The organism is Nonomuraea sp. CA-141351, assembly GCF_050944675.1.
In the GTDB taxonomy this organism is placed as follows: Bacteria; Actinomycetota; Actinomycetes; order Streptosporangiales; family Streptosporangiaceae; genus Nonomuraea.
Genome location: NZ_CP191982.1, coordinates 5134409 through 5191392, shown reverse-complemented (window position 1 = coordinate 5191392; position 56984 = coordinate 5134409). Strand labels below are relative to the sequence as shown.

The 56984-nt window shown below is 70.1% G+C and carries 51 protein-coding genes and 1 pseudogene (2 of these 52 running past the window's edge); 16 read left to right on the top strand and 36 right to left on the bottom strand.

The window, feature by feature from the left end:
• The 6 genes from ACQPWU_RS24515 to ACQPWU_RS24490 form a co-directional block, all read right to left on the bottom strand.
• Positions 1–1478: the 5' portion of a GH39 family glycosyl hydrolase gene (locus ACQPWU_RS24515; protein WP_433443952.1), read on the bottom strand. The gene continues 34 nt to the left of window position 1, outside the view; only the first 1478 of its 1512 coding nucleotides appear in the window; its start codon is at positions 1476–1478; its stop codon lies off the left edge, out of view.
• The gene (locus ACQPWU_RS24510) at positions 1478–3115 is read right to left on the bottom strand and encodes an ABC transporter substrate-binding protein (protein ID WP_433443950.1); all 1638 of its coding nucleotides are present in this window, start codon (positions 3113–3115) and stop codon (positions 1478–1480) included. The genes ACQPWU_RS24515 and ACQPWU_RS24510 overlap by 1 nt, the downstream gene beginning before the upstream one ends.
• Before the next feature lie 26 nt (positions 3116–3141).
• Positions 3142–4017 carry a carbohydrate ABC transporter permease gene (locus tag ACQPWU_RS24505; RefSeq protein WP_433443948.1) on the bottom strand — a complete coding sequence of 292 codons (876 nt, stop codon included), beginning with the start codon at positions 4015–4017 and terminating at the stop codon, positions 3142–3144.
• Positions 4014–4994 carry an ABC transporter permease gene (locus ACQPWU_RS24500; RefSeq protein WP_433443947.1) on the bottom strand — a complete coding sequence of 327 codons (981 nt, stop codon included), beginning with the start codon at positions 4992–4994 and terminating at the stop codon, positions 4014–4016. The genes ACQPWU_RS24505 and ACQPWU_RS24500 overlap by 4 nt, the downstream gene beginning before the upstream one ends.
• The gene (locus ACQPWU_RS24495; RefSeq protein WP_433443945.1) at positions 4991–7306 is read right to left on the bottom strand and encodes a glycoside hydrolase family 3 N-terminal domain-containing protein; all 2316 of its coding nucleotides are present in this window, start codon (positions 7304–7306) and stop codon (positions 4991–4993) included. The genes ACQPWU_RS24500 and ACQPWU_RS24495 overlap by 4 nt, the downstream gene beginning before the upstream one ends.
• A gap of 213 nt (positions 7307–7519) precedes the next feature.
• The gene (locus ACQPWU_RS24490) at positions 7520–8230 is read right to left on the bottom strand and encodes an IclR family transcriptional regulator (RefSeq protein ID WP_433443943.1); all 711 of its coding nucleotides are present in this window, start codon (positions 8228–8230) and stop codon (positions 7520–7522) included.
• A gap of 90 nt (positions 8231–8320) precedes the next feature.
• Between ACQPWU_RS24490 and ACQPWU_RS24485 the strand changes: the two genes are divergently transcribed.
• From ACQPWU_RS24485 to ACQPWU_RS24475, 3 genes are read left to right on the top strand one after another with little or no spacing between them, the layout of a single operon-like run.
• Positions 8321–9463, top strand: a complete 1143-nt coding sequence (locus ACQPWU_RS24485; RefSeq protein ID WP_433443941.1) for a pyridoxal-phosphate-dependent aminotransferase family protein — start codon at positions 8321–8323, stop codon at positions 9461–9463.
• Positions 9460–12243 carry an FAD-binding and (Fe-S)-binding domain-containing protein gene (locus ACQPWU_RS24480; RefSeq protein WP_433443939.1) on the top strand — a complete coding sequence of 928 codons (2784 nt, stop codon included), beginning with the start codon at positions 9460–9462 and terminating at the stop codon, positions 12241–12243. Before ACQPWU_RS24485 ends, ACQPWU_RS24480 begins: the two co-directional genes overlap by 4 nt.
• A gap of 25 nt (positions 12244–12268) precedes the next feature.
• On the top strand, positions 12269–13657 hold the full coding sequence (locus ACQPWU_RS24475; RefSeq protein WP_433443937.1) for an SLC13 family permease: 1389 nt from the start codon (positions 12269–12271) through the stop codon (positions 13655–13657).
• A gap of 76 nt (positions 13658–13733) precedes the next feature.
• Here the strand turns inward: ACQPWU_RS24475 and ACQPWU_RS24470 are convergent, their stop codons facing one another.
• Together ACQPWU_RS24470 and ACQPWU_RS24465 are read right to left on the bottom strand one after the other, a co-directional pair.
• Complete coding sequence (locus tag ACQPWU_RS24470) at positions 13734–14492, bottom strand: Stf0 family sulfotransferase (protein ID WP_433445281.1); 759 nt, start codon at positions 14490–14492, stop codon at positions 13734–13736.
• 183 nt (positions 14493–14675) lie between these two features.
• The gene (locus ACQPWU_RS24465) at positions 14676–16217 is read right to left on the bottom strand and encodes an isopeptide-forming domain-containing fimbrial protein (RefSeq protein WP_433443935.1); all 1542 of its coding nucleotides are present in this window, start codon (positions 16215–16217) and stop codon (positions 14676–14678) included.
• Positions 16218–16785: 568 nt separating this feature from the next.
• On the opposite strand from ACQPWU_RS24465, the gene ACQPWU_RS24460 reads away from it, so the two are divergent.
• A complete protein-coding gene (locus ACQPWU_RS24460) occupies positions 16786–18111 on the top strand; it encodes a phytase (protein ID WP_433443933.1) in 1326 nt (441 codons plus the stop codon).
• A 123-nt stretch (positions 18112–18234) separates the two neighbouring features.
• Positions 18235–18618 carry a hypothetical protein gene (locus ACQPWU_RS24455; protein ID WP_433443932.1) on the top strand — a complete coding sequence of 128 codons (384 nt, stop codon included), beginning with the start codon at positions 18235–18237 and terminating at the stop codon, positions 18616–18618.
• 52 nt (positions 18619–18670) lie between these two features.
• Here ACQPWU_RS24455 and ACQPWU_RS24450 read toward each other — a convergent pair whose 3' ends face one another.
• The 4 genes from ACQPWU_RS24450 to ACQPWU_RS24435 form a co-directional block, all read right to left on the bottom strand.
• A complete protein-coding gene (locus ACQPWU_RS24450; protein ID WP_433443930.1) occupies positions 18671–19828 on the bottom strand; it encodes an alkaline phosphatase PhoX in 1158 nt (385 codons plus the stop codon).
• Positions 19829–20047: 219 nt separating this feature from the next.
• Complete coding sequence (locus tag ACQPWU_RS24445; RefSeq protein WP_433443928.1) at positions 20048–20689, bottom strand: DUF2306 domain-containing protein; 642 nt, start codon at positions 20687–20689, stop codon at positions 20048–20050.
• A gap of 167 nt (positions 20690–20856) precedes the next feature.
• The gene (locus ACQPWU_RS24440; RefSeq protein ID WP_433443926.1) at positions 20857–21516 is read right to left on the bottom strand and encodes a rhomboid family intramembrane serine protease; all 660 of its coding nucleotides are present in this window, start codon (positions 21514–21516) and stop codon (positions 20857–20859) included.
• 79 nt (positions 21517–21595) lie between these two features.
• Positions 21596–21778 (bottom strand): hypothetical protein, encoded by a 183-nt coding sequence (locus ACQPWU_RS24435; protein ID WP_433445616.1) that lies wholly within the window; start codon positions 21776–21778, stop codon positions 21596–21598.
• Between the two features lie 158 nt (positions 21779–21936).
• On the opposite strand from ACQPWU_RS24435, the gene ACQPWU_RS24430 reads away from it, so the two are divergent.
• Both ACQPWU_RS24430 and ACQPWU_RS24425 read left to right on the top strand, forming a co-directional pair.
• Positions 21937–22533: a carboxymuconolactone decarboxylase family protein gene (locus ACQPWU_RS24430; protein WP_433443924.1), complete on the top strand. Its 597-nt coding sequence runs from the start codon at positions 21937–21939 to the stop codon at positions 22531–22533.
• A gap of 443 nt (positions 22534–22976) precedes the next feature.
• Entirely contained in the window at positions 22977–23771 is a 795-nt protein-coding gene (locus tag ACQPWU_RS24425) for a GntR family transcriptional regulator (protein WP_433443922.1), read from the top strand.
• Positions 23772–24132: 361 nt separating this feature from the next.
• Here the strand turns inward: ACQPWU_RS24425 and ACQPWU_RS24420 are convergent.
• A pseudogene (locus ACQPWU_RS24420) lies at positions 24133–24896 on the bottom strand (class I SAM-dependent methyltransferase).
• Between the two features lie 196 nt (positions 24897–25092).
• On the bottom strand, positions 25093–25443 hold the full coding sequence (locus ACQPWU_RS24415; RefSeq protein WP_433445280.1) for a phosphotransferase: 351 nt from the start codon (positions 25441–25443) through the stop codon (positions 25093–25095).
• A 146-nt stretch (positions 25444–25589) separates the two neighbouring features.
• Between ACQPWU_RS24415 and ACQPWU_RS24410 the strand changes: the two genes are divergently transcribed.
• Positions 25590–26183: a helix-turn-helix domain-containing protein gene (locus ACQPWU_RS24410; protein WP_433443920.1), complete on the top strand. Its 594-nt coding sequence runs from the start codon at positions 25590–25592 to the stop codon at positions 26181–26183.
• On the opposite strand, the gene ACQPWU_RS24405 is transcribed toward ACQPWU_RS24410, so the two are convergent.
• The 7 genes from ACQPWU_RS24405 to ACQPWU_RS24375 all read right to left on the bottom strand — a co-directional run bounded on the left by ACQPWU_RS24405 (position 26168) and on the right by ACQPWU_RS24375 (position 36904).
• Positions 26168–27955, bottom strand: a complete 1788-nt coding sequence (locus tag ACQPWU_RS24405) for an ABC transporter ATP-binding protein (RefSeq protein ID WP_433443918.1) — start codon at positions 27953–27955, stop codon at positions 26168–26170. The two genes, ACQPWU_RS24410 and ACQPWU_RS24405, sit on opposite strands and share 16 nt — an antisense overlap.
• Position 27956: 1 nt before the next feature.
• On the bottom strand, positions 27957–28772 hold the full coding sequence (locus tag ACQPWU_RS24400) for an ABC transporter permease (protein WP_433443916.1): 816 nt from the start codon (positions 28770–28772) through the stop codon (positions 27957–27959).
• Positions 28769–29722 (bottom strand): ABC transporter permease, encoded by a 954-nt coding sequence (locus ACQPWU_RS24395; protein ID WP_433443914.1) that lies wholly within the window; start codon positions 29720–29722, stop codon positions 28769–28771. The genes ACQPWU_RS24400 and ACQPWU_RS24395 overlap by 4 nt, the downstream gene beginning before the upstream one ends.
• Complete coding sequence (locus ACQPWU_RS24390; protein ID WP_433443912.1) at positions 29722–31569, bottom strand: alpha/beta hydrolase family protein; 1848 nt, start codon at positions 31567–31569, stop codon at positions 29722–29724. The genes ACQPWU_RS24395 and ACQPWU_RS24390 overlap by 1 nt, the downstream gene beginning before the upstream one ends.
• The gene (locus ACQPWU_RS24385; RefSeq protein ID WP_433443910.1) at positions 31569–33188 is read right to left on the bottom strand and encodes an ABC transporter substrate-binding protein; all 1620 of its coding nucleotides are present in this window, start codon (positions 33186–33188) and stop codon (positions 31569–31571) included. Before ACQPWU_RS24385 ends, ACQPWU_RS24390 begins: the two co-directional genes overlap by 1 nt.
• 292 nt (positions 33189–33480) lie before the next feature.
• Complete coding sequence (locus tag ACQPWU_RS24380) at positions 33481–34515, bottom strand: LacI family DNA-binding transcriptional regulator (RefSeq protein ID WP_433443908.1); 1035 nt, start codon at positions 34513–34515, stop codon at positions 33481–33483.
• Entirely contained in the window at positions 34499–36904 is a 2406-nt protein-coding gene (locus ACQPWU_RS24375) for a glycoside hydrolase family 3 N-terminal domain-containing protein (protein ID WP_433443906.1), read from the bottom strand. The genes ACQPWU_RS24380 and ACQPWU_RS24375 overlap by 17 nt, the downstream gene beginning before the upstream one ends.
• A gap of 345 nt (positions 36905–37249) precedes the next feature.
• Here ACQPWU_RS24375 and ACQPWU_RS24370 point away from each other — a divergent pair, with 345 nt between their 5' ends.
• Genes ACQPWU_RS24370 through ACQPWU_RS24360 form a run of 3 tightly spaced genes read left to right on the top strand, consistent with a single transcriptional unit; the run spans position 37250 to position 40423 of the window.
• A complete protein-coding gene (locus tag ACQPWU_RS24370) occupies positions 37250–38608 on the top strand; it encodes an extracellular solute-binding protein (RefSeq protein ID WP_433443904.1) in 1359 nt (452 codons plus the stop codon).
• A complete protein-coding gene (locus ACQPWU_RS24365) occupies positions 38605–39531 on the top strand; it encodes a carbohydrate ABC transporter permease (protein ID WP_433443902.1) in 927 nt (308 codons plus the stop codon). Before ACQPWU_RS24370 ends, ACQPWU_RS24365 begins: the two co-directional genes overlap by 4 nt.
• A 1-nt stretch (position 39532) precedes the next feature.
• A complete protein-coding gene (locus tag ACQPWU_RS24360; protein WP_433443900.1) occupies positions 39533–40423 on the top strand; it encodes a carbohydrate ABC transporter permease in 891 nt (296 codons plus the stop codon).
• A 209-nt stretch (positions 40424–40632) separates the two neighbouring features.
• Here ACQPWU_RS24360 and ACQPWU_RS24355 read toward each other — a convergent pair whose 3' ends face one another.
• Positions 40633–41577, bottom strand: a complete 945-nt coding sequence (locus ACQPWU_RS24355; protein WP_433443898.1) for a LysR substrate-binding domain-containing protein — start codon at positions 41575–41577, stop codon at positions 40633–40635.
• A 70-nt stretch (positions 41578–41647) separates the two neighbouring features.
• On the opposite strand from ACQPWU_RS24355, the gene ACQPWU_RS24350 reads away from it, so the two are divergent.
• Positions 41648–42532: an NAD(P)H-binding protein gene (locus tag ACQPWU_RS24350; protein ID WP_433443896.1), complete on the top strand. Its 885-nt coding sequence runs from the start codon at positions 41648–41650 to the stop codon at positions 42530–42532.
• Between the two features lie 12 nt (positions 42533–42544).
• Here ACQPWU_RS24350 and ACQPWU_RS24345 read toward each other — a convergent pair whose 3' ends face one another.
• Both ACQPWU_RS24345 and ACQPWU_RS24340 read right to left on the bottom strand, forming a co-directional pair.
• Positions 42545–42904 (bottom strand): hypothetical protein, encoded by a 360-nt coding sequence (locus tag ACQPWU_RS24345; RefSeq protein ID WP_433443895.1) that lies wholly within the window; start codon positions 42902–42904, stop codon positions 42545–42547.
• A gap of 137 nt (positions 42905–43041) precedes the next feature.
• A complete protein-coding gene (locus ACQPWU_RS24340; RefSeq protein WP_433443893.1) occupies positions 43042–43482 on the bottom strand; it encodes an Lrp/AsnC family transcriptional regulator in 441 nt (146 codons plus the stop codon).
• A gap of 100 nt (positions 43483–43582) precedes the next feature.
• Here ACQPWU_RS24340 and ACQPWU_RS24335 point away from each other — a divergent pair, with 100 nt between their 5' ends.
• Both ACQPWU_RS24335 and ACQPWU_RS24330 read left to right on the top strand, forming a co-directional pair.
• Positions 43583–44305, top strand: a complete 723-nt coding sequence (locus tag ACQPWU_RS24335; RefSeq protein ID WP_433443891.1) for an AzlC family ABC transporter permease — start codon at positions 43583–43585, stop codon at positions 44303–44305.
• Complete coding sequence (locus ACQPWU_RS24330; RefSeq protein WP_433443889.1) at positions 44298–44624, top strand: branched-chain amino acid transporter permease; 327 nt, start codon at positions 44298–44300, stop codon at positions 44622–44624. Before ACQPWU_RS24335 ends, ACQPWU_RS24330 begins: the two co-directional genes overlap by 8 nt.
• A gap of 19 nt (positions 44625–44643) precedes the next feature.
• Here ACQPWU_RS24330 and ACQPWU_RS24325 read toward each other — a convergent pair whose 3' ends face one another.
• Positions 44644–44823, bottom strand: coding sequence for a hypothetical protein (locus tag ACQPWU_RS24325; RefSeq protein WP_360689690.1), 180 nt, complete (start codon positions 44821–44823; stop codon positions 44644–44646).
• A 107-nt stretch (positions 44824–44930) separates the two neighbouring features.
• On the opposite strand from ACQPWU_RS24325, the gene ACQPWU_RS24320 reads away from it, so the two are divergent.
• On the top strand, positions 44931–45410 hold the full coding sequence (locus tag ACQPWU_RS24320; RefSeq protein ID WP_433443887.1) for a MarR family winged helix-turn-helix transcriptional regulator: 480 nt from the start codon (positions 44931–44933) through the stop codon (positions 45408–45410).
• On the opposite strand, the gene ACQPWU_RS24315 is transcribed toward ACQPWU_RS24320, so the two are convergent.
• Both ACQPWU_RS24315 and ACQPWU_RS24310 read right to left on the bottom strand, forming a co-directional pair.
• A complete protein-coding gene (locus tag ACQPWU_RS24315) occupies positions 45407–45922 on the bottom strand; it encodes an XdhC family protein (RefSeq protein WP_433443885.1) in 516 nt (171 codons plus the stop codon). The two genes, ACQPWU_RS24320 and ACQPWU_RS24315, sit on opposite strands and share 4 nt — an antisense overlap.
• A gap of 32 nt (positions 45923–45954) precedes the next feature.
• Positions 45955–46773, bottom strand: a complete 819-nt coding sequence (locus tag ACQPWU_RS24310) for a class I SAM-dependent methyltransferase (RefSeq protein ID WP_433443883.1) — start codon at positions 46771–46773, stop codon at positions 45955–45957.
• 50 nt (positions 46774–46823) lie between these two features.
• On the opposite strand from ACQPWU_RS24310, the gene ACQPWU_RS24305 reads away from it, so the two are divergent.
• Positions 46824–47417, top strand: a complete 594-nt coding sequence (locus ACQPWU_RS24305) for a TetR/AcrR family transcriptional regulator (RefSeq protein WP_433443881.1) — start codon at positions 46824–46826, stop codon at positions 47415–47417.
• Positions 47418–47497: 80 nt separating this feature from the next.
• Here the strand turns inward: ACQPWU_RS24305 and ACQPWU_RS24300 are convergent, their stop codons facing one another.
• The 9 genes from ACQPWU_RS24300 to ACQPWU_RS24260 form a co-directional block, all read right to left on the bottom strand.
• Complete coding sequence (locus tag ACQPWU_RS24300) at positions 47498–48394, bottom strand: transposase (protein ID WP_433429273.1); 897 nt, start codon at positions 48392–48394, stop codon at positions 47498–47500.
• A gap of 63 nt (positions 48395–48457) precedes the next feature.
• Positions 48458–49180: a dienelactone hydrolase family protein gene (locus ACQPWU_RS24295; protein ID WP_433443879.1), complete on the bottom strand. Its 723-nt coding sequence runs from the start codon at positions 49178–49180 to the stop codon at positions 48458–48460.
• Positions 49181–49314: 134 nt separating this feature from the next.
• Positions 49315–49515, bottom strand: a complete 201-nt coding sequence (locus tag ACQPWU_RS24290; protein WP_433443877.1) for a hypothetical protein — start codon at positions 49513–49515, stop codon at positions 49315–49317.
• Positions 49516–49573: 58 nt separating this feature from the next.
• A complete protein-coding gene (locus tag ACQPWU_RS24285) occupies positions 49574–51271 on the bottom strand; it encodes a CBM35 domain-containing protein (RefSeq protein ID WP_433443875.1) in 1698 nt (565 codons plus the stop codon).
• A gap of 4 nt (positions 51272–51275) precedes the next feature.
• Complete coding sequence (locus tag ACQPWU_RS24280) at positions 51276–53162, bottom strand: glycoside hydrolase family 127 protein (protein ID WP_433443873.1); 1887 nt, start codon at positions 53160–53162, stop codon at positions 51276–51278.
• 27 nt (positions 53163–53189) lie between these two features.
• Positions 53190–53996 carry a carbohydrate ABC transporter permease gene (locus ACQPWU_RS24275; RefSeq protein ID WP_360689710.1) on the bottom strand — a complete coding sequence of 269 codons (807 nt, stop codon included), beginning with the start codon at positions 53994–53996 and terminating at the stop codon, positions 53190–53192.
• Positions 53993–54934 carry a carbohydrate ABC transporter permease gene (locus ACQPWU_RS24270; RefSeq protein ID WP_433443870.1) on the bottom strand — a complete coding sequence of 314 codons (942 nt, stop codon included), beginning with the start codon at positions 54932–54934 and terminating at the stop codon, positions 53993–53995. Before ACQPWU_RS24270 ends, ACQPWU_RS24275 begins: the two co-directional genes overlap by 4 nt.
• 4 nt (positions 54935–54938) lie before the next feature.
• Entirely contained in the window at positions 54939–56219 is a 1281-nt protein-coding gene (locus tag ACQPWU_RS24265; RefSeq protein ID WP_433443868.1) for a sugar ABC transporter substrate-binding protein, read from the bottom strand.
• A gap of 69 nt (positions 56220–56288) precedes the next feature.
• Positions 56289–56984, bottom strand: the 3' portion of a protein-coding gene (locus ACQPWU_RS24260) for a LacI family DNA-binding transcriptional regulator (RefSeq protein ID WP_360689716.1). The gene runs 342 nt beyond the window's last position; 696 of the gene's 1038 nt are visible here — the last part of the coding sequence; its start codon lies off the right edge, out of view; it ends in the stop codon at positions 56289–56291.

The window sequence follows — 56984 nt, the reverse complement described above, 5'->3', positions numbered from 1 at the left end:
CTGTCGTCCCACCACGGCGGCGTCTCGTCCACCACCGGCGTGAGCTCGACCAGCGTAACCTCGTGGCGGTCGAGTGTGAGATCCAGCTCCGCGTACCCGCCGGCGACCGGGAGGCTGCGGTGGCTGCGGACCGGCTCGGCCGCCTCCCGCAACACGTCGAGCTCCCTGGGGCGAGGGGAGCGCGGGCGGCCCATCTCGCACCAGGCCGCCCAGGCGTTGCCCTTCTCCTCGCTCACCGACGAGCGCAGCATGAACGCCGAAGAGCCTCCCGCGAGAGGGACCGACAGCCGCACGGTGTGCCCGTTCATCGGGGGTGCGCCGGTCACGTCCACCGGCGCCCAGGCCAGCACGGTGACCCGGCCGGCTCCGTCCCTGGTGACCAGGTGGTCGTCCCCGCGTGCCAGGACCTGGTCGCCCATCCGCGTCATGAAGGCGTACAGGTGATAGGTGGGTTTCTTGATCTGGCGGTGGGTCAGCAGGCCGAAGCCGCCGTGGAAGATCGAGGTCGGCACTCCCTGCTCCTCGAACATGTCACTGAAGGTCCAGTAGGAGAAGGAGTCGACCAGGTCTCCCCCGGCGGCCAGCACCGGGGCGAGGTAGGCGGCGTGGAAGGCCGTGTCGTGGACGGGGTTGTCGGGCCGGTAGGAGGAGTTGAACTCCGTGATGTGCACGGGCAGGTCCTCCAGCGGCCCGCCCTGGAGCTGGCGCCGCGGCGTGGCGAACTGCTCGAGCAGCTTCGACGCGGGCGCCATCGTCTGGTGCACGCCGAACGGCACGTGCTGGGCCGGGCCGGAGGTGTACGCGTGCCGGCTGACGAAGTCGATCGGCAGCGAGCGCTCGATCACGAAGTCGGCGAAGCGCACGAGGAACTCGTCGGAGCCGGGCGAGATGGCCGGGCCGCCGACCTGGAGCGAGGCGTCCACCTCCTTGACGGCGTGCGCGGTCACCTCGTACAGGCGGTGGTAGGCCTCCTGGTCGGCGGCCAGCCAGAAGTCCTTGAGGTTGGGCTCGTTCCACACCTCGATCGGCCAGGTGCGCACCCGGTCGAGCCCGTACCGGTCGACCAGGTGCGCGACGGTGGCCCTGACCAGGTCGGCCCACTCCCGCCAGGAACTGGGCGGGGTGACGTTGCCCTGCCACCAGAACACGGTCTGGTCGCCGGAGGCCAGCCCCGAGGGCATGAAGCCGAGCTCGACGAAGGGCTGGATCCCGAGCTCGAGGTAGGCGTCGATCACCTGGTCGACGTACGTGAACGAGTGGCGCACGTGCCGCGTGCCCGCGTACTCGTACGGCTGGTGGACGCCCACCCCGTCGCTCAGCAGCCCGTGCCCCCGGATGTGCCGGAAGCCGATCTCCCGCTGGATCAGCGCCAGCGAATCCTGGTAGTCGCGGCGCAGCGCCAGCTCGAAGCGGCCGGTCCCGACGCAGAAGCGCCAGGCGTCGGACAGCCGCCCCGAGGCCTCCGAGGGCACCCGCATCAGCCGTGGTCCTTCTTGAACCGCTCGTAGGCGGTGTTGACGAGGTTGATGTAGGTGGTCGAGTTCTTGGCCTCCAGCTCCTTGACGTAGGCGTCCCACTCGCTCAGGTCACGCTCGCCGAGGATGAACTTGAGCGTCTGCTGGGTGACGTAGTCCTTCAGCGGCGTCTCCCACAGCGTGGCCTGCTCGCGCTCCTCGTCGGTGAACGGGTGCGGCGGCTCGACCGGCCAGGCCTTCCTGGCGTTCATCACGTCCTGGAACGCGACCTCCTCCTCGGAGAAGGTGGAGTTGAGCAGCTTGGTGGTGCCGCCGTAGGCGAACACGCCGTTGGAGAAGCCGAAGTCCTTCTGCAGGTGCTTGGGCGCCCCGGGGTTGAGGCCGACGAAGTCGACGTCCTTGGCGAGCTTGTAGTTGCCGGAGGCGTCCTTGGTGTACGTCGTGCCCTCGACGCCCCACTTGGCGAACTCCTCGCCCTGGTCGGAGTACCAGAGCCAGTCGATGAACTGCATCATGGCGACGAAGTTCTTGTTCTCCAGCGCCTTCTTGGAGATCATGATGCCGTTCTCGAGCCGAGTGTCGATCTTGTACTCGCCGACCGGGCCCAGGGGCACAGGGATCTTGGCGACCTTGGCGCCGGGGACGAGCTTGGTCAGGGTTGGGCGGTAGTCGTTGACGATCGACTGCGCGTTCGCGCTGATCACGAACGACTTGCCGGAGTTGAACTTCTGCTTGGCCTGCTCGTCCTGCTGGGTGAAGCCCTCAGGGTCGAGCAGCTTCTCCTTCACCAGCTTGTTCAGGTACTCCAGCGCCTGCTTGTACTGCGGCATCGCGCCGGTGTAGACGAACTTGCCGGCCGTGGGGTCGAAGGTCGCGTGCTGGTACTGCCAGCCGCCCTTGGCGCCGTAGGCCTGGGCGACGAGCTTGAGCAGGTTGCCGCCGGGCGTGGGGACGCCGAACCGGTCGGTCATCGGGTAGAGGTCCGGGTACTCCTTCTTCAGCGCCTTGAGCACGGTGTACAGATCGTCCCAGGTCTTCGGGATCTCCAGCTTGTGCTTCTCCAGGATGTCGGTCCGCACCGCCAGGGAGTAGTCGATCCAGATCTCCTCGTGGAGACCCGGCAGCAGGTAGATGCGGCCGTCGGCCTGGCGCAGCGTGTCCAGCTCCGGCTGCATGCTCCACTTGGCGACCTTGTCCTTGAAGTTGGGCATCAGGTCGAAGTAGTCGCTGACCGGCAGGACGGCGCCGGAGGAGACGAACGCCTCTTCGGACGGGTGGTACGTCTTCGGGATGATGAGCGGGGCCTGACCGGAGCCCACCAGCAGGCCGCGCTTCTTCTCGTAGTCGCTGAGCGGCACCTCCACCGGCTTGAGCGTCACGTTGGTCCGTTTGGTCAGCTCCTGCCAGAACAGCCAGTCGCTCTTGTCCGGGTAGAACGGGTGGTTGTTGTAGAGCGCGTCGAACGAGACCGGCTCGGTGGCCTTGAACTGCTGGTTGACGCCGTAGCTCGCCATCGCGCCCGCCTTGTTCGCGGACACGTCCGCGCCCTTCTTCGGGGCCTCGTCCTCGCCGCAGCCGGCGACGACGAAGGTGAGCGCACCCAGCCCGATGAGTGCCTGACGCCGGGAGATGTGCTGCATGGGGGGTTCCTTTCGGAGGGACATGGCTATCCCTTCACCGCGCCGAGCATGACTCCGGAGACGAAGTACCGCTGGACGAAGGGGTAGACCGCCAGGATGGGGACGACGGTGAGCATGATCGTCACCGACTGGATGTTGGCCGCGGCCGCCGAGACCTCGCTCATCGCCGCGCCGACGGACTCGGCGCCGGTGGCGCCCGCGATGAGGTTGCGCAGGTAGATGGTCACGGGGAACAACTTCGACTCGTTCAGGTAGAGGAACGCCGTGAACCACGAGTTCCAGAACGAGACCGCGTAGAACAGCACCATCGTGGCGATGACCGCCTTCGACAGTGGCAACACGATCCGCCGGAGGATGCCGTAGGTGCTGAGGCCGTCGATGGCGGCGGCCTCCTCAAGCTCCTGCGGCAGGCCCTCGAAGAACGCCTTCATGACCAGGAGGTTGAAGACGCTGATGGCGTTGGGCAGGACGATGGCCCAGATGGAGTTCGTCAGCCCGAGGCTGTTGACCAGCACGTACTGGGGGATCAGGCCGCCGGAGAAGATCATGGTGAAGACGGCCACCCAGATCAGGAACGTGCGGCCCTTGAGGTGCTTCTTGGACAGCACGTACGCGTAGCAGGTCGTCAGCACCATCGCGATCACCGTGGCCACGACGGTGTAGACCACGGTGTTGCGGTAGTTCGTCCAGAACATCGGGTCGGAGACCACGAGCTTGTACGTCGAGACGTTGAACCCGCGCGGGAGGAGGTTGACCTGCCCGCCGACGATGTACCGTTCTGCGCTGAACGAGCGGGCGATGATGTTGACGAAGGGATACAGCGTCACGATGACGACACCGGTCAGGATGACGGCGTTGACCCATTGGAACACGCGGTAGCCACGGCTCTTGGCAATCGTCACCACAGGCTCGTCCCTACTGTGCGGCGGGAGATCACGTTCGCCCCCACGATCAGCACCACCCCGACCAGCGCCTCGAACAGGCCGATCGCGGCGGCGTAGCTCATGGAGCTGGACTCCACACCCATGCGGTACAGGTACGTGGAGATCACGTCGGCGGTCGGATACGTCAGCGGGTTGTACAGCAGCAGGACCTTCTCGAAGCCCACGGCCATGAACGTGCCGATGTTGAGGATCAGCAGCGTGATCGCCGTCGGCCGGATGCCCGGCAGGGTCACGTGCCAGATCTGCCGCCACCGGCCGGCGCCGTCCATCCGGGCCGCCTCGTAGAGGTGCTCGTCGATGGTGGTCAGGGCGGCCAGGTAGAGGATGGTCCCCCAGCCGACGGTCTGCCAGACCTCGGACGAGACGAAGATCGTGCGGAACCACTCCGGTTTCTGGATGAACGCGGTGGCCTGCCCGCCGAACGCCTTCACCACCTGGTTCACCGGCCCGTCGATGGCCAGCATCTGCATGACGATGCCGGCCACGATGACCATCGACAGGAAGTGCGGCAGGTACGACACCGACTGCAGGAACCGCTTCATCCGCCGGTTGCGCACCTCGTTGAGCAGCAGCGCCAGCACGATCGGCAGCGGGAAGCAGAACAGCAAGGTCAGCGCGCCGAGGACCAGCGTGTTGGTGAACACGCTCCAGAACGACGGGTCGTTGAGGAACATCTTCACGTACCGCAGGCCCACCCACGTCTCGCCGAACATGCTGCCGCCGGGCTCGAACTTCCGGAAGGCGATCACGTTGCCGAGCATCGGGGCGTACCGAAAGACCGCGAAGAACAGCAGCGGCAAGATCGCCAGCGAGTACAGCTGCCAGTCGCGGCGGATCGCGTGCCGCCACGTGCCCGGCCTGGCCCGCCTGCGCCGGCCGGACGCCGGCCGCGCCGGACGTGTGCCCTGCGGCGGATCGTCCAAGGTCGTGCTCATCCCGCGCCCTCCAGTATGCGGGCCGTGGCCAGCAGTCGCCTGTCGTGGCCGAGCTCGCGCTCGGCACCGGTCAGGCGCAGCGGCACGGCGGCCACCACGTCGGCGCTCGAGCGGCCGAAGCGCAGCTCGACGTCGCCCGGCTCGACGATGCGCGTGCCGCGCACCCCGGTGAACGACGTGACGTCTGCCGGGACCTCGAACGTCACGTGCGCGGACCTGCCCGGCTCCAGCTCGACGCGGGCGTAACCGACCAGGCGGACCACCGGCCTGGTCGTCTGGGCGACCGGGTCGTGCAGGTAGAGCTGGACGACCTCGGCGCCGGGCCGCGATCCGGTGTTGCGGACCGTGACCCCGACGGTGACCTCTCCGTCCACCGGCCAGTCGCCCGGCTCCGTGCCCGTGACGTCCCAGTCGAACGCGGTGTAGCTCAGCCCGTGCCCGAACGGGAACGCGGGCGTCGGGTCCACGGACGACACCTCCGTCCGGCGGCCCAGCGGCGGCGACAGATAGGTCGCGGGCAGGCCGCCGGCGTCGCGCGGCACGCTGACAGGAAGCCGCCCGGACGGGTTCACCGCGCCGGTGAGCACCTCGGCCAGCGCCTGGCCGCCCCGCTGGCCCGGGAAGAAGCCGTAGACCACGGCCGCGGCCGCGTCGAACTCCGGCCCCAGCGCGTACGGCCGCCCGGCCAGCAGCACCAGGACCACCGGGGTGCCGGTCGCGAGCACGGCCCTGACCAGCTCGGACTGCACGCCGGGCAGGTGCAGGTCGGTGGCGTCGCAGCCCTCGCCGGAAGTCCCGCGCCCGAACAGCCCGGCCCGGTCGCCGACGGCGAGCACGCACACGTCGCTCTCCGCGGCCGCGGCGACGGCCGCCGCGATACCGGAGGTGTCGTCGCCGGTGATACCGCAGCCCGGCTGGTACGTCAGATCGGGGATCAGCGTGCCGAGCGCCTCGCGCAGCGACGGGATGTCGACGCCGAGCCCGTGCTCGGGATGCGGGCCCACGTGCGCGGGGAAGGCATAGCAGCCGAGCATCGCCATCGGGTCGTCGGCCACCGGGCCCACGAGGGCCACCTTCCGGCCCGGGGCGAGCGGCAGGATCCCGCCGGTGTTCCGCAGCAGGACGACGGACTCTCGCGCCAGGCGCAGGGCGAGCTCCCGGCTCTCCTCGTCGTCGAGGCGCACGTCCTCGGGTTCGCCGGGCAGCGCCTGCCAGTCTTCGTCGAGCAGCCCGAGCTCGGCCTTCTGCGCCAGCACCCGGCGCAGCGCACGGTCGATCAGCGCCTCGTCGACCTCCCCCGCCTTGACCGCCTCGATGAGGGGGGCGCCGAAGGTGTCCACCGTGGGCAGCTCGACGTCGATCCCGGCCCGCAGGGCGAGCCCGGCCGCGTCGGCCGCCTCCGCCGCGACGCCGTGCAGCTTCTGCAGGAACCGGATCGCGAAGTAGTCGGCGACCACCGTGCCCGCGAAGCGCCACTCGTCCCGGAGCAGCCCGGTCAGCAGGCTCTCGTCGGCCGCCACGGGAACGCCGTCGACCTCGGCGTAGGAGTTCATCACCGACCGGGCGCCGCCCAGGCGCAGGGCCATCTCGAACGGCGGCAGGATCACGTCCGCCAGTTCCCTGCGCCCCATGTGCGTGGGTGCGAGGTTGCGGCCACCGCGGGAGGCGGAGTAGCCGGCGAAGTGCTTCAGCGTGGCGACGATCCCCGCGCTCTCAAGCCCGCGGACGTAGGCCGCTCCGATCGTGCCGATCAGGTAGGGGTCCTCGCCGATCGTCTCCTCGGTGCGTCCCCAGCGGTAGTCGCGGGTCACGTCCAGGACCGGGGCCAGGCCCTGGTGGATTCCGGCGGCCCGCATGGACCGGCCGATCCGCCCGGCCACCTCCTCGACCAGCTCGGGGTCGAAGGACGCGCCCCAGCTCAGTGGCGCCGGGTAGACGGTCGCGCGCCAGGCGGCGAACCCGGTCAGGCACTCCTCGTGGACCTGGGCCGGGATCCCGAACCTGCTCGCCGCCACGATCTGCGCCTGCGAGGCGGCCAGCGAGCGCGCGCCCGCGACCGGATCGACCGGCGCGGTCCCGAACGGGCGGGTCAGCTGGCCCAGCCCGTGGGCGATGACGTCGCTCCACTCGACGCCCGTCATGTCGGCCTGGTGCGGTGCGACGCCTCCCCCTGTGGCATCGGCGCCGACCCAGACGCCGACGAGCTGGGCGATCTTCTCTTCCAGCGTCATGAGCGGGATGAGCGCCTCGGCCCGCTCGGCGGGAGACAACCGCGTGTCCCGCCACTTTTCGATAGGTACCTGGCCCCTCATGCGATCCTTTCGGCTGCTCCCCGGCATGACGCCGAAACTTTCGACGAATTCCCGTTAATATTGCGGCAACTTAGGGGTCAAGGTTTCGGCGTGTCAAGGGGGATGCAAACTGCTATATTCGCGCTGATCACCGCGAGGATGAGCCCAGCATTGGCGGCGAGATTTCCAGAAAGTTTCCGGATGCCCAGCTGACAAGTTGCCGTTCGGCTGCCGTCAGGTCAGGGACTCTGTCAGCGTGCGCGCCGCCAGAGTGACGAGCTTTCCGTACTCCACGCGCAGATCCTCCGGCATACGACTGGCCGGGGTGGAAATACTGAGGCTGGCGATCGGACCGTCCGGACCCAGGACGGCGGACGCGACGGCGGCGATGTCGGAGCGCCACTCGCCGCGATTGTCCGCATAACCCCGCGCGCGGACAGCCTCCAGTTCGGCGCTGAGCGCCTCGCGATCGATGATCGTGGTGTCGGTGTACGCCGGAAGCTCGTCCGGGGGACTCGGCCGGTGCGCGAGAACGGCCTTGCCGTTGGCCGAGGCGTGCAGCGGCAGCCGGATGCCGAGCGGCAGCACGATGCGCAGCGGCTTGTCGGTCTCCAGGCGCTCGATCAGGACGACCGCGTCGCCCTCCGGCACCATCAGGTGGATCGTCTCCCCCGTGCGCTGCCTCAGCTCCTCCATGACGGGCATCGCCGCGTCGCGCAGGCCGAGCTCCGCCCGGCGGCCGACCTGGAGCGCCTTGATGGTCACCTGCCAGCGCGTGACCTCGCCCGCGGCGGGCCTGATCCACCCGGCGTCGTGCAGCGTCCGCAGCGAGCGCTGCACCGTGCTCTTGGGCAGGCCGAGCACCCGCGCCAGCTCACCGACCCCGGCGGGCTGACGGATGGCGACCTCCTCGAGCACCCGGAGGGCATTGAGCACGTTCTGCATCCATTGACTCCTCTGCGGACTGATTTTAATGTTAATGAACCGCAACACGGCACACCGTGCCGTGACACGGCACGCAAGGAGCGTCACAACGTGGGCCGCCATTTCCTGCAGATCCCAGGACCGACCAACGTTCCCGACCGGGTGCTGCGCGCCATCGCCCAGCCCACCGTCGACCACCGCGGACCCGAGTTCGCCCGGCTCGCGGGCTCGGTGCTGGAGCGCCTGAAGGCGGTCTTCAAGACCCGCCACCACGTGATCGTCTACCCCTCGTCGGGGACGGGCGCGTGGGAGGCGGCGCTGGTCAACACGCTGTCCCCCGGCGACCGGGTGCTGGCGTTCGAGACCGGGCACTTCTCCACGCTGTGGTGCGAGATGGCCGCACGTCTCGGGCTGGTCGTCGACCTGGTGCCCGGCGACTGGCGGCACGGCGCCGACCCCGGCGCGATCGCCGACCGCCTCACCGCCGAGCACGCCGCCGTCATGGTCGTGCACAACGAGACCTCGACCGGGGTACGCAGCCGGATCCCGGAGATCCGCGCGGCCATCGACCGGACGGAGCACTCGCCGCTGCTGCTGGTGGACACGATCTCATCTCTGGGCTCGATGGACTACCGTCACGACGAGTGGGGCGTGGACGTGACCGTCGGCTGCTCGCAGAAGGGGCTCATGCTGCCGCCCGGCATCGGGCTCAACGCGATCAGCCCGAAGGCGCTCGCGCACCGGGGGCGGTTGCCCCGCTCGTACTGGGACTGGGAGCCGATCATCGCGGCCAACCGCGGGGGCTTCTTCCCGTACACGCCGCCGACCAACCTGCTGTACGGGCTGCGCGAGGCGCTGATCATGCTGCTGGAGGAGGAGGGTCTCGACGCGGTCTTCCGCCGGCACGACCGGCACGCCGAGGCGACGCGGCGCGCCGTGCGGGGGTGGGGGCTCGAGGTGCTCTGCGCCGACGAGCGGGAGCACTCCAGCTCGCTCACGGCGGTGCTGATGCCGGACGGGCACGACGCCGACACGGTCAGGAAGCTCATCCTGGAGCGCTACGACATGTCGCTCGGCACGGGGCTGGGGCGGCTCGCCGGCCGCGTGTTCAGGATCGGGCACCTCGGCCACTTCAACGACCTGACGCTGGCCGGCACGCTGAGCGGCGTCGAGATGGGGCTGAGCGGGGCCGGCGTGCCGATCAAGGAGGGCGGGACACGCGCGGCGCTGGCCTGTCTGGAGGGGGCCGCGTGAGCCTGGCCCGGACGCTGTCGCCGCTGATCGAAGGCGACGTGCGGGACGACCCGTACACCAGGCACCTGTACGCCTCCGACGCCAGCATGTACGCCATCGAGCCGCTCGCCGTCGCCTTCCCCCGGCACGCCGGCGACGTCCAGGCGCTGGTCGCCGCATGCGGCGAACTGGAGGTGCCGGTGCTGCCGCGCGGGGCGGGCACCAGCCTCGCCGGGCAGACGGTCGGCTCGGCGCTGATCGTCGACTTCTCCCGGCACATGAACCGGATCCTGGAGATCGACGGCACGACCGCCCGCGTGCAGCCGGGCGTCGTACAGGACCAGCTCAACCGGGCGGCCCGCAGGCACGGGCTGATGTTCGGGCCCGACACCTCGACCAGCAACAGGGCCACGATCGGCGGCATGATCGGCAACAACTCGGCGGGCAGCCACTCCGTGCTCTACGGGTCCACGGTGGACCACGTCGAGGCTCTGCGGGTCGTGCTCGCCGACGCCACCACGCCCGACCTGGCCTCCGACGCCCGGCTGAGCGCGTCGGTGTCGGAGGTGCTCCGGGGCCTGGACCTGACCGGGTTCCCGCGTTTCTGGCGCCACTCGGGCGGCTACCGCCTGGACCTGGCCGCCCGGGACCTGCCCGACCTCACCAAGCTCATGGTGGGCTCCGAGGGCACGCTGGCCGTGGTCACCGAGGCCACGGTCAGGCTGGTGGACCGGCCGCGGGCCAAGGCCATCGCGGTGGGTCACTTCGCCTCCACCCCGTCCGCCATCGCGGCCACCGCGGACGCCCTCTCCTTCGACGCCGCCTCGGTCGAGCTGATCGACAAGGCCATCCTCGACTTGTCCAGGCAGCGCGTGGACTACGCCAGGCTCGGCGACATCCTCTCCGGTGATCCCGAGGCGCTGCTGTTCGTGGAGTTCTTCGGCGACAGCCCCTCCGAGGTGGCCGACCGCGTGGACAAGCTCGCCGCCACCTGGAAGTCGAACGGCCACGGCTACCACACCCTGCGGGCGGTCACCGCCGAGCAGCAGGCGGCCGTGCTCAAGGTACGCAAGGCGGGGCTCGGGCTGCTGATGGCCTCCAGCGTGGGCAGCCGCAGGCCGCTGGCGTTCGTGGAGGACACGGCCGTACCGCCGGAGCGGCTGCTGCCGTACGTCGAGGAGTTCGCGGAGATCCTCTCCCGGCACGGGCTCTCCGCGGGCTTCTACGGGCACTGCTCGGTCGGCTGCCTGCACATCCGCCCCTTCGTGGACCTGCGGGTGCCCGAGGAGATCGGCACGATGCGGGCGGTCGCCGAGGAGATCGCCGAACTGGCCGCCAGGCACGGCGGCGTGAACTCCAGCGAGCACGGCGACGGGCTGGCCAGGTCCGAGTTCAACCGGCGGCTGTTCGGCGACCCGGTCTACGAGGCGATGCGGCAGGTCAAGCAGATCTTCGACCCGCGGGGGCTGCTGAACCCTGGCAAGATCGTGGACGCGCCGCCGATGACCGAGCACCTGCGCGATCCCGCCATGCCCGAGCCGCGCCCCCTCCGCACCACGTTGTCGTTCGGGGGGACCTTCGCGGGCGGCATGCACTCCGCCGCCGACCGGTGCATGAACGTCGGGGTCTGCCGCAAGGACGACACGGGCGTCATGTGCCCGTCGTACATGGCCACCCGAGAGGAGGAGCACTCCACCCGCGGCCGGGCCAACGCCCTGGTCAAGGCCCTGTCGTCGGACGATCCCCGGCAGGCGCTCGGGGACGAGCGGCTGCACGGCATCCTCGATCTCTGCCTGGAGTGCAAGGCCTGCCAGTCGGAGTGCCCGCTGGGCGTGGACATGGCGGCGATGAAGAGCGAGTTCCTCCACCAGTACCAGGAGATTCACGGCGTGCCGCTGCGGTCGCGGCTGTTCGCGGCGATCAGGACGCTCAACCGGCTCGGGTCGGCCACCGCGCCGCTGTCGAACTGGCTGGCCGCTCCCCTGCGCGGGCCGCTCGGGCTGAGCAGGCGGCGGCCGCTCCCCCTCTTCCGGCGTGACAACCTGCTCCGCTGGTTCGGGCGCAGGCCGGTCAAGGCCGGGGGGCGAGAGGTGATCCTGCTCGCGGACTCCTTCACCACCTACAGCGAGCCCGGCATCGGGCGGGCCGCCGTCGAACTGCTGGAGCAGGCCGGTTACCGGGTACGGCTCGAGTCGCAGGGGTGCTGCGGCCGCTCCAGCATCTCCAAGGGCCTGCTGGAGCAGGCCCGCGCGATGGCCGACGCCATGGTCGGCAGGCTCGCCGGGTCGGATGCGCCGATCGCCGGGCTGGAGCCGTCCTGCCTGCTCACCCTGAAGGACGAGTACGCCGCCCTGCTCCCCGGCGACCCCCGGGTGGCGGCGGTGGCGGCCCGCGCCAGGCTCATCCCCGAGTTGCTGACGGAGGCCATCGACGACGGCTCGCTGAGGCCGGGCGACGCCCTCAGCGGGCGCAAGATCCTCCTGCACGGCCACTGCCACGAGAAGGCCGTCGTCGGCACCGCTGCCACACGGGAGTTGCTGTCCAGGATCCCCGGAGCGGAGGTGGAAGAGATCGACGCCGGCTGCTGCGGCATGGCCGGATCGTTCGGTTTCGAGAGCGAGCACTACGACCTGTCCATGAAGATCGGCGGCCTCCGGCTCTTCCCGGCGATCGCCGCATCCTCGCCCGACACCCTGCTCGCGGCCACGGGGGTCTCCTGCCGCCAGCAGATCGCCCACGGTGCGGGACGCGCTGCCCGCCACCCGGTCGAACTCCTTCACCAGGTGGTCGACCTGCCCTAACGCTCGGGGGAGATCGGAGTACTCAGTGTCCGCAGAGCTCCTGTCCATTCTCGCCCTCATCGTCATGTTCGTCATCGCGACCGTCTTCCCCGTCAACCTCGGCGCGCTGGCCCTCGTCGGCGCCTTCCTCGTCGGCACGCTGGCCGCCGGCATGAGCGCCGACGACATCCTGGGGGCGTTCCCCGGCAGCCTGTTCGTGATCCTCGTCGGGGTGACGCTGCTGTTCGCGATCGCCACCAACAACGGCACCGTCGACTGGCTCGTACGGGCCGCCGTACACCTGGTACGCGGCCGGCTGGCCGCCATCCCGGTCGTGGTGTTCGCCATCTCGGCGCTGCTGACGGCCGTGGGCGCGCCGGCGCCCGCGGTGGCGGCGATCCTGGCGCCCATCGCGTTCGGCTTCGCGGCCGACTACCGGATCCATCCGATGCTGATCGGGCTCATGGTGGCGCACGGCACCCAGGCCGGCGCGTTCTCGCCGATCAGCGTGCTGGGCGGGATCGTGAACGGCGTGACCAGGGACGCCAAGCTGCCCGGCGACAACCTGACGCTCTTCCTGTCGAGCTTCTTCTTCAACGCCGCCGCGGCGGCGGTCGTCTTCCTCATCTTCGGCGGCCGTCAGCTGATGAGCCGCGGCGCCACCGCCACCTCCCCGATGGCGCCCTCCACCGGCGCGCCCGCTCCTTCGTCCGGCAGCGCCGCGGCCACGTCCGTCCCCGTGGACGCCGCTGACGGCGCCGCACCCGATCCCGTCGCGTCAGGCGGCACAGTCACGGCGACGGAGGCCCCTGACGCCGGGGCCGGCGGTCTCCGCCTCACCCCGCACCAGGCTCTGACGCTCACCGGCATCGTCGCCCTCTGCCTGGCCGTGCTGGTGTTCAAGCTCGACGTCGGCCTCACGGCCGTCACCGTGGCCGTCGTCCTCTCCCTCACCTCCCCGAAGACGAACAAGGGCGCCGTCGAGAGGGTGGCCTGGCCGACCGTGCTGCTGATCTGCGGCGTCGTCACGTACGTGGGCGTCCTTCAGGAGATCGGCACCGTCGACTACGTGGGCTCGGCGGTGGCGGCGATCGGCATCCCGCTGCTGGTGGCCCTGCTCATCTGCTACGTCGGGGGTGTCGTGTCGGCGTTCGCCTCGACGGTGGGCATCCTGGGCGCGCTGGTGCCGTTGGCCGTTCCCCTGCTGAACCAGGGCACCCTGGGCCCGATCGCGATGATCTCGGCGTTGTCGGTGTCCTCGGCCATCGTGGACGTCAGCCCGTTCTCGACGACGGGTGCGCTGCTGGTGGCCAACGTCAGGGGCATGGAGAGGGACGCCTTCTACCGCAAGCTCCTGACGTACGGGGCGGCGATCGTGGTGGTGGGCCCCCTGGCGGCCTGGGCCCTCCTCGTGGCGCCCGGCTGGCTCGGCTGAGTGGCAGGCCTACCCGCGGAGCGAGGGCCTCCGCGGGTAGGGGCGGCGCCGGAGACGCTCGGGATTGACCGGTTACTCAAGTCGACTCCAGGCGGTAGCGCTCGATCCAGGCGGCGTTGAGATCGTCGGCCTGGCGGCGGTGCCTGGGCGCGATCGCGTGTCCTTCAGGCAGATCGAGCCCGAGGAAGCCGAGGATCCGCCGCGTGACGCCCGCCAGGTCAGCGTCGAGGTCCTCGTACCGCACCCGGTACGGCCGCACTCCATGCGATGCGAACCACTCTTCCCAGGCCGCGTTGTGCTCGTCGATCTGCTCGATCAGGGCTCGGATGCCGTCCGCGTCGTAGCCGGGCTCGCGTTCGCCGGTCGTGGCGCCGCCGATCTCGCCGTTGCCGCCGACGTACCAGGTGCCGGTCTGCTCGGCGCGCAGCCAGGACACCGCCTGCGCCAGGACGTCGTCGCGCCGCAGGTACACGAACCGCGTACGGCCGAAGGCGCGCTCCAGCAGCGGCACGTCCTGACCCGCGAGATCGGGGTGGGCCGTACCGAGCTTGGCGACCACCTGGTCCAGCGTTCCCCACATGAGCTTCGCGCCGAACACGCCGTTGCCCGTCCGCCCAGTGGCGAGCGCCGCCCGCACGTAGTCGTCGTAACCGGCGGTGCCGGGAAGCCCCCACCGCTCGGCCCACAGCGCCTCGTCCGGCTCGCGGAAGTACGCCTGAGGACGACCGGCGACCCCGGTGGACTCCAGCAGGCCGAGGAGGAGCGAGCTTCCGGTGCGAGGGGTGGCGCAGACGAAGTACGAATCGATCGGCGTGGCGGCGCCCGCATTCGGCATGGTCACGCTGCCCAGGTAAAAGGATCACGCGGGCCACCCGCAACCCAATTACGGGGGCCGCGCCGATGCGTGACCGCCTTGCCGAACAGCCGCTCGGCGGCCCCCTTGCCTACTCGCCGGGCGTCCGCCGGTTGTGGCGGACAGGCTCTGCCGCGAACGGGTTCACGGCAGAGCGGAAGCAGGTCAGAGGCCGATCACTCCCAGCAGATTAGCTCTCACCCTTTGTGCCTTCGGTGGTGTGCAGTACGGGCAGTCGGGCGCGGGATCGACGCAGACCTTGACGCTGTCGCTGTCGTTGGACGGGTCGAGATCCAGCTCCTTGCCGCTGACCGTGGCCGTGTTGATGGTTTCGGCGACCGCGGTGGCCTTGGCCCGGACGGTCAACGTGGCGGTGTCGCCGGCGGCGAGCGTGCCCACCGTCCACATGTCGCCGGCGTACACGCCCGTGGAGGGTGTGGCCGACAGGAGGGTAAGCCCGGCAGGCAGCGCGTCCTTGACCACGACACCGGTCGCGTCGTTCGGCCCGGCGTTGCGGACGGCCAGCTGGTAGGTGACCGTGCCGCCGACGGAGACCCGCGTGTGCTCGGCGGCCTTGACCACGCTCAGGTCGACGGCGGGGTTGACCTCGGTCACGGCGTCGCCGCTGGTGGAGGTCAAGGGCTCGGGCTGGGTGCCCAGCCGGTTCTCGTAGTCGACAACGGCCCGGTTGGTGACCTTGCCGCCCGCGGCGGCCCGGCCGACCCTGACCTGGAACTCCACGGTGGTGCTGTCGGGCAGTCGGCCGCCCGCCGCGGCGGTCGCGTCGTCGCCCAGGGTGAAGGTGATCTTCCCGGTGGCGGGGTCGAACTCGGCCTGGTCGTCGCCGGCCTGGTCGGTCTTGGCTCCGGCATTGGGGCCGTCGACGACCTGGAGCGAGCCCGGCACGAAGGTGGTGCCCGGCGGGACCGTGTCGGTCAGCCGGGTGTCGTCCGCCGCGCCGCCGCCCTTGTTGACGGCGGTCAGCCGGTAGGTGATCACGTCCCCGACGTTCACGGGCCTTTGAGGACTTGCGGACTTGGTCACGATGACGCAGGGCGGGGTGCCGAAGAAGATGTCGTCGAGGAGATTGCCGAAGGTGGGGTTCCCCCCGGCGGCGGAAACGGAGTGGAAGGCGAACCTGGTGGTCGTCTGCCCTGCGGGCACGGTGTAGGTGCCTGAGTAGGCGCCCCACCGTCCGTTGCCGTCGGACATGGTCGCCTGCTTCACCGGCTGTGCGGGATCGCCGATGTCCAGGGCCATCGTGTCGGTGCCGAGGCGGCCCCGGTGAGAGAGCCGCCAGTAGAGCTTCTGGCCCGGAGTGGTCGGGCGGTCCTGGTAGAGGGTCGAGACCTGGTTCGCGTTCAGCTCGGCGAACTGCCCGCCCTCGGCGGGTGGGACGCCCATCCGCGTGGTCCAAAGTTCGATCACGTGGTCGGTGGCGGTCGTCCGCCACCCGGGCACCGAGTTCGCGCCGCCCTGCGAGGCGTCGGGGAGCGGGGCCCACGGCCTGCCGGTGACGACGGGCACCTCGAAGCCGCCGTTGACCAGCGACACCTGCTCGGGGCAGGATGCAGGGTCCTGCGCGGCGCGCAGGCCCGCCGGGGCCTGGGCGGAAGGCCCGGCGTTCGCCTGGGCCGCGGTGAACACTGTCAGGGGTAGGGCCGCCGCCAGGGCGACCGGGTAACACATCCGTGGGATGCGCCTCATATGATGTTCCTCTCGTCGAGCGGAAACCGCCTTCGACCGCCAGGGCCGGAGGACCGGCACTGGCACCAAACGGCAGATTCGCCCCACGAGGTCTTCGCAGGGGACGTGACACGTGCCTCCTGCCAACACTTGGCACGATCTTGCTCTGTGCGGACCCTCAGCGATGAAGATCTCGCCCAGACCGCGCCCCGCACCCCAGCAGGACATCGCAGTCCTCGGCGGCCGGACCGATCGCCGCGAACTGGTCATCGACCGTCGCCTGCTCCTCCCCGGTTACCCGCGGCCTCGACGTGCGGTCCGTCCACTCAGGGCCGTTGCGGCTCGCGGACCTGCGATCATGGGCCACGACGGAGGGCTTTGGGCAAGTGCCCTCACCCGATATACGTTGAAAGTGGCAGGGACCATCGCGGCCCGAGACCGCGGTGCCAGTCACGCGTGACGGGCCGAAGAGTGCGGCCGAGATGTCGGCAACGCCCCGATTTGGTCGGGAGTTCCGGTACGGTTCATCGCCCTGTCGGCTTCCCTCATGAGGATCAAGGCTGCAAGGTTCCCCAATGAGGAGAAGTCGATGCGCCCCCTGACCTCGCTGGCATCCGCAGTGTTGACGATCGGCCTGTTCGGTGCCCTGGTCCCTCCGGCGAACGCGCAGGACCTTCCTGCCGTCGAGCCTCGGGTCGAGACCGCGCCCCTGTTCGACGACGAGGCCGGCGGCAATGCCAACGGTGACGACCCGGCGATCTGGGTACACCCCACCTCTCCGGCGGGAAGCCTGATCGCCGCCACCGCCAAGGAGGGCGGTCTGTACGTCTACGACCTGGACGGCAATCAGCTCCAGCACCTGCCCGCACCGGCCGCGCCCGGCCAGGACGACGCACCGGGCCGGCTGAACAACGTGGACGTCGTCTACGGGCACGCGTCCAAGGCGGGCCGGTCGGACATCTTCGTCGCCTCCGATCGCGGTTCGGACAAGCTGCGCGTCTACCGCGTCGATGCGGCGAAGGCGAGCCAGGGCCGGCAGCCGCTCACCGACATCACCGATCCCGCCGCGCCGTTCGTCTTCAACGCGAGCCAGGCGGAGGTGAACGACGCCGAGACCGTGTACGGCCTCGCGACGTGGAAGCGGGGCTCGGGCACCTACGTCCTGGTCAGCCGCCGGCACACAACGCGGCTCGCGCTGCTGAAGCTCACCGACGCTCCCGGCGGCAAGATCGGCTACACGACGGTCCGGACCATCGATCTCCCGTCGAGCTTCACCCTGCCGAACGGCCAGAGCTGGAGTCCCTGCGACGAGCCGGGCGTGGGCCCGCAGGTCGAGGGCATGGTTGTCGACGCCCAGACCGGCACGCTCTACGCGGCTCAGGAGGACGTCGGCATCTGGCGCATCTCCGGTGATCTCACCGGTTCGCCGGTGCTGATCGACCGTGTCCGCGAGTACGGCGTGCCGGCCACCTACGACGCCGCCACCGAGGAGTGTGTCGCCGGAGCCGACCCCGGGTACGGCGGCCACAACCTGACGGCGGACGCCGAGGGCCTGACCATCTACTACGGCAGCGACGGCAAGGGCTACCTGATCGCTTCCAGCCAGGGCGACGACACCTTCGCCGTCTATGACCGCAGGGGCAAGAACGCCTACATCGGCTCTTTCCGGGTCGGCGAAAGCGGCGGCATCGACGGCGTGCAGGGCAGCGACGGAACCATGGTGATCAACGTGCCGCTCGGCCGCCAGTTCCCCAAGGGCCTGTTCGTCACGCACGACGGCGCCAACACCCCCGAGGTGTCGGACCCCGAGGGCGAGGTGCGCGAGAACACGGACTTCAAATATGTGAAGTGGGACGACATCGCTCGCCGCCTCGGGCTGGACATCGACCTCACAGGCTGGAACCCGCGCGGCTGACCGGCCCTCGGCGGTCCGATGGGATGACATCCAAAAGCCGGATGAATAAAGCTGGATTTTTCATGAACTTCGGCGGTCGACCTGTCGTCTTTCCTACGGAAAGCATCACAGACAGGGGGCATCGTGAGAAAACTGCTACTCCTCACCGCCGTTGCCGGACTCGCGTTCACCGTCATGGGATCCACCGCCGCGTCGGCCACCGCTCGCGCCAATCCCGGGACGTACGTCACCAATAGCCACGGGGACGTGCTGGCCGAGGCCCAATTGTCCAAGCACAACAGGATCCTCGTCTGCGACCGCAGCACCGACCACCGCTACGCGATGGCCAAGGTGAGGTACAAGGGGCACACCTACCAGTACGCCAACTACTACAAGGACCAGGACTGCATCGAGCAGAAGACCGTCAGCATGCCGCACGGCACGATCGAGCTCTGGGCCTGTGTGAGTAAGCCGTACAAAGTGAAATTCGCCTACTGCGGGGCCAAGAAGACGATAGTCAGGCCATGACATCAATGGGCCGCCGGTCCATTCCGGCGGCCCATTTCAGTATTTCTCTGGGTCAGATTCGGAATGGGCCGGTAACGCAGTAGGTGATGCCGCCGGACGACGATCCCGAGGTGCCACGCTGGGAGGAGAAGTACAGCCGGTTACCGGCGGGGTTGAAGGCCGGCCCGGTGATCTCCGACGAGTTCTGGCCGTTGATCCGCAGAAACGGGGAGATCTTGTCGTCTGGAGTGATCAGGCAGATCTCCATGTTGCCGCCGTCCTCGGCCACGTAGAGGTCGCCGTAGGTGGAGCCGGTGACGTTGTCGACGCCGGTGAGCGGCGGGGTTCCGGGGCTGACGAGGCTGTCATCGTAGGCGAGTTCGAAGGTGTTGCCGGTCAGGTTGATCTGCCACACCCGGTTGTCACCCTTCGTGGTGAACCAGACCGTGTCGTCGGCGTAGTGGCAGCCCTCGCCGCCGTTGAACGACTTGGACCCGGACACCTGGCTCCGCGTCGCCGTCGGCGAACCGTCAGGGTCCGGGACGTTCGCCCAGGTGAACGAGCCTGACGTGGCGGAGCCTGCCACCAGGACCTGGAGGGTGCCGGACGACAGATCGCCCCACGTCGTGGGGATGAACCGGTAGAAGCGTCCGTTGGTCTCGTCCTCGGTGAGGTAGATCACCTTGCGTACCGGGTCGGCCGCGGCGGCCTCGTGCTTGAACCGGCCCATCGCCGGGCGCTGCACGGCCGCGCCGCCGAACGGGTAGGTCTCGTAGACGAAGCCCAGACTGACCTCCTCGCACGACAGCCACGTGTTCCAAGGTGTCTTCCCACCCGCGCAGTTCTGCCGGGTGCCGGACAGGATCCGGTTCGCCGACGTGATGGCGCCGCTGGAGTCGAAGCGGATGGCCGAGGCTCCGCCACCGGGGTTGATCTCGGAGTTGGAGACGTAGATCCAGCCGCTGCCGTCGGCGAAACACGCGCCTCCGTCGGGGGCGTTGTGCCAGGTGTAGGACGTACCGGGGACGGCCTGGCCGGAGCGGGCGATCACCTGGCTGGTGAAGCCGGCCGGAAGTTGGATGCCGTTGGCGTCGGCGGCCTGCAACGAGCCGTAGGGTCCGGGGGCGTTCTGAGCCGGTGCGGCGAGAGCGGCACCCTGCCAGAGACTGCCGGAGAAGGCGACCGTGCTCGCACCGAGCACCGAGGCACGTAAGAAGTTGCGACGTTCCATCGACGAGACCTCCTTGAAAGGGGCGGCCCGCCGACGGTAAGTCGGCCGAATGGACGTCCGTCTGTCAGAAAAGTTAACGACAACAGTGCGGCACATCACATTCCGGTGCTGCAGGAACGACCCGGCGAAGCGGGGGGGTGGCGGTGCAGGCGGGCGAGGTGACGGCCTGCATGCCGCGCAACGTGAGACCCGGCGATCACACCCGCAATACCGCGGTCATCAGGGTCGCCCCGATCGCGGGGAGCGCCTGCGGATGACCCATTCGGCCACGGCGAGGTTGATGACCCAGCTCGCGCCGAGGAGCAGCGCCCTGGTGACCTCGCCGGGCGTGGCGCCCGTGGCCGCGAGCCAGAGGGACTGGGTCACCGCCTGCGTGCCCGCGCCCATGCCGAGCGCGTAGCCGCGCGTCATCCAGGCGCGGTGCCGGGCGACGTCGCGCCGCAGGATCGCGGCGAGGCCGAGCGCGAGGGAGACGGCCATGGCCGAGCCGAACACGAGCCGGAAGCCGGTCAGGAGCCCGGCGTCGCCGGGGGGAAGCTCGGCGAACAGGGTCATCCACAGGCCGGTCAGCGCCGCGACCAGGCCGCACGGCACCAGCACCCGCCCGGCCGCCCGGTGCCACGCGGGCCTGCGGCGGCGGAAGCCGGGCGCGAACTGGAAGGCCCCCAGGACGCTGTAGACGGTTACGGCCACGATGTGCAGCAGCACGGGCACGGGCTGGGCGAAGAAGCGCGCGTTGTCCGGCGTGATGTCGGCGCCGCCGGTCAGCTCGCTCACGCGTATGGCGCCCGCGAGCACCGGAACGAAGCTGAGGGCGAGCAGGCCTGCGGGGATGAGCCATCCCCGCTTCGTGTCGGTCATGCCTCGATGGTGGCGGCCGGGGGCGGCCGCGGTCATCGGCGGAACGGCTCGCGCCGGTCCGGCCTTTCAGCCACCGGTGAGGTCGTACTTTCGGCCGAGCGGGCCATCACATGTGGACGCCTCCGTCGGACGCGCTGTCGTCGGAGACGAGCATGGCGGCGTTCCGATCAGAGCCCGAGGTCGTCCAGTTCCTTCAGCAGCGCGGCCCTGGAGTTCGGTTGTGGGGAGGGCGGCGCCGGCCGGGGACTCTTGCGGTCGCGGAACAGCCAGCCGCCCAGCACGCCGGCGGCGAAGCCGAACGCGTGAGCCTGCCAGCCGATGCCCTCCTGAGGCAGCAGCCCGGCGAACTGGTAGGCGAAGGACAGGGCCATGACCACGCCTACCACGATGTCGATCAGATGCCGGTCGAAGGCACCGCGCACCAGGACGTAGCCGAAGTAGCCGAAGAGCACACCGCTCGCACCCACGGCAATGCTCCGCGGGTCCGCGGTGAACCACTGGCCGAGGCCGCTGACCACGATGATGAGTCCCGTCACGCTGAGGAACTTGGCGACGCCCCGGTAGGCGGCCAGGAAGCCGAAGACGAACAGCGGCCCCGAGTTGAACTCGATGTGCTCCCAGCTCCAGTGCAGGAACGGCGATGAGATGATGTCAGGCAGCCGTGCCGGGTTCCATGGCTGGACGCCGTACTGGTAGCTCAGCGCGTAGCCCGACGCCCAGTTGGGGATCTGGATGATCCAGATGACGGCCAGGAACCCGACCATCACCCAGAACGCCTTGCGGGCTTCAGCGACCATTATCTCGGCGGTGCGCCCCTTGGCCTCCACCCGTTTCCTCCCTGGCAGACCCTCTGTACGGGGAATCAGTATCGGGGCAAAAGGTCACGAATGCAGCACCGGACGCCGGTCAGGTCAGGGACTGCTCCGCCCAGGCGAGGGCGTCGGGCCAGAGGGTGCGCTCGACGACCTTGCGGCGGCCCTCGATCCGGCCCGCCGCGATGGCCCGGGCGACCACGGCGGCGTGGTCGCGCGCCGACTGCCACTGCTCGACGCGCCGGTGTTGGCGTACGTCCAGCCGTGGTAGCCGCACCGGAAATGCGGGGCGTTGCCCCGGTCCGCGCGGCACAGCGGCACTCCGCGGTGCCGGCAGGTGTCGAGCAGGGCGCGCACCGCGCCGGTCTCGTCGCGCACAGAATCACCTCGGGTGGTGTAATACAAATTTCAGGACCAAGGAGCTGATGAGAGCCCGTGCACGGACGAATCCCCTGGTACAGCCCGAAGTTCCTGACCTCGGAACAGCGCGCGGTGTACGACGAGATAGCCAGTGGACCGCGCGCCACAGGCCCGTTCCGGTTGACGGATCCGGAGGGTCGCCTGGAGGGCCCGTTCAACGCGATGCTCACCGCCCCGGGCGTCGGCGGGCCCCTGCAGCGGCTGGGCGCGGCGATCCGGTACGCGACGGACCTGCCTGCCCGGTGGCGCGAGATCGCCATCCTGGAGGTGGCGGTCGCGCGCCGCAGCGACTTCGAGTGGTACGCGCACGAACGTGTGGGCAGGAACGCGGGCCTGACCGAGGAGGAACTGTCGGCACTGCGCTCGGGGTCGGACGCCGGCACGTTCGACGAGCCCGAGCGCACCCTGCGCGCCGTGTGCAGGTCTCTCGTCCTGCACCGAGGGCTCGACGACGACCTCTACGCCCGCGCCGAGGCCGCCCTCGGCACGGCACACCTGTACGAGCTGGTCGTCCTGGCCGGCTACTACGACACGCTGGCACTGTCGCTCGCCACGTTCCGCACGCCGCTGCCGGCGGGCGAGCCACCGGTCTTCGACCAGGCCCCCCGCTGAGCCCAGCCTCCATCCATCGAGCCCGGCCCGCCGACGCCCAGCAGCCGTACTTCCCCACCGCCCCTCCCTCCGGAGGCGGCCCCGACCGGCCAGAGCAGCGGCCGGGCGGGGTCGGCAGGCAGCATGCCTCGGGCGGGTCAGCGATCGGCGCGCCAGACCGGGCGGCTCAGCGGACGGGCAGGGCCGCCGCGACGGCGGGATCGCGCTCGACGGTCGTGGCCCGCGCGAGCGCGCCCACCCGCACGGCGCCGGCTTTGTCGCCGTATTCGCTCGAGGACGTCGAGCTCCTCCTCCAGTGTTCTGGGATCCACGTAGGAGAACACCGCCGGCTTCACGCGACCTCCCTTCGGGGTCGGGACAAGCGGAGATCCGTCCCTCGGCGGGTAGTCGGTACGATGAATGACAAAGACTGATCACCTCCGATCCGAAGAGGACGCCCGAGGATGACCGCCTCCCCGTCCCGTCGAAGCGCCCGCAGCGCGCCCGGCGCGCTGCCCCGCATCGGCCAGGGCTCGCTGGCCGAGCAGACCACCGTCGTCCTGCTCGAAGCGATCATGGAGCGGCGCTTCGCCGGCGACCGGCTGCCCAACGAGCCCGATCTTGCCGCCCAGCTGGGCGTCAGCCGCACCACGATCCGCACGGCGCTGCAGACCCTGGAACGGCTGGGCGTGGTCAGCCGCGCGCCCTCGCGGGGCACCCAGGTGCGCCCGCACATCGGCCGCGAGAGCATCCTGCTGCACCGGCTGATCGGCTTTCGCGAGATGCTCGAGGCCCACCACGACGAGGTCCGCGTCGAGCAGTGCTTCGAGGTGCGCGACCACGGCGGCGAGGCGGCCATGGCGGCGCTGGGCGTCGGCACGTCCACGCCCATGCTGGTGCACCACAAGACCCTCTTCGCCGATGGCACTCCGGCGGTCCACCTGCTGCAGGAAGTGCCTCTGGAGTACGTCGGCGAGGAGACGCGCCGCAAGCTGGCCAAAGGCCACAAGGTCGAGGCGCCCGACACCATCTTCGAGTTCAGCCAGTCCTGGCCGGGCCGCGAGATCGACCACTCGGTCGTGGAGATCGTTCCGTCCGTGGTGCCCGAAGGGGCGGGGTCCCCGTTGTCGATGCCGCCGGGCACGCCGCACCTCGCCCTGCGCGAGATCCACTACACCTCGGGCAACGAGCCGGTGGCCTATTCGCAGGAGATCGTCGACGACTCCTTCATCCGTTTCCGGCTGGTCCGTTCCCGCTGACCTCCGGGGTCGCCCCCTGGCCGAGGCCTGGCTGAGCACGGGCTGCGGTTTCCCGCCCGCGGGCTGGTGGGCGGGAAATGGGCGGGGATCGTCCGAGGGTGGCTATCGAGGCCCGGTTCCCGGCGGAGGAGGTCGGGACGCAGGTGCCGGGGAGCGCCTCGTCGGTGGTGAGCTGGTGCAGGGATGGCCCCGCCCATGCGTCCGTCCATGGCTCTCGCGCTGAAGCAGCAATCCAGGACGACGACCTTGCGGGCCGCGGGGAACAGCCAATACTGGTAAGGCCGTGTGACCGAGCGCTTCAGTTGGCGGGAATCATCCGCTGAAACGCTGAGTCACCACAGCCGATCGTGGCGAGACGCCGTCAGTTGGCTTCTAGAACGAAGAACAGGAAGCTCAGGAACCTCGTGCCGGTGATCTCGCGGAACTCCTCGGGGAACAGTTCGCGGGCTTCCGGCACAAACGGCGGTTCGCTGATGACGCTGATGCGAAAGCCCCCGTGGTGAAGGCTTCGGTCATCGCGTGCAACGGCCGGTCCCAGAAGCTCATCTGGGCGGTCTGCCCTCCCATGGTCCATTCTTCGATCCGGTTACGGGTTCCGAAATAGCTGGGCTTTTCCCCGGCCATGTGCTGCATGAGGGTGATGACGAAAGGATGATCGACCGAGACGAGGAGTCGGCCGCCAGGCCGTAGCACGCGTCGCAGCTCGGCCAGCGTCGGCCCCCAGTCCTCCAGGTAGTGCAGCACCAGGGAGGCGATGACGTCGTCAAACGCGTCGTCAGGAAAGAGCAGTGGGCTGGCCAGGTCGGCGACCCGCAGATCCGCGTCGGCGCCCAGCCTCCGTCGGGCCATCTCCAGCATCCCGGCGCTCGCGTCGATGCCGGTCACGATGGCGCCTCGATCGCGCAGCTCGGAGAACAGGGCACCCGAGCCGCAGCCGGCGTCGAGGATGCGCCGGCCGGTCACGTCCCCGGCGAGCTCCAGCATCGCGGGCCGCTCGTAGTAAGCGTTTACGAGGCTGGTCTCGTTCTCGGCCGTGTACCCCTCGGCGACCCTGTCGTAGTCGTTGAATCGGGACAAATGTTCGTTCTTAACATGACCCTCGGGCATAGTCGTCATGCGGGCCATTTTGGCCCGCCCGTCACGGGTTGCGCAGACATACAGCCCGGTTTGCCATCGGTTGAGCGCACATCCGCCAACTGAAGCGCCAAGTCGGCATGTCATCGTAGTGATGACCGATCTGTCATCACTACGATGACATCCGGGGCCGCGCGCCGTGATGTGCGCACTCGACCGCCAATAACCCCACTACTCGAACGCGTTCTCAGACCGCTCGAACTTCGGCGAGCCGCTTGACCGCGAACTCGTCGTCCCAGCAGACGGCGGCTTCCCATGCGGCCGACGCTTGCGCGGCGATGTCGTACGCGCCGTCGTCCAGCCCGGCGGCGTTGCCGGGCAGCACGAGGTCGAGGTCGGGGACGTCGACGTGCGACTCGTCCCAGTCGATCAGCGCGACTTGATTCGCGGTCATGCGGACGTTGCCAGGGTTGTCGGGGTCGCCGTGGACGACGCATGTCTGACGTCCGGTGAGCCGCGCCCACGCTGCCCGGCATCGAGCGACGCTCTCAGGGGGCATCGCGCCGAGGTCGATCCTCGTCCCGGTCTCGGCGTGCAGGAGGTCGGTCGACGTCCTGGTCGCGCTGGCCTACCTCATCTGGCGACGCCGGCTCGACCACTACCAGAGCGTCGGTCACGGAGCTCACGTCGATCACGAGGACGGGCACGGCATGATGGAGGCAGCGTTCGACGGAAGGGACCCACGTGCGGCACGACAAGACCTCCGCCGTCGCGGCCACCGCAGGGCCGGCCTCGGGGGTGCGCGGGGCGATCGCCGGCAATCTGCGCGGTACCCGGCTGGCGCGGGGGTTCAGCGTGCGGGAGCTGGCCGAGCTGACCGGGGTGAGCAAGGCGCTCATCTCGCAGATCGAGCGAGGCGTCGCCAACCCTACGATCGAGGTGCTGACCCGGCTGGCGGCGGCGCTCGATCTGACGTTCGCCGAGCTGACCCGCACTCATCTGGCCGGTCCGGAGGTGATCCGGCGGGGCGAGGGCATGCCGCTGCAGGTGGGTGACACAACGGTACGCAGCCTGTTCGCGGCACCCGACCGGCGGCGCTTCGAGCTGGCCGAGGGCGATCTGCCGCCGCTGACGCGCAGCGCCAAGAGCGCTCACGGGCGGGGGTCGGTGGAGCACGCCTACGTCGTGGCGGGCGAGGTCACGGTGGAGACCGGCACGTGGTCCGTGCTGCTGGGCGAGGGTGACGCGGTGCGCTTCGCCGCCGAGCTCGATCATGTCTACGTCACCGGAGAGCAGGGCTGCCGGGTGCTGACGCTGATCTCCTACTCGGAAGACTGACCCGGCCAGGCCCCCGAGCCGTCGGGGACGCTGTCCAGCAGCTCCCTGGTGTAAGGGTGGCCCGGCTCGTCGAGCACGCGCTGCACCGGCCCGCTCTCCAGGCACTCGCCGGCCCGCAGGACGTACAGCCGGTCGGCGAGCTGGCGCACCACGGCCAGGTCGTGGGTGATGAACAGAATGCCCATGGACAATCGTTCCCGCAGCCCGGCCAGCAGGGTGAGCACCTGCGCCTGGACGGAGACGTCCAGGGCGGAGACGGGCTCGTCGCAGACCAGCAGGCGGGGCTCGCCGGCCACGGCCCGGGCGATCGCCACGCGCTGGCGCTCGCCGCCCGACAGGTTCGCGGGGCGGAGCGCGGCCAGGGCCGGGTCCAGGCCCACCAGGTCCAGCAGCGCGCCGACGTCGGGCGGGCGCCCGTCGGCGGCGAGGGCCTCCTTGAGCGTCGCACCGACCGTGCGGGCAGGGTTCAGCGTCGAGTACGGATCCTGGAAGATCATCTGTGCGGCGCGGCGGGCCCGGCGCACGGCCTGGCGAGTCATGCGGGTGTAGTCCGAGCAGTCGTCGCCGTCGAGCAGGATCGTGCCGCTGTCAGGGCGTTCCAGGCCCGTCACGCAGCGGGCCAGGGTGGTCTTGCCGGAGCCCGACTCGCCGACGACGGCGACGATCTCGCCGGGGGCCACGCTCATGCTCACGCCGGCCAGCGCGGGGCGGGACGCGCCGGGGTAGGTCTTGCGCAGGTCGCCGATGTCCAGCATCGGCTTGGTCGCGGCGCGCGCGGGCGCCGCCACACCGAGCGGGGGCGGCGGCGCGACCGGCAGTTCCTCGGCCCGTACGCACGCGGACAGCCGTCCCGCGTCCAGCGGCCGCGGCTTCGGGACGCCGACCCCTGCGACGGGCCGCAGCTCCGGCACGCCCGCCCGGCAGGCGGCCACGGCGTGCCCGCAGCGATCGGCGAAGCCGCATCGGTCGGCGACCGCGTCGTGCGCCGGCACCGAGCCCGGCACCGACGGGATGACGGCCAGCCGCCGGTCCGCCGGCGGCTCGGCGGCGAGCAGCGCCCGCGTGTACGGGTGGCGCTGCTCCTCGCGCAGTTCCGCCGCGCGCCCCACCTCCATGACCCGGCCCGCGTACATGACCACGACCCGGTCGCACATCGAGAAGGCCAGCCGCAGGTCGTGGGTGATGAGCAGGAATGTCATATCCCGCTCGCGCTGGACGCGCCGGATGAGGGCCAGCACCTCCCGCTGGGTGGTGGCGTCCAGAGCGGTGGTCGGCTCGTCGGCAACCAGGACACGTGGCGCGGCCGCGAGCGCGGCGGCCAGCCCCACGCGCTGCCGCATGCCGCCGGAGAGCTGGAACGGGTAGCGCCCGGCCACCTCGGCGGGCAAGCCCACCTCGGCGAGGAGCCTGGGCACCTCGGCCTTCGGGTCGGCACCGGACGGCAGTCCGTCCGCGATCTGCCTGCCGGCCTTGCGCAGCGGGTTGAGCAGGGTGAACGGGTCCTGCATGAGCAGGGACACGGTACCGCCGCGCTGCCGTCGGCGGGCCCGCGGGTCGTCGTCCACGCGTTGCCCGTCGATGACCACCTGGCCGTGCGACTCCAGCCCGCCGGGCAGCAGCCCGAGCAGCGCCCGCACGGTCAAGGACTTGCCGGAGCCGGACTCTCCCACGATCGCGACCGACTCCCCCAGCGCGACCTCAAAGGACACGCCGGAGAGCAGGGTTCGGCCGGTGGCGGGCTGCCGTACTGTGAGGTCGTCCACGCGCAGCATGTCAGCGCGCCCTTCCGCGCCGGTCGACGCGCTCGTGCAGCCAGTCGCCCACGATGTTGAGCGCGGCGGCGGTGGCGATGATGGCCAGCCCGGGTGCGACGACGGCCCACGGGTTGGCGAGCAGCTGGGTGCGGTTGTCGGCCAGCGTCCGCCCCCAGTCCGGGGAGCCGGCGGGCACGCCGAGGCCGAGGAACGACAGCGACGACAGCGACACCAGCGCGTAGGCGAAGTTGAGGAAGGCGGAGGCCAGCGCGACAGAGGCGATGTTGGGCCAGATGTGCCTGGTCATGATGCGCCAGGAGGACAGGTTCTTGAGCAGTGCCGCTTCGACGTAGGGCCGGTGCCGCTGCTCCAGGACGGCTCCGCGCACCACGCGGGTGTCCGTGGGCGCGAACAGTACGACGAGCACGGCGATGGCCGGCCCGTACCCGCCGCCGAGCACGCCCGCCACGACGATCGCGACAAGCAGCGCGGGCAGCGAGAACATCAGGTCGGCCCAGCGCATGGCCAAGGTGTCCGCCAATCCGCCGAAATATCCTGCGGCCAGCCCGATCAGGTTCCCGATCACCATCGACCCGGCCGCGACGGCAAGCGCCCCCGGCACGGCCGTGCGGGCCCCGGCGACGAGCAGTCGCAGCACGTCGCGGCCCAGGTCGTCGGTGCCCAGCGGGTGGCCGGGGCCGGGCCCCGAGATGCCGGTCATCAGGTCCTGCGCGGTGGCGCCCGGCACCAGCCAGGGCGCGAACGCCGCGGCGACGGCGACCGCCGCGAGCACGGCCAGCGCCACGCCCACACCGAGCGGTACGCGGCGGCTCACGACGCGCTCCGGCCGAGCCGTACCCGGGGGTCGATGATCGAGTAGCCGATGTCGACGAGCAGGTTGACGCCGGCGATGAGCAGGGTGAGCAGCAGCGCGAGCGCCTGTACGACCGGGACGTCCTTGAAGGTGACCGAGTCGACCAGCAACGACCCCAGTCCGGGCAGCGCGAACGTCACCTCCACCAGCACGGTCCCGGCCAGCATGCCGGTGACGACGAGCCCGGCGGCGGTCAGGACCGGCACCAGGGAGTTGCGCATCGCGTACCCGAGCACGAGCGGCCCGCTCAGCCCCCGGGCCCGGGCGAACACCACATAGTCCTGCTCCAGCTCGCGCACCAGCGCGGCCCGGCCGAACCTGACGAGCAACCCCACGGCCCCGAGCGCCAGCGCGGCAGCGGGCAGCGTGAGGTGCCAGAGCTGGTCTACGGCGCCCTGCCCGGCGCCGTAGACGGGGAACCAGCCGAGCCAGAGGGCGAACACCACGAGCAGCAGCAGCCCGACCGCGAACGGCGGCGCGCTGAGCCCCACCACCCCGGCGGTCACCACCAGCCGGTCGGTGATCCGGCCCCGGCGCAGCGCGCCGAGCACGCCGAGCGGGAGCCCGGCGAGCGCGGCCAGCAAGGTGCCGTACCCGACGAGGGCGAGGGTGAGCGGCAGCCGCTGCCCGAGCATGTCGGAGACAGGCATGCCCGTCCTGATGGAGGTGCCGAGGTCGCCGCGCAGGACGTCGCCGAACCAGCGCAGGTACTGCACGGCGACCGGGTCGTTGAGGTGGTAGCGGGCCTGGATCGCGGCGATGGTCTCGGCGGTGGCCGGACGGGTGCCGAGCAGCGTCTGCTGGATGGAGCCAGGGGCCAGGTAGAGCAGGAGGAACACGCCGACCGACAGCAGCAGCACGACGGCGGCGGTGCCCGCGAACCTGCGCAGCAGGAACCCGGTCCAGCCCATCACAACACCCCGCCCCCGGTCAGCCAGCCGATCACGCGCTCGGCGGCGTCCGTGCGATGGGCGCCCTCGACCAGCTCGTGCCCCTCCCGAGGGTAGACGACGAGTTCGGTGCTCACTCCCGCCGCCGACCAGGCGCGATACAGCTGCTCTGCCTGGCCCGGCGGAGTGGTCCGGTCCTGCTCGCCGTGCAGGATCAGCGTGGGCGTGGCGACGCCGGTCGCGTGGTAGACGGGCGAACGGGCGGCCAGATGCTCACGGCCCTGCGGGGTCGTGGGGTCGGCGCCGCCGTGGTAGAGGGGGTCGAAGCCGCCCGCGAGGTTGCTGGCCGTGCTGAAGCTGAGCCAGTCGCTCACGCCGGACATGACGACGGCGGCGCGGAAGCGGCAGGTACGTGTGGTGGCCCAGGCGGTGAGGTAGCCGCCGTAGCTCAGGCCCATGACGGCCATCCGCTCCGGGTCGGCGACTCCGGCCTCGACCAGGTGGTCCACCCCCGCGAGCAGGTCGCCGAGGTCCACCTCGCCGACCCGCCCTATGACGGCACGCGCGTAGTCCTGACCGCGACCGCTGCTACCGCGCGGATTGGGCAGCAGGACCGCGGCGCCCGCGTGCGCGAGCGGCACGGCAAGCTGGTTGGACTCGGCGGGGGCGAACGCGCTGGACCACAACCAGGTGGGGCCGCCGTGCGCGATGACGACCAGCGGCCGCGGCCCCGCCGGGCCCAGGGTGAGCAGGAGGCCGGAGATCACCTGCCCGCCCTCGCCGGTCCAGGACACTTCCTCCTGCCGGACGGCCAGGCGCGCCAGCGCGGCGTTCCCCTTTGTAATCGGACGCCAGTCTCCGGCGGTGAGCGAGGCGACAGCCACCTCGGGCGGACACTCGGCCGTCTCCCATACGGCGGCGGCCAGCGTGCCCGAGCGGTCCACCGACAGTGACGGCTGGCCGTCGCGACCGCCCAGGGTGCCCCAGGCGCTCCAGCGGCTGAGCACCCGCCCGTCGGCCGCGCTCAGGACGCCGCCGTGCACCCCGGAGCCCGACCAGCCGGTGAACCAGAGGGTGCGATCGTCCAGCCAGCCGAGGTCGGTCACGTCGTCCACCTCGCCCAAGTACGCCACCCGGCCCGTATCCAGGTCGGCGCGCAGGATCCGCCCGGAGACGATGGACAGCCCCTCGACCACCACCGCCGCCCGCCCGCCCGGAGCCAGCCTGGGCCGGTTGAGCTGCCAGGGCGTCGTGTGCAAGACCCGCACGTCGCCGGTGCGGGCGTCGATCAGGTCGAGCCTGGGGCGGTAGTAGCCCGCAGGCGTCTCATCCTCGGAGCTGACCGCGAGCGCCTGGCCGTCCCGCCAGTCGGCGTCCCACACGCTCAGCCCCGGCACCGCGATCTCGTGCGGCCCGTCACCGTCCGCGCCGAACCAGGCCAGGCGCCGCAACCGCCCGCCAGGCGTCCGGACGAAGGGGTCGCTGGGGTCGTGGACACGCAGGCCCAGGTGGCTGCCGTCGCGCTCGCTGCCAGGGTCGGCCAGGCGCACCAGGACGGTGCCGTCGTCGCCGGAGATGAGGTCCTCGATCTCCCCGTCCACCCTGCCCTGCCAGACCGGTTCCAGGGTCGTGCCCGACCTGATCTCCACCCGGTCGCCGCCGGAGGCGAGCAGCAGCCGCCCGCTGGGCAGCCAGCGTGTCAGCGCGTGCCGCCGCCCGGGCACGGGCGTGCTGCGGCCGTCGAGGCCGATGACGTGCGCCGCCCCGTCGAGCACGCACGCGACCCGGTCACCGTCCGGATGCAGCGCCACGGACTCCGGATATCGCAGCCCCGCCAGCGCACGATGAACATCGATGGGCGAGGTCATCAGCGGGCGGCCACCTTCGAGGCCCAAGGGCCGACGAAGAAGTACGGGCCGAACCCGTCGGCGGTGACCGCCTTTCCGAACGCGGTCGCCGCCTCCCCCCACCACAGCGGCTGGTACGGCACGTCGGCGGCGGCCTTGACCAGCGCCTCGCCGAGCAGCTTGCCCCGGGCCGCGTCGTCGGTGCCGCCCTTGGCGTCGTCGAGCAGCCTCGTCACCTCGGCGTTGTCGTACTCGGCGATATTGGTGCCGTTCGCGCCGGTGGCCGAACCGTGCAAGAGCTGGTTGACGTACTCGGCCGGGTCGCCGGTGGTGGCGAAGTACCAGCCCAGGTAGATGCCGGAGGCGTGCTTGCCGAGGTCGGCGATCCACTGCTCCAGCGGCACCTCCTTGACCTCCAGGGTGATGCCGATGCCCTTGAGGTTCTCGGCGAGAGTGAGGGCCGCCCGGCCGAGCTGCGGGCCGCTGCTCGGGTAGGTCAGCACGTCGCTGAAGCCGCCGGGCGTGGCCGACTGCGCCAGCTCCGCCTTGGCCTTGGCCAGGTCGAACTCGTACTGCGGGATGGACGCGTACAGGCTGGTGACCTCGGCCTGGTCCAGCACGCCACCCCACTGGGCGGGGTCGGGGATCGTGGTGGCGACCTTGCCGTGGCCGCGCAGGACGCTCCTGACGATGCCCGCCCGGTCCACCGCGTGTGCGACAGCCTTGCGCACGTGCACGTCGTTCCAGGGCTTCTTGGAGGTGTTGAAGGCGAGCGTGACCAGGGAACGGTCGGCGGCGGTCTTCAGCTGGACGTCCGGGATCGCCTGCCACTGGTCGATCTGCTCGGCGGGAACGTTCAGCGCGACGTCGACCTGGTCGCCGCGCATCGCCAGCAGGCGAGTGGACTCCTCGGGGATGAAGTCGATCTTGATCTGCCGGAATGGCGCCCGCCCGCCCCACCAGGCGTCATGACGCTCCAGCGTGACATGCGAGTCCGGGGCGAACTCCGCCACCTTGTACGGCCCGGTGCCCAGCAGCTTGCCCTCGGGCGTGCCGATCCGCTCGCCGGTGGCCTCGATGAACTTCTCGCTGGTCACCATCAGCGTGCCGGGCGAGGGCGTCCAGGCGAAGGACGCGTCGGGGCTCTTGAGCGTGATGGTGACCTCGGCAGGGCCGGTGGCCTCGATCGTGTCCACGTTCGCGTAGGCGTACGCGAACGCCGTGGTGGAGCCCTTCTTCGCGTGCACGTTCAGGCTGGCCACCGCGTCCTGGGCGGTCAGCGGGGTGCCGTCGGAGAAGGTCACGCCGCCGCGCAGCTTGTAGACATAGGTCCTGGCGTCCTTCCTGGTCCACGACTCGGCCAGGGAGGGTTGGAGGCTGCCGTCCTGGCCGACCCCGACCAGGGCCTCCTGCACCAGGAGACCGACGACGTAGTTCATGATCCCTGCCTCCTTTCCCGCGTCCAGCGAGCCGATGGAGGAGGGCAACGCCACCCGAAGTACGTCGATGCTCCCCTGCTGCCGCCGCGCGGGGGCGGTGGAGCCACCGCAGGCGGCCAGCAGCCCGGGCAGGGACGCGAGCCCGCCCGCGAGCGCGGCAGACCGCAGAAGTGAGCGCCGGGAGAGGGGGAGATCGGCCACCGGAGAACCCAACTTTCGTGCGACCGGCAACCCACCTACCTGCAGTGTCTACCGGAAAAGACCAATTGAGCCATGAGAGTATTCGCTTGGTTGGCGCCGGTCAAACCCATACTTTGAATAGGGAATATGAGGCGGAAATGCATCACCCCGCCTGGCATTCCGCCGGAGGGTACGCGCCCCGTCCGCACCGCCGGCGGCGTGGGCCTCGGCAAGGCTGGTGCGGAGCTCGGTGCAGCTCGCGCGACGGGCGTGACCGGACGCCCAGAGGCGCCTGGTCCCGCGGTCTTAGCTCTCAGGCATGTTTCGCGCAGGCCACGTCCGCCGTGGACGCGCGGACGATCAGCTCGGTGGCCAGCTCGACGTGGTGGGAGTCGATCTTCTCTCCGGCCGCCAGCCGCAGCGCCGTACGCAGTGCCACGCCGCCCATCTCGCGCAGCGGCTGGCGGACGGTGGTCAGGGGCGGGGAGGCCATCCGGGCGATCTGCGTGTCGTCGAAGCCCACGATGCTCAGATCCTCCGGAATGCGCAGGCCCCGCGCCCTGGCGGCCTCCATGACGCCCAGCGCGCTCTCGTCGCAGCCGACGAAGATCGCCGTCGGCGGCTGCGGCAGGTCGAGCACGGCCCCGCCGTACTCCAGGCCGTCCTGGTAGCGGAAGTGCCCGGACCGTGTGTACTCCGGCCGCACCGGCGCCCCCTCGGCCTCCATGGCGGCGCGGTAGCCGTGCAGCCGGGCCTGGTTGCAGGCCGCGGTGGCCGGGCCGCCGATGTAGGCGATGCGCCGGTGCCCGAGGGACAGCAGGTGCTGGGTGGCGGCCAGCCCGCCGGCGAAGTTGGTCGAGCCGATGCTGGTCACCTGGGCGTAGGGCAGGTTGAGCGGGTCGATCACGACCAGCGGCAGCTGGACGCGGGACAGAGCGTTCAGCTGCCTGGCGTTCAGCTCGTCGCACGTGACGGCGATCAGCGCCCGGCGCCCGGCGGCGACCAGGTCGCGGGCCCACGCGGCCGGGTGGTCGATCCTCTTCCTGACGCTGACGACGACCCCGGCGCCGACCTCGGCCCCGGCCGTGACCACACCCTGGATGATCTCCGTGGAGTAGGCGTTGAAGTCGTTGTCGAACTGCACCTCGACCGTGTCCGCCACGACGGCCTCGCCCCGGCGCGGCGACGGCGCGATGTAGTCGTGCTCCCGCAGCAGGGACTCCACCAGGGAACGCGTGGCCGGCGCCACGTCACTGCGGCCGTTGAGCACCTTGGACACGGTCGCCACGGACACGCCTGCCGAGGCCGCGACCGTGGCCAGCGTGGCACGTCTAGGACTGACCGGCATCGCTTCCCTCCTGCTGCTCCACCGATACGGGGGTCATGAGGCGCCGGTCGTGGCCGACGACCCGGGCCGGGCCGGTCAGCCGCACCGTGCCCCGGCACGGCAGGTCGGCCGCCGACGTGCCGGCGAGCACCTCGATGTCCCCGGGCTCCACGATGCGCCTCAGATCACGTCCGGTGAAGGCCGTCCGATCGGCGTGCACCCGGAAGGTCACGCGGGCACTCGCCCCGGCTTCCAGCCGGACCCTGGCGAACCCGGTCAGCTGCCGGACCGGCCGGGTGACCTGGGCGACGACGTCATGCAGGTAGAGCTGGACGACCTCCTCGCCGGCCCGACCTCCGGTGTTGCGCACGCGGACGGCCACGGAGAACTCGCCGTCGGTGGGCACCTCGGCGGCGTCGATCTGCAGGTCGCCGACCTCGAAGGTGGTGTAGGAGGAGCCGTACCCGAACGGGAACAGCGGCGTCGGGTCGAGGTTGCTGATGCCGTGGCTGTTGGCTCCGAGCGGCGGCTGCAGGTAGGTGCCCGGCTGTCCGCCGTGCCCGCGCGGGATCTGCACCGGCAGCTTGCCCGAGGGCTGGACCCGGCCGGACAGGACGCCGGCGATGGCCGCGCCACCCTCCTCGCCGGGCATGAACGCCTGGACGAGCGCGGCGGCGCCCGCGTGGGCCGTGCCCAGCGCGTACGGGCGGCCGGAGACCACGACCACGACCACCGGCGTGCCCGTGGCGGCGAGCTCGGCCAGCAGGTCCTCCTGCACGCCGGGCAGCCGCAGGTCGTCGGCGTCGCAGCCCTCCCCCGAGGTCCCATGCCCGAACAGCCCGGCGAGGTCGCCCACGGCCACCACGCACAGGTCGGCCTCGCGGGCCGCGGCGGCCGCGGCGGCGAACCCGGAGCGGTCGTCGCCCTGCACCTCGCAGCCCCGCTCGTGAACGATCTCGGTGTCCGGCAGCTCGGCCCGCAGCGCATCGAGGAGGCTGGGCGCCTCGACGCCGAGCCCGAGGCCGGGGTGGCGGGGCAGTACGTGGTTGGGGAAGGCGTAGCAGCCCATGAAGGTACGGGGGTCGTCGGCGCACGGCCCGACGACGGCGACCCGCCGCAGCCCGGGCCGCAGCGGCAGCGCGGTCCCCGCGTCGAGCAGCACGATCGACCGCTCGGCCAGCTCGCGCGCCAGCGCCCGGTTGCCCGGCGAGTCGAGGTCCACGGAGGCGGCCCCGGACACGGACTTCTCCGGCGTCCAGTCGGGGTCGAGCAGCCCCAGCTCGACCTTCTGGGTCAGCAGGCGGCGCGCCGCCCGGTCGATCAGGGACTCGGGGATCTCGCCGCCGCGCACTCGCTCGACCAGGTGCCGGCCGAAGCCGAGCGTGTCGGGCAGCTCGACGTCGATCCCCGCGCCCAGCGCCAGCACACCGGCCTCGTCGGTGCCGTCGGCGACGCCGTGCATGGTCGCCAGGAACGGGACGGCCCAGTAGTCCGACACGACCGTCCCGGTGAAGCCCCAGTCGTCGCGCAGCACCTCGGTCAGCAGCCAGGGGTCCGCCCCGGCCGGCACGCCGTCCACGTCGGAGTAGGAGTTCATCACCGACCGCGCCCCGCCCAGCGCGATGGCCGACTCGAACGACGGCAGGATCATGTCCATCAGCTCGCGACGCCCCATCGGCACCGGCCCGTGGTTGCGGGCCGCCCGCGAGGCCGAGTAGCCGGCGAAGTGCTTGAGCGTGGCGATGATCCCGGCGCTCTCCAGGCCGCGCACGTAGGCGGCGCCGAGCATCGAGACGAGGTACGGGTCCTCGCCCATCGTCTCCTCGACCCGCCCCCACCGGTAGTCGCGCACCACGTCCAGGACCGGCGACAGGCCCTGGTGCACGCCCACGGCGGCCATGTCGCGCCCGATCGCGGCCGCCATCCGCTCCACCAGCTCGGGATCGAACGTCGCACCCCACGCGATGGCCGCGGGATAGACGGTCGCCCCGTACGTCGTGAACCCGGTCAGGCACTCCTCGTGCACGATGGCCGGGATCCCGAACCTGGACCGCTCGACGACCGCCCGCTGCAGTCTGACCACCTCGGCGGCGCCCTCCGCAGGGGTCACGGGACCACTGCCGTGCACCCGGGTCAGGTGCCCGAGCCCATGGCTGATCGCCTCGTCGAAGGGGACCGTGCCCGAGGCCGCGAACACGTCCTGCATCGGCGCCACGTTCAGCGTCTCGGCCTCTTCGACCGGCTCGTGCTGCATGTCGTTGCCGATCCACCGGCTGCCGAGCTGGCCGACCTTCTCCTCCAGGGTCATCTCCGCAAGGATGGCGTCGACCCGGTCGGACACGGGAAGGGCCGGGTCCTGCCACGGACGGAGCACGCCGTCAACCGCGGGCGTCCGGTCTAGAGCCGTCATCTGCTGCTCTCCTTCAAGGCGATGTCCACCGTGAGATTTTCGAAATGTTTCGGGGTCGTGACCGACCTGTGAGCGAGACCTCCTCGGCGCCAGATGACCAGTTGAACGCCGCGCCTGAGTACTTTACACACGCCCTGCCCGGATGGGCAGGTTCCCAGGTGCGGCGGTCTTGACAGGCACATGGCCGAAACTTAGATTGACGGACCACGCGGTATGTCGCAAATGTTTCGACAAGTTAATTCAAGAGCAGCGAAGTGTGGGGCCGGCGCCATGGCGGCCCGCCACACACCCGACGATCCACGAGCCGCGCGGCCAACCCCCCGGCGTTCAGTTACGGAGATCAGCGTGGAGACCAGGACAACCTCTCGCCGCACGTTCCTCAGCCTCTCCATGGGCCTTCCCCTGGGAGCCGCCCTGGCCGCCTGCGGCAGCTCCGGGCCCACCCAGACGGGCGCCGGTGGCGCGCCCGCCACCAGCGCCGGCGGCGGTGCCGGCAAGGCCACTTACTGGTACCTCAGCGTCGAGCCGAACGAAGGCGTGCGCCGACGCGGGGTGGAGCGCTTCAACAAGGCCAACCCCGGCAGCACGATCGCGACGACCACCTTCCAGAACGACGCCTTCAAGACGAAGATCAAGACAGCGATCGGCGCGGGCGAGGCCCCCACCATCATCTGGGGCTGGGGCGGCGGCGGCCTGCGCAGCTACGTGCAGGCGGGCCAGGTCGACGACCTCACCTCCTGGTTCGACCAGAACCAGGCCTACAAGGACCGGCTGTTCCCGTCCTCCTTCGGCGCGGCCACGGTCGACGGCAAGATCTACGCGGTACCGGTCGAAACGGTGACGCCGATCGTCTTCTACTACAACAAGAAGCTCTTCGAGAAGGTCGGTGCGCAGCCCCCGCAGGAGTGGGGCGACATCATGGACCTGGTCAAGAAGTTCAACGCCGCGGGCATCGCGCCGATCTCCCTCGGCGGCCAGTCCCGCTGGACCAACATGATGTGGCTGGAGTTCCTCTTCGACCGCATCGGCGGCCCCGAGGTCTTCCAGGCCATCTACGACGGCGAGAAGGACGCCTGGAACAACCCGGCCGCCATCGACGGCCTGACCAAGATGCAGGAGTTGATCAAGGCCAACGGCTTCGTCAAGGGCTTCTCCTCGATCACCGCCGACTCCAACGCCGACCAGGCGCTCCTCTACACCGGCAAGGCCGCGATGATGCTGCACGGCGGCTGGACGTACGGGTCCATGAACACCGACGGCGGCGACTTCGTCTCCGGCGGCAGCCTCGGCTACATGAACTTCCCGTCGGTGCAGGGCGGCAAGGGCGACCCCGGCAACACCGTGGGCAACCCGGCCCAGTACATGTCGATCTCCTCCAAGGCGACCCCTGAGGCGAAGGAGATCGCCAAGAAGTTCTTCCTCACCGAGATGAACTCCGACGCGCAGTCCAAGGACTGGGTCAGCATCACGCAGGTGCCGATCGTCAAGGGCATCGACTCGGAGTTCGGCTCCTCCAAGGAAGGGCCGTGGCAGAAGTTCGTCTACGACACCGCCAGCAACGCCAAGTCCTTCCAGCAGTCCTGGGACCAGGCGCTCAGCCCGACCGCGGCCGAGGTCCTGCTGGACAACATCGCCAAGCTGTTCCAGCTGTCGATCTCGCCGCAGCAGTTCGCCACCAACCTCAACGAGGTCATCGGCAAGTGACTGTTCCTCCGAACCCCGCCAGGGGAAACGCGTCCCAGGCCGCCGTGCCCGGCGGCCAGGGGCGCGGCCTCGCCTGGCTGGCCGTGCCGGCGCTGCTGTTCTTCGTCGCCTTCGCCGTGATCCCGCTCGTCGGTGTCTTCGCGCTCAGCTTCACCTCCTGGGACGGGCTCGGCGAGATCCGCGTCAGCGGCTTCGACAGCTGGCGCGCCGTGCTCACCGATCCCGGGCTGCCGCACGCGTTGTGGGTGACGTTCCTGGTCACAGCGCTGTCGTGGGCGGTGCAGACGCCGGCGAGCATCCTGCTCGGCACGTTCCTGGCCGGCTTCCAGCGTTACCGCGCGGTGCTCGCGGCGCTGTACTTCATCCCGCTGCTGCTCAGCTCGGCCGCCATCGCGATCACTTTCAAGGCGCTGCTCGACCCGAACTTCGGGCTCGGCGCCGGGCTGGGGATCCCGATCCTCGTGCAGGACTGGCTCGGCGAGCCGGTCCTCGCCTTCGGCGTCGTGATCTTCGTGGTGTCGTGGCAGTTCATCCCGTTCCACTCGCTGATCTATCAGGGCGGCGTACGCCAGATCCCGCGCTCGATGTACGAGGCCGCCGAGATCGACGGCGCCGGCCGGGTCCGCATGTTCTTCAACATCACCCTGCCCCAGCTCAAGTACACGATCATCACGTCCTCGACCCTGATGGTCGTGGGTTCGCTGGTCTTCTTCGACCTGATCTTCGTGCTCACCGCGGGCGGCCCCGGAGACGCCACCCGGGTGCTCGCGCTGGATATGTGGCAGAGGGGATTCCGGGCCAACCTGATGGGCCCGGCGAGCGCGATCGCCGTCGTCCTCGTGCTGGTGGGCCTGGCGCTGGCGCTGCTGCTGCGCCGGCTCGGCGGCCGGGACGCGACCCACAGCCAGCTGGAAGGGGCCTGACATGGCGACGACGCTCTCCAAGGACTCCTCGAAGGTGGCCGTGGAGCACCTCGGTCCCGGCCACAAAGGCGTGACCCGCCGCCCCAACTGGGTGGCCGGCACGGTTTCCTGGATCTGGCTGGCGATCGTGATCGTGCCGATCTACTGGATCCTCATCACCAGCTTCAAGCTGCAGAGCAACTACTACTCCGAGAACCCCCTCGTGCCGCCGTCCGAGCCCACGCTGGCCAACTACCAGATGGTCATCGAGGCGGGCTTCATCCGGTACTTCGTCAACAGCGTCGTCGTCACGCTCGGCGCGGTCGTGCCCGCCGTCGCGGTGTCGTTCATGGCGGCGTACGCGATCGTCCGCAGCGGCAAGGGGCGGTTCCTGCGCTGGACGAACTCGGCGTTCCTCATGGGCCTGGCCATCCCGCACCAGGCCACGATCATCCCGATCTACCTGATCATCATTAAGATGGGCCTCTATGACACGCTGCTGGGGATGATCCTGCCGTCGATCGCGTTCGCGATCCCGCTGTCGGTGCTCATTCTGTCGAACTTCATCAGGGACGTGCCCAAGGAGCTGTTCGAGTCGATGCGGCTGGACGGCGCCAGCGAGCTCGGCACGCTCTGGAACCTGGCGCTGCCTCTGACCAGGCCCGCCGTGGTGACGGTGACCATCTACAACGCGCTGACGATCTGGAACGGCTTCCTGCTGCCGCTGATCCTCACGCAGAGCCCCGAGCAGCGCACGCTGCCACTGGCGCTGTGGAGCTTCCAGGGCCAGTACAGCATCAACGTGCCCGCGGTGCTCGCCTCCGTCGTCCTGACCTCGCTGCCCATCCTGATCCTGTACGTGGTGGGCCGCCGCCAGCTGCTGGCAGGCCTGACCGCCGGGTTCGGCAAGTGACGGCCACCCGGAAAACGGGCTGCTGAGAATTCGGGCCGCCACCCTCGGGCGGCCCGAATTCTTTACCCTGGTCGCCGCGGACCCTTTTCCTTACGCTTGGCTGACACGGCCTTCTGGCGACAGGAGTCAGGTGCCTTGAGCACCCGCCTCCGCCGTGTTCGACACACCCTGATTACAGCGGGAGCCGTACCGGGCCAGGGGGCGGCGTTTTATATGACCGCCTTCTGGGATATTTCCTCTTCTGCCCGAGCCGTTGCCGCGACCGAAACGGCTACCCGTACGAAGGCGGCCACCGCCGCCGAGCGCGCGTCCTGTGGCCAGGCGACGGCCAGCGTGGCCGGCTCGACGTCGCTGACCGGCCGGTAGGCGATCTCGGGCCACGTGTAACGCCGCACCACCCAGGCAGGGAGAAGGCAGACGATGTCGCCCAGCTCGATCAGCCTGAAGACCTGGGCCATGTCCGTGGCCGTCTGATGGGTTCCGGCCACGAGCCCGCGGTGTGCCGTCCGCGGCGGCTCACCGACGCTGCCGTGCACAGCCGAGGACGGGTCCTGGTCGGCGGGCGTTCCGTCGGGGAGCCTTCTGCCGGCCAGGTCGGCCAGCCGCAGGCACGACCGCGCGGCCAGCGGATCGGTCGCCGCCAGTGCTACCAGGCGGGGCTCCGTCAGCAGCGGCTCGACGTCCAGGCCGCGGTCGTCGAAGGGGCTGACCAGCAGCGCGGCATCGGCTCGCCCATCGCGCAGCGCCTGCGCCTGCTCTCCGCGCGCACCCAGCACCAGCTCCACCGCGAGCGCCGCTTCCTCGTGCTGGTAGGCGGAGAGGATCCGCGGCAGCAGCCCCCCGTCGTTGTCGGCCTTGAGCGCGAGCCGCAGCCGCGGTGTGGCCTGGCCGGCGTGCCGGGCTCGCCGGCCGGCCGCGGCGACCGCGTCCAGCACGGTACGGGCATCCCGCAGGAAAACCTCCCCGACCGTCGTGAGCGTGACCTGACGCGTGGTGCGCTCGAGCAACCGCACGCCCAGTTGGCGTTCCAGATCGCGGATCGCCCGGGAGAGCGGGGGCTGCGCCATGCCCAGCCGCTCGGCCGCGCGGCCGAAGTGAAGCTCTTCCGCGACGGTGACGAAGTACCGGAGTTGTCGCACCTCCAGATCATTCATACTTCCAGGGTATCAATGGCGATCAGATCGGTCCTTCAGGTCTGCCTGCGATCCCGGTTGACTGAGCCGCATGATCCTCATCACCACTCCCACCGGCCAGATCGGCCGGCAGGTCCTCGACAACATCCTCGACAGCGCGGAGGCGATCCGCGTGATCGCACGCGACCCCTCCCGGCTCGCCCCGCGTGTACGCGAACGGGTCGAGGTCGTGCCGGGATCGCACAACGACCCCGACGTCCTCACCGAGGCGCTCGCCGGCGCCGACTCGGTGTTCTGGGTCGTGCCCCCCGACCCCGGCGCCACAAGCGTCGAAGGTCACTGCCTGAGTTTCACCCAGCCGCTGTGCGAGGCCATCACGAGCCAGGGCGTCCAGCGGGTCGTCGGCGTCTCGACCCTGGGCCGCGGGGTGGCGAAGAACGCCGGGCAGATATCGGCGGCGCTGGCCATGGACGAGCTGATCGAGAAGACCGGCGTGAGCTACCGGGCCCTGGAGATGCCGGGCTTCATGGAGAACATGCTCCGGCAGATCGAGCCGATCAAGAGCCAAGGCGCGTTCTTCCTCCCGATGTCCGGGGATCGCAGGATCCCGGCCTGCGCCACCCGCGACATCGCGGCCGTCGCGGCCGAGCTGCTGCTCGATGATTCCTGGAGCGGTCAGGGCGGCGTCCCGATCCTCGGGCCCGAGGACCTGTCCGCCGACGACATGGCGCAGATCATGTCGGAGGTGCTGGAGCGACCGGTCCGCTTCCAGCAGGTCCCCGGCGAGGCCTACAAGGCCACCCTGATGCGGCACGGGATGAGCGAGGCGTGGGCCCAAGGCATGATCGACATGACGACCGAGGTCGATCGGGGCATCTACAACACCCAGCCGCGCACCCCGCAGTCCACCACCCCCACCAGCTTCCGCCAATGGTGCGAGGACGTACTCAAGCCGGCCTTCACGCAGTCATCGTGACGGTCCTGCCCCTTACCGGGAGACCAGCCACCGCCAGCGTGGCAGCTCCAGGACGAGGGTGACCAAGGCCAGCACGGACACCAGCGCGGCGGCGAACACGTGCCAGGCGGCCCACGCCGCCGCCACCGCGGCCACGAGCTGCAGAAGAACCAGCACGATCGTCACCGGCCCCGGCACCGCGACGATCACGCTCCGCTTGTCGCCCGGAGTGGACAACAGCGTCGGCAGCCCGATCAGCACCACGACCGACAGCACGGCCAGCAGCACGGAATGCGGGGCGAGGGCCCACGGGGTCGCGACCCAGGCGACCAGTTCGGTGGCGAACCGGAACGCGGACGCGACGCGGTCATCCGGGCGTGGAGCGGAGGGCATGCGCGTAATGTACCGTTCCCCGCTTCCTGGTCACCCCGAAGTGGAAGCTCGGACGCGACCGGACGATCGTGGTCCCATACGACACCAGCATCCGCATCCGGCTCGTCCCTCAACCGTGACGAGCCGATGCTCCGGTCCTACGGGGCCGGCTTGACGTTCTTCATCGTGAAGTGCGAGGTGATGCCCCTGACGCGCGGGATGGTCATGACGTGCTGACTGAGGAAGGTCTCATAGGCGGCCAGGTCGGCGACGGCCACGCGCGCGAAGTAGTCGGGGCTGCCGAACAGCCGGCGCAGCTCAAGGACCTCCTCGGCCTGCGCCAGGGCCTGCTCGAAGCGCTCGACCGTCTCCGCGTCCTGGGCGTCGAGGGTGAGGTCGATCAGGACCTCGAAGGACCGGCCCACGGCGCCGGGGTCGATGACGGCCCGGTAGCCGCGGATGACGCCCTCGGCCTCCAGCCGCTGGACGCGCCGCAGGCACGGGCCGGTGGTGAGCCCGACCCGATTCGCCAGCTCGACGTTCGTCAACCGCCCGTCCCGCTCCAACTCAGCGATGATTGCTCTGTCGATCGCGTCCATGAAAGAAGATTGCACCACAGACAGCTGTGTGAGCAATATTCGCAACCACATGTCGCTCGTTCTGCGAGAGCATAGTGGGGTGCAACACGACGTTCCGACGATGATGACCGCACCGGCCTCGGCCACCCGGCGCCGGCAGATCGCCGCGGGGGTGCGCGACTCCTTCTCCGCGGGGCTGGGGATCTTCCCGCTGGGGATCGCCCTCGGCCTGATGGTCCTCCAGGCCGGCCTGCCCTGGTGGCTCACTCCCGCCCTGTCCCTGGCTGCCTTCGCCGGCTCCCTGGAACTGCTGCTGGTGGGCATGGTGGCCACCGTCACGCCGCTCGCCGCGGTCGCGCTGACCGTTCTGGTGGTCAACTTCCGGCACGTCTTCTACGCCTTCTCGTTCCCGCTCCACCTGGTCAAGAACCCGTTGGCGAAGGCGTACGCCGTCTACGCGATGATCGACGAGGCGTACGCCGTCAACGCCTCGCTGCCCGCGGCGGAGCGTTCGGCGCCCCGGCTGCTGGCGATGCAGATCGCCTGCCAGACCTACTGGGCCGGTGGCGGCCTGGTCGGCGTCGCCATCGGCGTGGCCCTGCCCACGCCGATCAAGGGCCTGGAATTCGCCCTGTGCGCCCTGTTCACCGTGCTCACGCTGGATGCGTTCCGCTCCCGCCGCGAGATCCCCTCGGTGCTGCTGGCCGGGGCGAGCGTGGCCGTCGCCCTCGTTCTCACTCCGGGCGTCGCCATGTTCACCGCGCTGCTGCTGTTCGTCGGCCTGCTGCTGGCCCGCCACGCGCTCACCGCCCGCCGATCCGCTCTGGAGACCGCCGATGCCTAGCGCCGGCTACCTCATCGCGGTCCTCGCGATCGTCTTCACGATCACGCTCGCCCTGCGTGCCGTCCCTTTCGCGGTGCTGCGCACGCTGCGCACCTCGGCGATCGTGCGGCAACTGTCGGCGTGGATGCCGGTGGGCATCCTGGCGATCCTCGCCGTGACCGCCCTGCACGGCACCATCGTCGCCGAACCGCACGCGGCGCCGTACGCGCTGCTCGCGGTCGCCGTCACCGCAGGCGTCCACCTGGCCTTCGGGCGCCGCACGATCCTGAGCGTCGGGATCGGCACCGCCGCGTACGTCACCCTCGTCAACGCCTTCTGACGTCCGTACGCGCCCGCCGTCAGGAGTAGAAGTGCATGGCGATGGCCAGCCCGACGACGTGCGTGAGCACCACCACGACGATCAGAGAGATGAACACGAACTTGGCCGGGCCGTGCTCGAAGTGCTTGCCCTCCTTCAAAGGAGGCAGCTTGGCCTGACGCTCGGCGATGCGCTCCTCCAGCGGCTTGCGGTGAAACACGAGAACATCCTCCAAGGCCCGGCCCATATAATTTGCGCGACAGCTATTTGTGGACTATTAGTTTGTACACAAAGCAAGGTACCAGAGGGCAGCGGAGGTGGGTACAGATGGAGCCTGTGACAGAGACAACAGATCTCCTGGCACTGGACCGGCAGGTGTGCTTCGCCCTCAGCATCGCCTCGCGCAGCGTGATCGGCCTCTACCGGCCGCTGCTGCAGCCCATGGGACTGACCCACCCGCAATACCTGGCCATGCTCGCGCTCTGGCAGCACGAGCCCCTGTCGGTCAAGGAGCTGGGCGAGCTGCTGCGGCTCGACCCAGGCACCCTGTCACCCCTGCTCAAGCGGCTCCAGGCCCTTGGCTACATCCATCGCGAACGCAACAGCAAGGATGAACGCGCCCTGGCCGTGACTCTCACTCCCGCCGGCCGGCAGCTGAGAGCGGAGGCGGAGAAGATCCCGCCCGCCATCGTGGCCCGCCTCGGCATGGACCTCGACGAGCTGCAAGACCTGCATCAGGTGCTGATGCGGGTGATCGCGGCGACACGTGACCCCGGCGACCCCGAGCCACAGGGCGGTACGCGCTAGAAAGCGAAACCGCCGGGGCGGCCGTTGCGGTCGGCGATCAGCCCGGCCAGGGTGGCGACGGCGATCTCGGGAGGAGTACGCGAGCCGATGTTGAGCCCGATGGGCCGGTGCACGCGGGCGATCTCCTCCGGCGGCACACCGAGGTCGGTCAGCGCCCGCACGTGCGGTGCGGTGTGGCGGGCGCTGCCCATGATGCCGAGCCACCGGACAGGGAACTTGAGCAGGTCGCGCAGGATCGGGCCGATCTCCTCCCGGTGATGGTCGGTGAGCACCACATCGGCCGTGGCGTCGAGATAGTCGCCGAGCTCCGTCACCGCGGTGGATCCGTCGTTGAGCCGCCCGGGATCCGGCTCAAGCAGAATCGGGCGGAAGCCGAGCTCGGCGCCGAACCTCAGCATGCAGTCAGCCACCGGGGAGGCGAAGACGGCGACCAGCGTCCGCCCGGCAAGCTCGCCAGGAGCCTCGCGATGGGCCACCGCACACGCCGGGTCCTCATCATGGGTGTGGCTCATATCAGCAGTCTGACATGACCGCACCCGCGAGGTCAGGTGCGCACCGCGGTAACGGCCAGTGTGGTGATGGGCATGGTGAAGCCGCCTCCGATCCCGTCGATGGCGGCCCCCACGCCCTCCAGCACCTCGTCCAGCTGACCGGGCGAGAGCCGGGTGAGGCCACCGGTCGTGGGCAGGAACTCCAGATACGCCTCGCGGGTGTAGGACTGTTCCCAGTCGTATCGCCGCTGCTCCGGGTCACCGAAACCGCCCGCCTCGCGGATCCCGTCGGCGAACTTGGCGAATCCCGCCTGGTAGAGGTCCACGGCCCGCCCCGGCGGCTGAATCAAGGACCGCGCTTCGGGCGCCACCCGCCGGTAGACCTCGGCGAAGGCCTCCGCCACGGCGCGCGGGGGCTCGAAGACGTGCGAGAACACCGCCAGCAGGCCGCCGGGCCGCAGCACCTGTGCCGCCTTGGCCGCGCCGACGGCCGGGTCCACCCAGTGCCAGGCGGTCCCGGCGACGATGGCGTCGAATGTCCGGCCGGCCGGATCCCATGCCTCGAACGTCGCCACCTCCATCTGCACTCCGGTGCGCCGCGCGAAGTCGGCCATCCGCGCGTCGGGCTCGACGCCCAGCACCGTACAGCCGGCCGCCTGGAACTGCCGGGCCGCGATCCCGGTGCCGCAGCCGACGTCGAGGACGTCGGGCCCGGGGCCGGCGGAGACGATCTGCTCTATCAGGTCGTCGGGGTAGCGGGGCCGGGCCCGGTCATAGCGTTCGGCGTCCACGCCGAACGACTCCGCCATCTGCCGAGCCTGATGGGGTCCCTGCTCAGGAAAAGGCTTTTCCGCCTCGGGTATAGTGGGCATGCGCCCACCATAGTGGGCACTTGCCCACTCAGCAAGCCAGGAGGACGCCGGTGCCGACAGGGATAGCCATCCGGGACGTGCGCGATCAGCTCTTCGACGCCGCCGAGCGCATCCTGCTCCGGGACGGGCCGGACGCGCTGACCAGCCGGGCGGTCACCACCGAGGCAGGCTGCGCCAAGGGTGTCCTGCACCGGCACTTCGACGACTTCGACGCCTTCCTCGCCGAGCTCGTCCTGGACCGCATCCACCGGATGGACGCTCAGGCCGCAGCGCTGCGCGAATCCGCCGGGACCGGCACGGTCGCCGGCAACCTCACCGGCGCGCTGACCGCACTGTTCGGGTCGGTCGCCGTGGCGATCGTCGCCCTGGTCATCTTCCGGGACGAGCTGCGCGACCGGCTGCGCGAGACCTGGCCGGCCGGCGTCCCGGTCCTTACGGAGGCCGCGATCATGGTCGCCTCCTACCTCACCGCAGAGCGCGAACTGGGCCGCGTCGCGGCGGACGCCGACATCGACGCGCTCGCTCCCACGCTGATCGGGGCCGGACACCTGCTGTTCGCGGACAGGAAGGGCACCCCGCCAGATGAGGGAGCCGTCCACAAAATGGTGACCACGGTGATCGGGGGTGTCGTGCGAGAGGCGTGACGGTCAGCGGACGTCGCCGTTCGGGGTTCGTGACACGAGAGACGACTGCCGCGGCGCTAGATCGCTGATGTGAATTTGGGTTAGTGGTCGTAGGCGGTCAGGGACCGTTTCACGGGTGCGTCGGTGTTCCAGTTGTGCCAGATTGCGGCGTTGAGGGCGAGGATGCGCTGGCTGATACGGGCCCAGAGGCCGTCGGGGTGGCGGGCGTTGTGGCGTTCGAGGCCGAGCTGGTTCTTCAGTGTCCAGATGATCGCCTCGATGCGCTGGCGCAGCCAGCCGGGAAAGGGCAGGGCGCGTGCAGGCTCGTCTTCGCGGGTCGGCCGGATCAGGAGATGACCCAGATCGGCGGCGGCCTTCTCGATGCCGGCTCCGGCGAATCCCTTGTCGCACACGATCGGGCATGGCCCGTCGGCTATCTGGTGGACGTGCAGCAGGTGCAGGGCCTGCTTGCGTTCATCGAGCTCTTTGGGGTGGGCCAGGCTGAAGCCGGTCACCGCGCCATCAGCGGTAGTGATCAGCATCAGCTTGGCGCCCCAGTAGAAGGCGTGGTGGGACTTGTCCATGCCGTATCCGGCGATCTCACCCAGGTGTGATCTGTTGACCGTCACTCGCGAGGCGCCGCAGCGGATCGGGGTGCCGTCCATCAGCCGCAAAGGCTCGTGCCAGGTCGGGACCTGGCGGGCCAGCCACAACGCCGCCGCCGACATGGCCGGCCCCAGATCACGCAGTTGCCGGTTGTACTGCGACTGGGACGGCAGCCTGGGGAACAGGTGCCCGATCCGGCTGGCCGCCATCCGCATCCAGCGGCGTTCGTCATCACACCGCAGCAGCACCTGCGCCACTGCCACGACCACCGCCTCGGCCGGGGTCAGCACCGGCGGCCGGCCCCGTCCGCGAGGCCGTCCCCGCGAAGGCATCACGTGATCGTCCAGATGCACATAGAGTGCGGTCAGAAGGGCGTCTAAGTCAGTCTTCACACACCGACAATGGACGCCCTTCGTCACGCCCGCGGCCGATCACCAAAATTTCACATCAGCGATCTAGGCGTGGTTCGCGACGTGCTCGTCGAAGAAGTCGAACGTGCGCTGCCAGGCGTCGTCCGCCGCGGGGCGGACAAGGCCATGACGCAGCGGGAACAGCGCGAGTTTCGCGATGGGGTGATGGCCGTCGGTCATGAAGGAATGCCCGGCGGCCGGATAGATCTCGACGTCGTGCTCGATGCCGAGCGCCCGCATGTGCTCCCGCAGCCGCGTGCCATGCGGCCCGAAGCCCTGGTCGCGGCCGCCGTAGGAGCCCACGACCGGGCACACCGACCGCAGCTCTTCCTGGTCACGGGGAACCGCGCCGTAGTTCACCGAGGCGGCCCGCACACCGGGCGGCGCGCTCGCCGCGTACCCGAGAGCGAAGCCGCCGCCCATGCAGAATCCGATCACCCCGAGCCGGCCGCCGTCGACGTCTTCGCGGCCGGCCAGCCATTGCCGGGTCGCGTCGATGCCGGCAGCCGGCCGGCCCGGCCTACCGGTCACCAACTGATGCATCGCCCGCGCCAGGCAACCGATCTTGGTGCCGTGGCTGTACAGATCCGGCAAGACCGCCGCGTATCCATGTTCGGCGAACAGGTCCACCACATCCAGCATGTCCGGTTCGACGCCGTAGATTTCGTGTACCACCACCATCCCCGGCCATCCGGCCGCGGGCGCGGTCCCCTCAGGCAGTGCCAACGTCGCCGCCAGCGAACTGCCGTTGGGCAGCGAAATGTGCACGTGTTGTCTCATCAGGGCTCCTTAGCCGACTTCCCGAACGAAACGCAACGTAGCGAAGTTCGAGCGCCCCGGCGCAGGAAATTTTCACCGGCTATGCCACCGGTTCCCCTGGTCAGCCCCGAGCCTCCGCCACATCACTGATGACGGTTCTTGACGCTGCTGAGACAGGTTCTTACGGTAAACCGTTTTATCAACCGGGACTTCGTCAGAGCCGCACGCACGCCGGGCACCACCACGTTGCGCGCCACCGCCTCCGGCCTCACCGCCGCCACCGCGAGCGTCACCTCGAGTTCGTTCGCCGTGAGCAGCGGCCTGACCACCCAGATGCCCGCCACGTACCGACCACGGTGTCCGGCGATCCGGCGGAGACCCGCCGGATCGCCGGGGATCAGGTCAGGTGAGCTGGATGTAGTCGAGCTCGGCGTATCCGGTGCCGCCCGCGAAGTACGGCGAGCCCTTGGCCAGGCGGATCACGTTGTAGCCCGCTCGGAGCGTGACGGCGGTGCCGATGGTGGCGCCGAACTGTCCCCAGCCCGAGGTGGGCGGGTAACTGACGGTGCTCCAGGCGCCGCCGTTGTAGGCCAGCCCCTGGGTCGCGGTGGCGCCGGTGCCGTTGGCGTAGCCGATGGTCATCGTGTACGAGCGCGCGGTGGGCACGTTCACCACGAAGTCGACGTAGCTGTCGGTACGCGGCGTGCCCGAGTTGTCGATCCGGCCCACGTAGCCGCCGCCCGACGCGCTGGAGGCGGTCAGCCGCTCGGCGCGGAACACGGAGGCGTTCTCGGCCTCGTACCGCTGCTGGTAGGAGGGCACCCCGCTGGCCGGCTCGACGACGAGCTGGTAGGCGCTGGTGGCCGCCATGTTGGGAACGGACACGCTGAGCTGCCCGCCGCTGACCGTCTGGGTCGTCGTGGAGATCGTGGTGGGCGCGGTGACCGCGGTGAAGCGGCCGCTGGACGGGGTGGACGACAGCGTGACGCGGACGCTGGAGCCGAGCGCGCCGAGGCCGGTGAGGTTGACGGTGTTGGTTCCGGCCTCGTTGCCGAACACCACGTTGACGATCTTGCGAGTGCCGTCGTAGGAGGCGAACCCGTCCAGGCCGCTCTGCGTGGTCGACGTCGTCGTGATCATGTTTCCGGCCATGTCGCCGTACCACTTGTAGAGCCACCAGGTGCCGGTGGGCTGGTTGTTGTTGACAACCAGGCCGTTCATGGTGCCGTACTCGTACCAGAAGGCCCGGTGCGCGGACTCCACTCCGCCCCGCTCCAGTTTGGCGACGTAACTGGCGATCCGGCCGGGCACGTCGATCTCGCTGGTTGCGGCGTACTCGTTGATGGAGATGCGGCGCGGGCTGATGCCGAGCGAGGCTTCCAGGTTGCGGTAGTCGGCGATGTCGGAGGCGATCCTGGTGGGGTTCTGCAGCTCGTGCCAGCAGATGATGTCGGGCAGGGTGCCGGTGTTCTTGGCGTTGGTGAGGAACGACTGCATCCAGGAACGGTTGTAGGTGGCGCTGCTGGGGCCGACGATCGGCGTGAGCGTGTCGAGCGCGCGCACCGCCCGGTACGTGCGCACCCAGCCGTCGTTGAAGTTGCCCGCGGCGGAGGTGTTCCAGGTGTAGTCGGGCTCGTTCCAGAGCTCCCAGCCGATGACGTTCGTGACCGTGGTGGCCGACAGCCGGGCGTTGACCATGGTGTTGACCTTGGCCAGCCAGTCGTCCCAGCTCACCCACTTGTACGGGAAGTCGGGGTAGATGTCGGGCATGCGGATGAACTCGCCAGCGCCGACCCGGGTGGCCTGCGGGGCCACCAGCAGGGAGTCGCCGCCGGGCGGCTGGCCGTTGGGGCGCTGGCCGACGCCGGGCGCGGGCTGGGTCAGGGAGTTCACCTTGATCGGGAGCAGGGTGGAGTCGGCCGGCCGGGAGTTCTCGGCCAGGCCGTACAGGCCGCCGGAGGCGACGTGGGTGACCGGCCTGAACGACTGGGCGACGTTGACGGTCAGCGTCGCGCCCGCCGCGGCGGCCGGGGGTGCGGTGGTCACCAGGGCCGTGGCCGTGGTGACCAGGGCTAAGGCGAGCACTCGGATTCGGGACATCGTGTCACTCCCTTTCGATGGGCAACCAGATGCGCATGCTCGACGGGCCGCGGTGGGCCCACGAGTGGTACGGCCGCAGCGGCACGTCGATCCACTCGACGCCCGCCGCGGGAGCAGCCGCGGCACCGGAATAGGCCCACGGCCGGTCGGGAGGTGCGGCCAGGCGGCCGCGGACCCGGGCGCCGCCGGGCTCGGCCCGCGGGCCCGGCAGGGGGTCGATCGCCAGGGCGTCGAGCCTGCCGGGGTGCGGGAGATCGTGGGACTCGACGCACAGGACCTCCGGGCCGCGCTCGACGGCGACGCAGCCGCGTACGGCATCGATGCGGGGGTCCGGCCAGGTGAAGCGGGGCTCCATCGGCAGTTCGAGCGTGATGACCTCGCCCGCTCGGAAGGCCCGCCGCACCGTGGCCATGCCGGGCTCGACCGGCCGCGCATGTCCGTCGTCGACGAGCGTGGCCCCGGCGGCCCAGGCGGGGACCCGCAGGGCGAGCGTCCAGAGCGCGTCGTTCAGGATCCGGACGCGGATGGTCCCGCTCTCCGGGTAGGCGGTCTCGATCTCCACCGCCATCTCCCGCCCGTCCGGCAGCTCGGCGCGGATGGTCGAGGGGGCGTACTGGTGGATCTGGAGGCCGTCGTCGTCGGTGGTGGCGAGGTAGCCCTGGAGGCCGGCCAGCGTCCTGGCGACATTGGTGGGGCAGCAGGAGACGTCGAACCAGGCGGCCCTGGCGCCGGCCTCGGCACGCGGGCTGACCTCGTCCGCGTCCGCCGGCCGGCCCGGGGCCCGCTGGTGGAGCGGGTTGGCGTAGAAGAACGCCCGGCCGTCGGGGCTCGGCGAGGTCGCGATGACGTTGTAGAGCGTGCGCTCGATCAGGTCGGTGTAGCGCACGTCGCCGGTGGCGAGGTGGAGACGCCAGGAGACCATGATCGAGGCGACGCCGGCGCACGTCTCGCAGTAGGCCCGGTCCGGCGGCAGCTCCCAGTCCTCGCCGAAGCCCTCGTCCTGGTGTCGTGAGCCCATGCCGCCGGTGATGTAGGTGCGGCGCGCGACCGAGCGCTCCCATTGCCGTTCGACGGCGCGCAGCAGCTCGTCGTCGCCGCGCTCGACGGCGACGTCCACGGCCGCGGCGGTGAGGTAGAGCGCGCGGACGGCGTGGCCGCGCCACACATCGGCCTGCCGGATCGGGATGTCGTCCTGGAAGTAGGCGCGTCCCAGGGGGATGTCCCTGAGCGTGCCGTGCCCGCGGCGGTCGAGGAAGAGGCGTGCCTGCTCGACGTAGCGCTCCTCCCCCAGGGCCCGGCCGAGCTCGGCCAGGCCGACCTCGATCTCCGGGTGCCCGCAGATCCCGGGCCTGCCGTCCGGGCCGAAGGTGCGGCACACGTGGTCCGCGGCCCGCCGCGCGACCCGTACGAGGTCGTCCTCGCCGTGCGTGCGCAGCCGGGCCACCGCGGCCTGCAGGAGGTGGCCGGTGTTGTAGAGCTCGTGGCCCATCTCGAGGTCGCTGTAGCGCGGCTGTTGCCCGCCGTGCCCGAAGCAGGTGTTGAGGTACCCGTCGGGGTCCTGGGCGCGGGCGACGCGCGCGGTGAGCCGCTTGATCGCCGCCTCCGCCTCCGGGTCGCCGGTACGGCCCCATTCCCAGGACAGGGCCTCCAGCAGCTTGTAGACCTCCGAGTCGGAGAACGACCAGCCGGGCCGGTCGGGCGAGGTCGTCCCGTCGGCGACACGATCGAAGTTGGCCAGCCAGCCGAGGCGCTCCATCCACGACTCGCAATGGGCGAGCGTGGCCGTGGCGTTCACGGCCTGGCGCCGGCCCCAGAACCCGCCGGTGATCGAGACCTGCGCGAGCCCGAGGGGGCGTACCCGGCCATGGGACGGCAGCACGGGGCTGGTCATGTGGTGAACCTTTCGACGAATGGGTGGTCAGTCCTTCACGGCGCCCGCGGTGACCCCGGCGGCGATGTAGCGCTGCGCGAGGACCAGGAGGAAGGCCGCGGGGATGGACGCGATCACGGCGGTCGCCATGATCGAGTTCCACTCCGTGGTGTTGTTGCCGATGTAGCGGAAGATGCCGAGCGTGATCGGGATCACGTCGCTGTTGCGGTTGAGCGTCGAGGCGAAGATGAAGTCCGACCACGCCCACAGGAACGCGAAGAGCGAGACCGTGATCACCGAGTTGCGGCTCAGCGGCAGGATGATCGACCGGAACGTGCGCCAGGTGCTCGCCCCGTCGATCTGCGCCGCGGCCATGAGCTCGCCGGGGATGCTCGCCATGAACGCCCGGAAGAGCAGCACCCCGAACGGCACGGCCAGCGTCGAGTCGGCGACGATCAGTCCGGCGACGGTGTTGAGCATGCCGAGCCTGATGTAGATCGCGTAGAAGCCCATGGCCATGACGACAGCGGGGATCATCTGCGCCACGAGCAGCAGGAAGTCGATCCCGCGCCCGCCGAGCGGCCGCAGCTTGGCCAGCGAGTATCCCGCGGGCAGCGCCACGAGCAGCGTGAGCGCGACGGTGCCGAGGCCGATGAACAGGCTCGTGGCCAGGGCCGGCAGCTGCTGGGCGAGCGCCGCGGCGTACCCCTCGAACGTGGGGTTCCACGGGAACCAGTGGGGCGGGTCCGCGCGCATGTCGCCCGTCTTGGTGAGCGAGACGTTGAACATCCAGTAGACCGGGAAGAGCATCAGCCCGACGAGGACGACGCCCACCACTGTCTTCCAGGTCTTCATGCGTGTTCCTCCTTTCGCTGCAGGCGCACGTGCAGGAGCCCCGCGGCCAGGGCGATGAGGATGAGCAGGTTGCCGACTGCCGCCGCCGGTGAGAAGTCCGGCTGGCCGGTGCCGAACGCCTCGCGGTACGACCAGATGGCCAGCGTCGTCGAGGCGTCCGCGGGCCCGCCCTTCGTCATGATCCAGATGATGTCGACGACCTTGAGCGTGTAGATCAGGCCGAGCAGCAGCGTGATCGCCGACACCGGGCGCAGCAGCGGGAAGGTGATGCGCCGGAACCGCTGCCACCCGTTCGCCCCGTCCAGGCCGGCGGCCTCGTACAGGTCGGCCGGGATGTTCTGCAGCCCGGCGTACAGGATGACCAGGTTGAACGGGATGCCGAGCCAGATGTTGGCGATGGTGACGGCCAGCAGCGAGGTGCCGGGAGAGGTGAGCCAGTTGATCTGGCCGATCCCGAACGCCTGCAGGGCCGCGTTGACGATGCCGTTGTCGCTGTTGAGCATCCACGACCAGGTCGAGGCCGAGACGATCAGCGGCAGGAGCCACGGCACCAGGAACATCGCGCGCAGCACCACGGACAGGCGGAAGTTGCGGTGGAAGAAGACCGCGAGCGCCAGGCCGAGCGCGTACTGCGCGGCGATGGAGACCAGGGTGAACACGGCCGTGTTGCGCAGGGCCCGGACGAACGTGTCGTCGGACAGGATGTCCAGGTAGTTGTCCAGCCCCGTGAACTCGGGATCGCCCCGCACGAACGCGCGCGGCGTGTAGTTGTGCACGCTCAGGTCGATGTTGCGGTAGAGAGGGTAGGCGTAGAAGACGAGCAGATAGATCACGAGCGGTGCGAGGAAGGCGAGGGCCGTCCACTGCCGGGACCGCCGCCGGGGAGCCTCGTGGACCGCCCGGCGCGCCATGACCGCTTCGGTGCGAAGAGATGTCATCGGATCAGTTGCCGGTGGCCTGCTTCGCCTGGGCCTGTGCCTCCTTGAGCGCGTCGGCGGGGGCGGCCGCGCCGCTCAGCGCCTTCTGCACTCCGGTCCACAGCGCCTCGGAGATCTTCGGGTACTTGGTGCCGAGGTTGTCGCTGGTCCGCCCCTTGGCCGACCGGACGGCGTCGACCCACGGCTTCAGGTCGGGCTCCTTGGCGAGGATCGCCTCCTGGCCCTCGGCGGTGGAGGGGATGTAGTACGCGAACGTCGTACCGGTCTCCACCAGGCCCTCGGGCGTCGTCATGCACTCGAGGATCTTCTTGGTGGCGGCGTAGCGCTTGGTGTCCTTCTGCACCGGGACCGTGATGAACTCGCCGCCCGTGGGCGTGGGGGCGGTGCCTCCGTCCTTGCCGGGGATCTGGACGATCCCGGTGGGGAAGCCCGCCTTCTTGGCGCTGTTGATCTGCCAGGTGCCGTTCTCGGCGAACGCGAACTGCCCGGTCAGGAACTCCTCCCAGGTGGTGTTCTGGGAGTTGCTGATGATCGAGTTGGGGGCGGTGCCGTCCTTGACCCACTTGGTCCACAGATCGAGCGCCGCGACGGCCTGGGGCGAGTCGAGCTGGGTGAGCTGCGCGCCGGAGCCCCAGAACCACGGCAGGAACTGGAACGAGCCCTCCTCCGTGCCGATGGCCGCGAACGTGATCGGCTTCTTGCCCGCGGCCTTGACCTTCTTCAGCGCCGCGTCGAGCGAGGCCCAGTCCTTGATCGACTTCGGGTCGACGCCGGCCGCGTCGAGGATCTTCTTGTTGTAGTAGAGCGCGAGGGTGTTCGCGCCGATGGGGATGCCGTACGTCTTGCCGTCCAGCTCGCCGGCGGCGATGAGGTTCTTGTCGAACCTGGCCGTGTCCAGGCCGAAGTCGGTCATCGTGGTGAGCATCCCGGCGTCCGCGAGTGTCGAGACGGCGGGGTTGTCGAGGAGGATGACGTCGGGCGCGTTGCCCTCCTGGCCGGCGAGCAGGGCCTGATTCGTCAGCGCGGTCGTGTCGTAGGCCGTGCGCTTGATGGTGACGCCGGCCTGCTGCCCGCAGGAATCCACCCGCTTCGCCCAGGCAGAGGACGCGTCGTGCTGCGGGTACGGGTCCCACCACGTGTACGCCCCGCCGTCTGCGCCGCCATCTTTGGAGGCGGTGGCGGTGGTGCCGCCCTGGGGAGCGGACGCGCAGGCGGCCAGAGCGGACAGCGCCAGGACGGCGGTTCCGAAGACCGTCGCCCTCGTGGACATCGACGGACGGTTCATCGTTCACTCCAATGTTAGCGCTCACACCTGAGCGCGGGCCGGAAGGTGTCGGGGGGGTCGGGCCCGGTGCTAGCGGGCGTTCGGAAGAGCTGCTCCCGGGGGTGCGGTGCTTCCCCGGGAGACCAGTTCGGGAGAGATGAAGCGCACCACGAACGGCTCGTCGCGCGCCGCCGGCGATTCCACGCGGCGCACGAGCTGGCGTACCGCCATGGACCCGAGGCGGTCGGGCGCGCTCTCGATGAACGAATAGGGCAGGGAGAAGGTCGCGGCGAACTCCGCGGAGTAGCGTCCGATGACCGAAAGGTCCTCGGGCACCCGCAGCCCTCGCTCGTAGGCGACGGAGGGCAGCGCCGCGGTGGCCGCCTCGTTGTTGATCAGCAGGCCGGTCGCCGAGGGATAGGCGTCGAGCAGATCGTTGAGCAGGCGCCCCACGGCCGGCTGCCGGGACTCGCCGTACACCGCGTGCAGGGTGACGCCGAGCTGCCGGGCCCGTTCGAGTGCGGCGTCGCGCAGGCGCCACACGTACGCGCCGCCCCGCTCGACCACGTGCTCGGGCTGCGAGATCAGGATGAGCTCGCGGTGGCCGAGGCGGTGGAGGTGGTCCACCATCACCCGGCCGGCCTCCTCGAAGTCGAGGTCGAACACGTCGAGCCCCGAGCAGTCACCCGGCAGGCCGACCAGGGCGCCCGGCTGCGGGGCCGCCCGCAGGATGGGCAGCCTCGCGTCGTCCTCCGCGATGTTCATGAGGACGACGCCGTCCACCAT

Bases quoted from the DNA above. Each gene is read 5' to 3' on its own strand.
- ACQPWU_RS24510 (WP_433443950.1), bottom strand. From the start codon at position 3,115: ATGCAGCACATCTCCCGGCGTCAGGCACTCATCGGGCTGGGTGCGCTC.
- ACQPWU_RS24500 (WP_433443947.1), bottom strand. From the start codon at position 4,994: ATGAGCACGACCTTGGACGATCCGCCGCAGGGCACACGTCCGGCGCGG.
- ACQPWU_RS24495 (WP_433443945.1), bottom strand. From the start codon at position 7,306: ATGAGGGGCCAGGTACCTATCGAAAAGTGGCGGGACACGCGGTTGTCT.
- ACQPWU_RS24490 (WP_433443943.1), bottom strand. From the start codon at position 8,230: ATGCAGAACGTGCTCAATGCCCTCCGGGTGCTCGAGGAGGTCGCCATC.
- ACQPWU_RS24470 (WP_433445281.1), bottom strand. From the start codon at position 14,492: ATGCCGAATGCGGGCGCCGCCACGCCGATCGATTCGTACTTCGTCTGC.
- ACQPWU_RS24465 (WP_433443935.1), bottom strand. From the start codon at position 16,217: ATGAGGCGCATCCCACGGATGTGTTACCCGGTCGCCCTGGCGGCGGCC.
- ACQPWU_RS24460 (WP_433443933.1), top strand. From the start codon at position 16,786: ATGCGCCCCCTGACCTCGCTGGCATCCGCAGTGTTGACGATCGGCCTG.
- ACQPWU_RS24450 (WP_433443930.1), bottom strand. From the start codon at position 19,828: ATGGAACGTCGCAACTTCTTACGTGCCTCGGTGCTCGGTGCGAGCACG.
- ACQPWU_RS24445 (WP_433443928.1), bottom strand. From the start codon at position 20,689: ATGACCGACACGAAGCGGGGATGGCTCATCCCCGCAGGCCTGCTCGCC.
- ACQPWU_RS24425 (WP_433443922.1), top strand. From the start codon at position 22,977: ATGACCGCCTCCCCGTCCCGTCGAAGCGCCCGCAGCGCGCCCGGCGCG.
- ACQPWU_RS24405 (WP_433443918.1), bottom strand. From the start codon at position 27,955: ATGCTGCGCGTGGACGACCTCACAGTACGGCAGCCCGCCACCGGCCGA.
- ACQPWU_RS24395 (WP_433443914.1), bottom strand. From the start codon at position 29,722: ATGGGCTGGACCGGGTTCCTGCTGCGCAGGTTCGCGGGCACCGCCGCC.
- ACQPWU_RS24390 (WP_433443912.1), bottom strand. From the start codon at position 31,569: ATGACCTCGCCCATCGATGTTCATCGTGCGCTGGCGGGGCTGCGATAT.
- ACQPWU_RS24380 (WP_433443908.1), bottom strand. From the start codon at position 34,515: ATGCCGGTCAGTCCTAGACGTGCCACGCTGGCCACGGTCGCGGCCTCG.
- ACQPWU_RS24375 (WP_433443906.1), bottom strand. From the start codon at position 36,904: ATGACGGCTCTAGACCGGACGCCCGCGGTTGACGGCGTGCTCCGTCCG.
- ACQPWU_RS24360 (WP_433443900.1), top strand. From the start codon at position 39,533: ATGGCGACGACGCTCTCCAAGGACTCCTCGAAGGTGGCCGTGGAGCAC.
- ACQPWU_RS24355 (WP_433443898.1), bottom strand. From the start codon at position 41,577: ATGAATGATCTGGAGGTGCGACAACTCCGGTACTTCGTCACCGTCGCG.
- ACQPWU_RS24350 (WP_433443896.1), top strand. From the start codon at position 41,648: ATGATCCTCATCACCACTCCCACCGGCCAGATCGGCCGGCAGGTCCTC.
- ACQPWU_RS24345 (WP_433443895.1), bottom strand. From the start codon at position 42,904: ATGCCCTCCGCTCCACGCCCGGATGACCGCGTCGCGTCCGCGTTCCGG.
- ACQPWU_RS24340 (WP_433443893.1), bottom strand. From the start codon at position 43,482: ATGGACGCGATCGACAGAGCAATCATCGCTGAGTTGGAGCGGGACGGG.
- ACQPWU_RS24335 (WP_433443891.1), top strand. From the start codon at position 43,583: ATGATGACCGCACCGGCCTCGGCCACCCGGCGCCGGCAGATCGCCGCG.
- ACQPWU_RS24330 (WP_433443889.1), top strand. From the start codon at position 44,298: ATGCCTAGCGCCGGCTACCTCATCGCGGTCCTCGCGATCGTCTTCACG.
- ACQPWU_RS24320 (WP_433443887.1), top strand. From the start codon at position 44,931: ATGGAGCCTGTGACAGAGACAACAGATCTCCTGGCACTGGACCGGCAG.
- ACQPWU_RS24315 (WP_433443885.1), bottom strand. From the start codon at position 45,922: ATGAGCCACACCCATGATGAGGACCCGGCGTGTGCGGTGGCCCATCGC.
- ACQPWU_RS24310 (WP_433443883.1), bottom strand. From the start codon at position 46,773: ATGCCCACTATACCCGAGGCGGAAAAGCCTTTTCCTGAGCAGGGACCC.
- ACQPWU_RS24285 (WP_433443875.1), bottom strand. From the start codon at position 51,271: ATGTCCCGAATCCGAGTGCTCGCCTTAGCCCTGGTCACCACGGCCACG.
- ACQPWU_RS24280 (WP_433443873.1), bottom strand. From the start codon at position 53,162: ATGACCAGCCCCGTGCTGCCGTCCCATGGCCGGGTACGCCCCCTCGGG.
- ACQPWU_RS24275 (WP_360689710.1), bottom strand. From the start codon at position 53,996: ATGAAGACCTGGAAGACAGTGGTGGGCGTCGTCCTCGTCGGGCTGATG.
- ACQPWU_RS24270 (WP_433443870.1), bottom strand. From the start codon at position 54,934: ATGACATCTCTTCGCACCGAAGCGGTCATGGCGCGCCGGGCGGTCCAC.
- ACQPWU_RS24265 (WP_433443868.1), bottom strand. From the start codon at position 56,219: ATGAACCGTCCGTCGATGTCCACGAGGGCGACGGTCTTCGGAACCGCC.